48 protein-coding genes and 5 pseudogenes (1 of these 53 only partly in view) are annotated in these 57671 nt (G+C 48.5%); 16 read left to right on the top strand and 37 right to left on the bottom strand.

Annotation, left to right across the window (positions count from 1 at the left end):
• The 3 genes from mobF to HRE53_RS31270 all read right to left on the bottom strand — a co-directional run.
• On the bottom strand, window positions 1-2063 hold the 5' portion of the coding sequence (gene mobF / locus HRE53_RS31280) for a MobF family relaxase (protein ID WP_235112268.1). It extends 1750 nt beyond the left edge of the window; only the first 2063 of its 3813 coding nucleotides appear in the window; its start codon is at window positions 2061-2063; the stop codon falls past the left edge of the window.
• Between the two features lie 189 nt (window positions 2064-2252).
• A complete protein-coding gene (locus HRE53_RS31275) occupies window positions 2253-4262 on the bottom strand; it encodes a tetratricopeptide repeat protein (protein ID WP_235112260.1) in 2010 nt (669 codons plus the stop codon).
• A 12-nt stretch (window positions 4263-4274) separates the two neighbouring features.
• Window positions 4275-4712, bottom strand: coding sequence for a hypothetical protein (locus tag HRE53_RS31270; RefSeq protein ID WP_235112259.1), 438 nt, complete (start codon window positions 4710-4712; stop codon window positions 4275-4277).
• A 787-nt stretch (window positions 4713-5499) separates the two neighbouring features.
• Here HRE53_RS31270 and HRE53_RS31265 point away from each other — a divergent pair.
• The 4 genes from HRE53_RS31265 to HRE53_RS31250 all read left to right on the top strand — a co-directional run bounded on the left by HRE53_RS31265 (window position 5500) and on the right by HRE53_RS31250 (window position 7876).
• Window positions 5500-6465: a ParM/StbA family protein gene (locus HRE53_RS31265; RefSeq protein ID WP_235112258.1), complete on the top strand. Its 966-nt coding sequence runs from the start codon at window positions 5500-5502 to the stop codon at window positions 6463-6465.
• 109 nt (window positions 6466-6574) lie between these two features.
• On the top strand, window positions 6575-6844 hold the full coding sequence (locus tag HRE53_RS31260; RefSeq protein ID WP_235112257.1) for a hypothetical protein: 270 nt from the start codon (window positions 6575-6577) through the stop codon (window positions 6842-6844).
• A 61-nt stretch (window positions 6845-6905) separates the two neighbouring features.
• Window positions 6906-7604, top strand: coding sequence for a hypothetical protein (locus HRE53_RS31255; protein WP_235112256.1), 699 nt, complete (start codon window positions 6906-6908; stop codon window positions 7602-7604).
• 35 nt (window positions 7605-7639) lie between these two features.
• Complete coding sequence (locus HRE53_RS31250) at window positions 7640-7876, top strand: hypothetical protein (protein WP_235112255.1); 237 nt, start codon at window positions 7640-7642, stop codon at window positions 7874-7876.
• Between the two features lie 956 nt (window positions 7877-8832).
• On the opposite strand, the gene HRE53_RS31245 is transcribed toward HRE53_RS31250, so the two are convergent.
• Together HRE53_RS31245 and HRE53_RS31240 are read right to left on the bottom strand one after the other, a co-directional pair.
• A complete protein-coding gene (locus HRE53_RS31245) occupies window positions 8833-9114 on the bottom strand; it encodes a hypothetical protein (RefSeq protein WP_235112254.1) in 282 nt (93 codons plus the stop codon).
• A 67-nt stretch (window positions 9115-9181) separates the two neighbouring features.
• On the bottom strand, window positions 9182-9499 hold the full coding sequence (locus tag HRE53_RS31240; protein ID WP_235112253.1) for a hypothetical protein: 318 nt from the start codon (window positions 9497-9499) through the stop codon (window positions 9182-9184).
• Window positions 9500-9708: 209 nt separating this feature from the next.
• Between HRE53_RS31240 and HRE53_RS31235 the strand changes: the two genes are divergently transcribed.
• Window positions 9709-9924 (top strand): hypothetical protein, encoded by a 216-nt coding sequence (locus HRE53_RS31235; protein ID WP_235112251.1) that lies wholly within the window; start codon window positions 9709-9711, stop codon window positions 9922-9924.
• 13 nt (window positions 9925-9937) lie between these two features.
• Window positions 9938-10105, top strand: a complete 168-nt coding sequence (locus HRE53_RS31230) for a hypothetical protein (protein ID WP_235112250.1) — start codon at window positions 9938-9940, stop codon at window positions 10103-10105.
• Here HRE53_RS31230 and HRE53_RS31225 read toward each other — a convergent pair whose 3' ends face one another.
• Both HRE53_RS31225 and HRE53_RS31220 read right to left on the bottom strand, forming a co-directional pair.
• On the bottom strand, window positions 10106-10396 hold the full coding sequence (locus HRE53_RS31225; protein WP_235112249.1) for a HigA family addiction module antitoxin: 291 nt from the start codon (window positions 10394-10396) through the stop codon (window positions 10106-10108).
• Window positions 10396-10536, bottom strand: a pseudogene (locus tag HRE53_RS31220) (type II toxin-antitoxin system RelE/ParE family toxin); the annotation flags it as partial. The pseudogene HRE53_RS31220 and the gene HRE53_RS31225, both read right to left, overlap by 1 nt.
• A gap of 277 nt (window positions 10537-10813) precedes the next feature.
• Here HRE53_RS31220 and HRE53_RS31215 point away from each other — a divergent pair.
• The 3 genes and pseudogenes from HRE53_RS31215 to istB all read left to right on the top strand — a co-directional run bounded on the left by HRE53_RS31215 (window position 10814) and on the right by istB (window position 13233).
• Window positions 10814-11305 (top strand): hypothetical protein, encoded by a 492-nt coding sequence (locus HRE53_RS31215; protein ID WP_235112244.1) that lies wholly within the window; start codon window positions 10814-10816, stop codon window positions 11303-11305.
• Window positions 11271-12368: an IS21 family transposase gene (gene istA, locus HRE53_RS31210; RefSeq protein ID WP_235112242.1), complete on the top strand. Its 1098-nt coding sequence runs from the start codon at window positions 11271-11273 to the stop codon at window positions 12366-12368. Before HRE53_RS31215 ends, istA begins: the two co-directional genes overlap by 35 nt.
• A gap of 12 nt (window positions 12369-12380) precedes the next feature.
• Window positions 12381-13233 (top strand): annotated as a pseudogene (gene istB / locus HRE53_RS31205) (IS21-like element helper ATPase IstB).
• A 177-nt stretch (window positions 13234-13410) separates the two neighbouring features.
• Here istB and HRE53_RS31200 read toward each other — a convergent pair.
• The 4 genes and pseudogenes from HRE53_RS31200 to HRE53_RS31185 all read right to left on the bottom strand — a co-directional run.
• Window positions 13411-13530: pseudogene (locus HRE53_RS31200) on the bottom strand (type II toxin-antitoxin system RelE/ParE family toxin); the annotation flags it as partial.
• Between the two features lie 46 nt (window positions 13531-13576).
• Entirely contained in the window at window positions 13577-14047 is a 471-nt protein-coding gene (locus tag HRE53_RS31195) for a hypothetical protein (protein WP_235112237.1), read from the bottom strand.
• A gap of 151 nt (window positions 14048-14198) precedes the next feature.
• Window positions 14199-15068, bottom strand: a complete 870-nt coding sequence (locus HRE53_RS31190; RefSeq protein ID WP_235112236.1) for an ArdC-like ssDNA-binding domain-containing protein — start codon at window positions 15066-15068, stop codon at window positions 14199-14201.
• Window positions 15069-15140: 72 nt separating this feature from the next.
• Entirely contained in the window at window positions 15141-15362 is a 222-nt protein-coding gene (locus HRE53_RS31185; protein ID WP_212667288.1) for a hypothetical protein, read from the bottom strand.
• 277 nt (window positions 15363-15639) lie between these two features.
• Between HRE53_RS31185 and HRE53_RS31180 the strand changes: the two genes are divergently transcribed.
• Entirely contained in the window at window positions 15640-15852 is a 213-nt protein-coding gene (locus tag HRE53_RS31180; protein WP_235112233.1) for a hypothetical protein, read from the top strand.
• Between the two features lie 252 nt (window positions 15853-16104).
• Here HRE53_RS31180 and HRE53_RS31175 read toward each other — a convergent pair whose 3' ends face one another.
• From HRE53_RS31175 to HRE53_RS31150, 6 genes and pseudogenes are all read right to left on the bottom strand, one after another.
• Complete coding sequence (locus tag HRE53_RS31175; protein WP_235112231.1) at window positions 16105-18540, bottom strand: tetratricopeptide repeat protein; 2436 nt, start codon at window positions 18538-18540, stop codon at window positions 16105-16107.
• A gap of 87 nt (window positions 18541-18627) precedes the next feature.
• Window positions 18628-19056 carry a hypothetical protein gene (locus tag HRE53_RS31170; protein WP_235112229.1) on the bottom strand — a complete coding sequence of 143 codons (429 nt, stop codon included), beginning with the start codon at window positions 19054-19056 and terminating at the stop codon, window positions 18628-18630.
• Window positions 19057-19490: 434 nt separating this feature from the next.
• Window positions 19491-21521, bottom strand: a complete 2031-nt coding sequence (locus HRE53_RS31165; protein ID WP_235112473.1) for a tetratricopeptide repeat protein — start codon at window positions 21519-21521, stop codon at window positions 19491-19493.
• Window positions 21522-21635: 114 nt separating this feature from the next.
• Window positions 21636-22553, bottom strand: a complete 918-nt coding sequence (locus HRE53_RS31160) for a triacylglycerol lipase (RefSeq protein ID WP_235112228.1) — start codon at window positions 22551-22553, stop codon at window positions 21636-21638.
• A gap of 268 nt (window positions 22554-22821) precedes the next feature.
• Window positions 22822-23112: a HigA family addiction module antitoxin gene (locus HRE53_RS31155; protein WP_235112227.1), complete on the bottom strand. Its 291-nt coding sequence runs from the start codon at window positions 23110-23112 to the stop codon at window positions 22822-22824.
• A pseudogene (locus HRE53_RS31150) lies at window positions 23112-23198 on the bottom strand (Killer protein); the annotation flags it as partial. The gene HRE53_RS31155 and the pseudogene HRE53_RS31150, both read right to left, overlap by 1 nt.
• Window positions 23199-23438: 240 nt before the next feature.
• On the opposite strand from HRE53_RS31150, the gene HRE53_RS31145 reads away from it, so the two are divergent.
• Window positions 23439-24047, top strand: coding sequence for a hypothetical protein (locus tag HRE53_RS31145; RefSeq protein ID WP_235112224.1), 609 nt, complete (start codon window positions 23439-23441; stop codon window positions 24045-24047).
• 493 nt (window positions 24048-24540) lie between these two features.
• Here the strand turns inward: HRE53_RS31145 and HRE53_RS31140 are convergent, their stop codons facing one another.
• Window positions 24541-24834, bottom strand: a complete 294-nt coding sequence (locus HRE53_RS31140; RefSeq protein ID WP_235112222.1) for a hypothetical protein — start codon at window positions 24832-24834, stop codon at window positions 24541-24543.
• A gap of 590 nt (window positions 24835-25424) precedes the next feature.
• Between HRE53_RS31140 and HRE53_RS31135 the strand changes: the two genes are divergently transcribed.
• Complete coding sequence (locus tag HRE53_RS31135; RefSeq protein WP_235112472.1) at window positions 25425-25820, top strand: hypothetical protein; 396 nt, start codon at window positions 25425-25427, stop codon at window positions 25818-25820.
• 123 nt (window positions 25821-25943) lie between these two features.
• Here the strand turns inward: HRE53_RS31135 and HRE53_RS31130 are convergent, their stop codons facing one another.
• Genes HRE53_RS31130 through HRE53_RS31120 form a run of 3 tightly spaced genes read right to left on the bottom strand, consistent with a single transcriptional unit; the run spans window position 25944 to window position 27944 of the window.
• Complete coding sequence (locus HRE53_RS31130; protein ID WP_235112471.1) at window positions 25944-26615, bottom strand: VWA domain-containing protein; 672 nt, start codon at window positions 26613-26615, stop codon at window positions 25944-25946.
• Between the two features lie 4 nt (window positions 26616-26619).
• A complete protein-coding gene (locus HRE53_RS31125; protein WP_235112470.1) occupies window positions 26620-27402 on the bottom strand; it encodes a hypothetical protein in 783 nt (260 codons plus the stop codon).
• Window positions 27402-27944, bottom strand: coding sequence for a hypothetical protein (locus tag HRE53_RS31120; RefSeq protein ID WP_235112469.1), 543 nt, complete (start codon window positions 27942-27944; stop codon window positions 27402-27404). Before HRE53_RS31120 ends, HRE53_RS31125 begins: the two co-directional genes overlap by 1 nt.
• Window positions 27945-28077: 133 nt before the next feature.
• Between HRE53_RS31120 and HRE53_RS31115 the strand changes: the two genes are divergently transcribed.
• Together HRE53_RS31115 and HRE53_RS31110 are read left to right on the top strand one after the other, a co-directional pair.
• Window positions 28078-29829 carry a lipoxygenase family protein gene (locus tag HRE53_RS31115; protein WP_235112467.1) on the top strand — a complete coding sequence of 584 codons (1752 nt, stop codon included), beginning with the start codon at window positions 28078-28080 and terminating at the stop codon, window positions 29827-29829.
• A 513-nt stretch (window positions 29830-30342) separates the two neighbouring features.
• On the top strand, window positions 30343-33303 hold the full coding sequence (locus HRE53_RS31110) for a Tn3 family transposase (protein WP_235112466.1): 2961 nt from the start codon (window positions 30343-30345) through the stop codon (window positions 33301-33303).
• A 46-nt stretch (window positions 33304-33349) separates the two neighbouring features.
• Here the strand turns inward: HRE53_RS31110 and HRE53_RS31105 are convergent, their stop codons facing one another.
• From HRE53_RS31105 to HRE53_RS31030, 14 genes and pseudogenes are all read right to left on the bottom strand, one after another.
• Complete coding sequence (locus HRE53_RS31105) at window positions 33350-33805, bottom strand: hypothetical protein (protein ID WP_235112465.1); 456 nt, start codon at window positions 33803-33805, stop codon at window positions 33350-33352.
• A gap of 94 nt (window positions 33806-33899) precedes the next feature.
• A pseudogene (locus HRE53_RS31100) lies at window positions 33900-34679 on the bottom strand (CHAT domain-containing protein); the annotation flags it as partial.
• A gap of 77 nt (window positions 34680-34756) precedes the next feature.
• Entirely contained in the window at window positions 34757-36265 is a 1509-nt protein-coding gene (locus HRE53_RS31095) for a tetratricopeptide repeat protein (protein ID WP_235112464.1), read from the bottom strand.
• Window positions 36266-36470: 205 nt separating this feature from the next.
• Window positions 36471-38846, bottom strand: a complete 2376-nt coding sequence (locus HRE53_RS31090; protein ID WP_235112463.1) for a CHAT domain-containing protein — start codon at window positions 38844-38846, stop codon at window positions 36471-36473.
• Window positions 38847-38925: 79 nt separating this feature from the next.
• Window positions 38926-39720 (bottom strand): hypothetical protein, encoded by a 795-nt coding sequence (locus HRE53_RS31085; protein WP_235112461.1) that lies wholly within the window; start codon window positions 39718-39720, stop codon window positions 38926-38928.
• 173 nt (window positions 39721-39893) lie between these two features.
• A complete protein-coding gene (locus tag HRE53_RS31080) occupies window positions 39894-42629 on the bottom strand; it encodes a tetratricopeptide repeat protein (protein WP_235112459.1) in 2736 nt (911 codons plus the stop codon).
• 79 nt (window positions 42630-42708) lie between these two features.
• Window positions 42709-43476: a hypothetical protein gene (locus HRE53_RS31075; RefSeq protein ID WP_235112458.1), complete on the bottom strand. Its 768-nt coding sequence runs from the start codon at window positions 43474-43476 to the stop codon at window positions 42709-42711.
• Window positions 43477-43492: 16 nt separating this feature from the next.
• A complete protein-coding gene (locus HRE53_RS31070) occupies window positions 43493-45823 on the bottom strand; it encodes a CHASE2 domain-containing protein (RefSeq protein ID WP_235112457.1) in 2331 nt (776 codons plus the stop codon).
• Between the two features lie 5 nt (window positions 45824-45828).
• The gene (locus tag HRE53_RS31065) at window positions 45829-47082 is read right to left on the bottom strand and encodes a DUF1822 family protein (RefSeq protein WP_235112451.1); all 1254 of its coding nucleotides are present in this window, start codon (window positions 47080-47082) and stop codon (window positions 45829-45831) included.
• Between the two features lie 114 nt (window positions 47083-47196).
• Entirely contained in the window at window positions 47197-48435 is a 1239-nt protein-coding gene (locus HRE53_RS31060) for a hypothetical protein (protein WP_235112449.1), read from the bottom strand.
• 156 nt (window positions 48436-48591) lie between these two features.
• Complete coding sequence (locus HRE53_RS31055; protein ID WP_235112446.1) at window positions 48592-49542, bottom strand: peptidoglycan-binding protein; 951 nt, start codon at window positions 49540-49542, stop codon at window positions 48592-48594.
• Window positions 49543-49681: 139 nt separating this feature from the next.
• Entirely contained in the window at window positions 49682-50692 is a 1011-nt protein-coding gene (locus HRE53_RS34805) for a peptidoglycan-binding protein (protein ID WP_304518442.1), read from the bottom strand.
• Window positions 50693-50969: 277 nt separating this feature from the next.
• Window positions 50970-53591: a CHAT domain-containing tetratricopeptide repeat protein gene (locus tag HRE53_RS31035; protein ID WP_235112445.1), complete on the bottom strand. Its 2622-nt coding sequence runs from the start codon at window positions 53589-53591 to the stop codon at window positions 50970-50972.
• Between the two features lie 275 nt (window positions 53592-53866).
• Window positions 53867-54322, bottom strand: a complete 456-nt coding sequence (locus tag HRE53_RS31030; protein WP_235112444.1) for a double zinc ribbon domain-containing protein — start codon at window positions 54320-54322, stop codon at window positions 53867-53869.
• A gap of 82 nt (window positions 54323-54404) precedes the next feature.
• Here HRE53_RS31030 and HRE53_RS31025 point away from each other — a divergent pair, with 82 nt between their 5' ends.
• Window positions 54405-55301: a tyrosine-type recombinase/integrase gene (locus tag HRE53_RS31025; protein ID WP_235112442.1), complete on the top strand. Its 897-nt coding sequence runs from the start codon at window positions 54405-54407 to the stop codon at window positions 55299-55301.
• A 174-nt stretch (window positions 55302-55475) separates the two neighbouring features.
• Here HRE53_RS31025 and HRE53_RS31020 read toward each other — a convergent pair whose 3' ends face one another.
• Window positions 55476-56597, bottom strand: a complete 1122-nt coding sequence (locus HRE53_RS31020; protein ID WP_235112441.1) for a hypothetical protein — start codon at window positions 56595-56597, stop codon at window positions 55476-55478.
• Between the two features lie 106 nt (window positions 56598-56703).
• Between HRE53_RS31020 and HRE53_RS31015 the strand changes: the two genes are divergently transcribed.
• On the top strand, window positions 56704-57126 hold the full coding sequence (locus tag HRE53_RS31015; protein WP_235112439.1) for a hypothetical protein: 423 nt from the start codon (window positions 56704-56706) through the stop codon (window positions 57124-57126).
• A gap of 10 nt (window positions 57127-57136) precedes the next feature.
• Here the strand turns inward: HRE53_RS31015 and HRE53_RS31010 are convergent, their stop codons facing one another.
• A complete protein-coding gene (locus HRE53_RS31010; protein WP_235112437.1) occupies window positions 57137-57454 on the bottom strand; it encodes a hypothetical protein in 318 nt (105 codons plus the stop codon).
• Window positions 57455-57671: the final 217 nt, after the last annotated feature.

The following is a 57671-nucleotide window of genomic DNA, read 5'->3' as shown; positions in this document are numbered from 1 at the left end:
ACGGCCAAGACTTTATAAGGGACATGGGTCTGAAGCTGGGTATAGAGCCTATGTTTTTTGTGCAGTACCAGTAAATCGCCCTTGTTGTAGTTCTCGGCCCGTTTCTTCTCGGCCTTGGAGAGGTTTCTTCTCTGGAGCTGAGTAAATTCAGTATCTTTGGTAAGCTGGCCTTCCTTGATAAGCTCGGCTCTTAGGAGTTTGGTAAAGCCAAACCGTTCTGCATTAGTCCCCACGACTACGAGGGTTTTGTCTCGGCGATGTTTAGGCTTCTCCATGTAATAGGCAACGGCACTTGTGATCTTGGTTTCCGAGTCTTCGACCTCTCTGATATTTCCATTTTTTTCTAAAGCTCTCAGAGCCTCAACCCCGTGACCATCGGCGATAAGCTCAACGGCCCTAAGCTGTTCTTTGTTTTGCTGTCTAATGATTTGGTCGAGACGGTGAACGATTGCGCCTTTATTCATCAGCATTCGTACAGGTGCCCCTGCGGATATGGCGGCATTCTGCCCAGTGTCACCGACAAACCAACACCTAGCCCCGACCTGTTCGGCTTTCTGGAGAATTTTCTCCATGTCCTCAGATCCAATCATGCCCGCTTCGTCAAAGATCCAAAGCTGGTTAGCCCCTTCTGGTGGGGGACTGACAACAAAGCTGGCTATGGTTGTTCCTTCTAGTCCAAATGCCTCACTAATCTGATGTTTTGCATTGTGGGTGGGCGCGAAAACTTTGATATCGATGCCAGGGGGTAATTGTTCTCTTGCCAGACCCAGAGCAGTTGTCTTACCCGTGCCTGCCAGTCCCTTAAGGATTTGGTACTGATCCGAAAAGCTGAGCAAGCGTCTCATGGCCTCGGCTTGTCCACTGTTTAGCATCGTGTCGCTAAAATCAGCGGTTGGGTTCAGCGGTCCAACCTGGTTATCTGGGGATAGAACGATGTCTAAGATCCTTTGGTCCCTGTCTACTGCGGTCTGTGTGGTGAGTCGGCCATCCCAGGCAGTAATCAGATCAGGGTGCTTTGCAATCTCAGCGTTTAAGGGCTTCTCGTCAAAACTTCTCAGGTGAGAGAACACAAAGCGCTGTATGTCCTCGGCGTTGAATGAGGATTGATATTCTGTCAGGTGTGCTAATGCAGCGTCTAAAAGTTCTCGGGGTGTCTCTTGGTTTTCAGGCTTGATAGGTTGGTCAAATGGGGTTATGCCAGTGAAACCGACTGAGGCCATTTCTTCGCCCCATCGTTGCTGCTTATGTTCTAGTGATTCCGTAATATCCTTGCCGATGCGAGTTTCAAAGGTTGCCTTTTGTCGATTTTTTGGGGTGTTGGCCCAGCCTTTCTCTTTTAAGTAGTCCTCGATTTCGGTTGAGCGCTTACTGAATTGTTTAATTTGCTCGTCGGTAACCCCTTCGAGGTCAAACCCTGTTTTTGTTTCCCGAATCTTATAGCCCAGCGCTTGGACCTTGAGAGCCATCTTCTGATCGTAGATGTTTCCTAAAACACTGCTTCTCGTTAACAGTTCCTTATAAAAGGCCCTAAATTCACCATCAGGGCAATGAGTTCCATTGAAAAGAACAACATGGGTGTGTACGTGAGGGTCGCCTGCTCGGGTTTCGTGGTGATGAATTAAAGCAGCGGCGATGTTGCCTGTCTTTACGGTTTGGCGGTCATTGTTCTTCTGAATTCGGGCCGCTGCATATTCATCCTCAACGATTTGCATTACTTCTTTAATGGCCTCGACATGGGCATTCCATAAACGGTGATCGCCGTTGGGTGCATGGATAGCCATGCTTAAGGATTTGCCAGAGATAGAAAACGTCAGGTCATAGGCTAACCGCTCCTGGCCCTGGCCCTTTACCTTGTTTCTAATTCGCCCCTTGCCTGGATAGTCCCCATAAAACAGCTTCGTAAATAGCTCAGCAGAGTAAGGGTCATTCGGTGCCATCCTGCCTATAAATTCGTTTTGAGTGATCCGCTGAATTTCCTCGTTTGGGCTGTAGTAGCTCTCTTCCTTGGTGTAATACTTCGCCCCATCTTTGACATTGGAATTGATAGTCGTAACATTCAGCATGGCTTATCGAAAAATCGAATTCTTACCTTATCTATAGGCTTGCGACGGAAAAGACCAAAGCTGAACGTTAAAGCGCTCTGTACAGTTAGAAAGACATAGCGCTCCGATCTACGAATTTAGGCCATTTCAAATAATTAGTAGCCAAAAAAAATTAAACCTCCAGTTTTAAAGCTTTAATGCACAAACCCATCAGGAAAGTGATGCTAGATAGTTCCGAAGTCTTTGAGTATGGGGATGACTACTCCCAAGTTTTTCCTCAAAAATGACTAGAGCTTTTCGATAAAGACCTTCTGCATCCTCATTTCTGCCTTGTTTTTGATAGAGTGCCCCTAAACACCACATCGAGTTAGCGACATCGGGGTGTTCGTTGCCCAAGAGCTTCTTTTTCATCTCTAGGGCTTGGACATAGAGGGGTTCGGCTTCTGTGTACCGTCCTTGGTTTTTGTAGAGTCCTGCCAGGTTATTGAGGCTACTCGCGACATCGGGGTGTTCGTTGCCCAAGAGCTTCTGTGTCATCTCTAGGGTTTGGACATAGAGGGGTTCGGCTTCTGTGTACCGTCCTTGGTTTTCGTAGAGTCCTGCCAGGTTATTGAGGCTAGTGGCGACAGAGGGGTGTTCGTTGCCGAATCTCTGTTGAGTCTGTTCCAGGCATTTTTGATACCAAGGTAAAGCTAAGCCATAGTTTCCTTGCCCTTTATAAAATCGACCAATACCGACATAGGGCCATGTCAAATCATCATCACTGAGGTCAATCCACTGTCTGGTTAGTTCTTCCAGATGGGGAATGCTGGCCCTCATCCCTGCAATCACATCAATCGTTGGACTGTCATTAATACCCTGAGCAACACCAACCATTGCTGTGCAATAAGCTGCTTTAACCGATTCCCCTTTGTCAGTGCGCTCATTCAACTTAATCCGAAAGAACTCCTGCACAATTTGATGGAGCTGGTAGGTACTCTGTTCTACCCGTTTGAGGAGGTTTCGTTTCCGTAAACCTTTCTTTCTAGCTCTGGTTAATTCCCTTGGAGGGGTGTTGGGTAGACAAGATTCAATGTATTGCCATGGGATAGGAGCAATCGCAAACATCCCCAATAAACAGGCCAATTCCTTTTCTGGATCCTCAAGATTCTTCCAACTCAACTCCAATGCGTCGACAACGCCCAGTTGAGCTGTCATGCCATCTTCTTTCTCAAGTAATGCTTCAGTATCCAACCGCATTGACTTAAGTTCTTGGAGCAAATCGTGGATGGATAGATCCAGGTCGTTGGCCAGATAACGGCCTAACAGCTCTAGTCCTAATGGTAGGTTACCCACCCAATCATATAGGGTTTTAGCATCCTCCAGTTGTGATTGAATCCGGTCTGATCCTACTAGTGTTTCCAGTAGTGCTAATGCACTTTTATCATCGAGTTCTTCAATGGACAGAGACTGTACAGAGCTGCCCAAATTCAAACGAGTTGTCAACAACACTTTGAACTTCGGATCTGAGGGAGGCAGATAGGGTTCAACTGCATCAAACTCAGATACATCATCGAGAACAACCAGAACATCCCCCTCTCGCCAATGCCCCCAGGAATAGTCAACCTGGCCTTTTTCATCTAATCCATCAGGGAGAGTAAGACCTATCTTAGTCTGAGCAAACGTCACAATTTGGGTTGCAATCTCCTGCCCCCTGGCTCTCAACCAGCAAATCCCACCAGGGTATTGCTCTTGTCTAAATTGAGCAATGGCATACTGTAAGGCCAATTCCGTTTTGCCTATGCCTCCCATTCCTGAAATCGCGGTAATGGCGATACGCTGGCTGTTTTGTAGTTGCTCGTGGAGGTCTTGAAGTTTTGGACCTCGACCCACAAATTCCTTGACTCCACTACGTGGAACGTTGGTAGGGATTGGAGTCTGTCTTTGGGATATCAGCTCTTGAAGAAGCTCTGCGAGTTGTTGAACTACTTTCTCAGAGTCAAGATGGTAATGAGTTCCAAGGTTGGCAATTCCACCCTCCTTGACCAAGGTTTGAAAACCTTTGGAGTCTCCTAAGTTGATTTGTACGACGCGCTGATCTGTCTGGAGTGCTTCTATGAGTGAAGGGTTAGAGTCTAGCTCTGAGCGCAGACTAGTGACAATTTCATTAGTTGTGGCACTGGATTCTGATTGCAGCTTATGGGCAACAATCTGACGGATTTCTTGTATGGGATCTCTCACTGAGGTTATCCCTTATTTATTTTGGGATTCGCTGATATGAATCTCACCGATATAGGCTGTTCCCCCTTCCACTTTGGTTTGCCAACCTTTGGCGTTATCTGAGTTGTTCTGAGTCATATTGCTCTGGTCGAGAATCTTGCCAGCATTGATGGTTTGAGCCATAGCCTGGACTTGAGCTGCAAAATCAAGATCCTCATCCATCACTACATCTAAATTCTTGGCAATGGTTGATAGGGCTTCAGTATCTCCCTGCTCTATTTTCTTTAGAGCGTCATCCACTTTTTGAGACTTACCCCGTAGCCTATTCCAAATTGTCTGACGGAGTTTTCCCATCTGTTCAATTGCATCAGCGGTAAATTTCTTGGCTAATTCTCCAGCACTGGATTTGAGGAATTCTTGAAAGGCAAGATTAGCAATTAATGTGGCTGTCAGGGTAAGGGGTTCAGTCATGGCAGTGTTTAGGGCAGATATCAGTTAATTATCTGGTTAACTCCCTGAAAATACGCGAGTCTTCAGCAAGAATTGAGATTCAGAAATAGTTTTAACGATTTATAGTCTGTGTGCTAGCTCTTTAATTCGTAGCTAGCACTTTAGTGGACAAGGGGAAACCAAAACTCTCGATCCTTGACACTACACTGGCTTTACATTTGTGCTACAAGAAAAATATTTTTTGTAGTGCGCTTGAAACTTTTTGTAGTACTTAAAAACACGTTTTTTGACTTTTGGCCCGATCCAGGAAGTAGCCCCAAGGGATGGCGGTTGGCGTATGCCCCCCACCCCCCGACTCCACAGACAAGATATGCAATCCCCGAAATGCCCTCCCCGTATAGTTTCTGAGGCTTGGCTTTCAGGTCAAAGCCAAATCTCGCCAAGTGAGACCAGCACGGATTTTTGTTGGTGCCACTTGGTGTAGTTTGGCGCTACTTGGTATCGATATTTCGCGAAAATGGGCGTTTTTTGTGACTCAAACGTAGATACAGAGAGGCTTTGAGGTCGTTTTAGGGCCGATTCTTCAGGTTTTTTCAAAAAATTTGGAAGTACTACAAAAAATTTCAAACGCACCACAAAATTTTGAGGAGACCACTACAAAAGGCTACAGAATGTAGTATTCAGGCCCACTTAAAAAAAGTATTTTCGTCTTTCTGATTGCAAGCCTATAGATAGGTGAGGACGACAAACATAGGAGCTTCACGAAATGGATCGAGAAATAAAGATATGCACTGATCTAGGCTCAAGCATGGGCAAGGGTTGTTATGACCTCGACGGGTCTATCAGGTGGATTGCTCAAGATAATGCAGTTGAAGAGGAGGAGGTTAGAGACCTGGACAGTGAGAGCTGTGTGATCGAGTACAAGGGTAGGTCATGGACGGTCGGCTCTAGCGCTATTTACGGCCTACATGAAACCTTGTTGCATCAGAACAAAGCAGAGCAAGCCAGTCTAAGAACTCTGGGAATGCTTGGCAAGGTCATCGAACGAGAGCAGTTTTTAGAGGGCTATGTTGATCTAACGGTGCTTTTACCTGAAGGTGAGCGGCGATACTTTAAAACCTTGGAGTCGAACCTGGCGAAAGGTATTTACGGATCAACATTCAACGGTCTTAAGCCAAACGTGAAAGTGCGACGGGTCCGGGTACTGCCTGAAGGATCGGGTATTGCTTCACAGATACAAGATCAGGGGGCAATGGCGATCATGTTTGGTCACAAGGATGTCTCGTTGCTCCAAGTTCTGAACGGCGTAATCCAGGCTCAGAAGAGTCTCACGCTTTCCAACCTTGGGATGATTAAGCTCATCAGTGAATGCGGCATTCACATTTCAGATGAACTGATCCTTTCTACACTGATCTGTAGAGAAGTCAGAAACAAGAATGGGTTTAAACATGCTTTCTCAGATAAGGAAGCATTGAAGAACGCCAGACAGATCCTCAAGGATACAAAGGCTAAAGTTTGGCCTCTACTCTCCAGAAAGTTTGACGGGTTTCCAGCCTTGGGGACTGCAACCAAGATTTATGTGACTGGGGGCAGTCATCCAGTCTGGGGGCCAGAGCTAAAAAACAAGTTTGGAACTAAGCTGCGTTTCTTCAAGGATGAACTTGAAGAGATGTCAGGGGCCTTGCCAGAACTGAATGCGCCAGAGTACACGGGGTACAAGAATCGGTTTACTGACAGTTACCTCTTGATCAAAGGAGGTCTCACCAATGCCTAAAGAGTCAGACATCAAAACGATCCGACCCTCGAAGCAGTACCCCGAAGATTCCGCGCACTACCGTCGCTACTTGGCCCTGAAAAAATACTACGGGGGCAGCTTCAACGAAATGTTTTTCCAGGCGGCATGGTCAGCTCTAGGACCGCTGGGGAGTGCATTAATTGGAGCGCCACTTGATGAAGTTCAGCGGCTCTCAACGGTAGGCAATCACTTTAAGTTGGCCCTAGATAGTGAGGCCTTAGCTACAGCCAGCGGCGGGAATAAGATCGTTGGCGAGGATCAGCCCAGTCTTGATACCTGGGTCAACGACAGCGAAGGCACCGAAGACACAGACGATGATTCCCCGGCTGTGTCTATCGCTGGTGACCCATTCGGCTAGTCGCGCGCAAGCCTAATATTTGAATCGAACAAGCAAACAAACCTAACAAGGTAATCAAGACATGCACAACCTAGACGACATTCTTCAACTGTTAGAGATCACCCAAGAGGATCTGCAAAAACTTCTGAAAGCTGTGGGCTGGGGGGAGGATCTGACCCAATTCGATGACGCTCAATCCGAATTGCTGATCGCAGTAAATATAGGCCGCAACGCGAACGGCTGGACCTATATTGAGAGCTACCTGAGAAAAGTCGCCGAAACACAAGGCTTGACCCCCGAACAGTTCGACGAATTATCATCGGCTATCACAGGCACAGGCAGCACCCTAGGACAATACCGAGATCGGTTTGAGGCTTTGTGTCAGCGAGTTCAGGCAGGGGAAAAGCCTAATCTGGTGATTCAATCCCCTGAAGCCCCTTCAGATGACGAGATCAAGGTAGCTGCAGAAAAATCCGGGGTCGGCATGGAGGGCAATGAACTGGTAGGGCTATTAAAAGGGATCGCCCGTGCAAATGCCAAGAAGCTTTGTGAGACCGTTGAAGAGCTGGCCGCTATGGGTGCAGCGGATCAATTAGCGGCACAAGAGATTTATATCACCGAATATAGGCAGGTAGTCTGCGAGACCTTGCAAAGTGAAGATTTTAAGGCCCGGACAAACGCGATCATGCAAGGGGGCACCGAGGCAGAGCAAAAAAAGCGATTGACCAGCTTGATTTTTGGTCAACCGATCCCCGCAGGACTATTGCCCAGCAGCAATTAGTTTCGTACCTCGAAACCTACCTGACCAAAAACAGCGTGGCACTAAAACAGAGGTTCGCCCAAATAGCGGCAACTAAAGAAAAGCTGACTTTGGCCGATCGCGCCCTGCGAATGAAACAGGTAGAAAAGGATATCCAGAGGGAAAACAAATGGTACAGGCTGACCTACATCTCAATCGGGGTGCTTATCGGCGTACTGCTTACTTTTTGGGGAATGTCCGTTAAAGAGGGGCTTAATAGCCCTGCTCCAGTCGTACATATCGAAGGTTCTTGACACATGCCTGATAGCAAAGTCTTAGCCCTCTGGTTCGCTGTTTATGCCGCCTTTCTAGGTAGGTCAAACGTTTATTTGGTGCAGTTTCATTGCCAGCGGACACCACGAAAGCCCGGTTCAGCAACAGCAGATTATTGAGCAACAACAAAAGGAAATTAAGGAGCTAAAGAACAGTGGCAACTAGAAAAGTTTTTATACTCTGCAGTATTGGAGCGGTCATTCTTTTGGCGTCATTAGGATCGGCGTTTATGAAGCCTATTGATCGAGAATTACCCGTGTATGTAGACACGGTAGAAAGCAATAATTAACTCCCCAAACCGTATAACCGTATACATGATTCTAGCTGGTAGCGTTGGTGCTGCAATCCAGTGAAACGGCTTCCCCTTCTCGACTCTGGTCGCTAGCCATATGTATATGTTTGGATTTATGGCTGGTATTGCACCTATTAATTTACCCAGTCTTTCAAGCTTTCAGATTCCATGCGGATTCTGTATTACCTAGCTTACTCCCCAACTATCTACTCAATACCAATGCTCTAAATTTTCATTTTCTGTGTGGATTCTGTATTACCTAATCATGGAGGCTCAGTCATGAGCGTAACTCTAGTCAAACCAGAACAAGAACTTGAAACCATCGCCAGAATACTGACGGAAAACTACATTATGGAGGTCATTCGATGAAAGGTTGTCTGATTGTTCTTCTGATCCTGATTACCCCCTTATTGATCCTCGCAGGCCCTATTGGTTGGGTCTTAGGGATTATCGCCTGGATATTGCTTCTCAAGTGATAGCGCTGGTGGGGATGTTGGAATGCCGCGATCGCATTCGTGAAGCTATGGAATCTCAGATTTTTCAGGGAATTTATATTACCTAGGTAACTAAGCTTAACGAGATGGGAAAAACAAACAATCTCCAAGTGCCTTAACTTTAAGCTAGGGCACTTGGAGAAAATCCAAATCAATTCGTGATTTTGTCTAGCTTGATTTCTATTCGCTCAAGTCGTTGATCCATTTGCTGAATCCGTTGATCGACTTGTTGAAAGTGCAAGTCAACTTGTTGAAACCGCTGATCTATTTGCTGGAACTGAGGTGTAATTTGTTCAGCAACAACAGATCTAACCACGAAAAAATTGACGCTTGCCAGAGCTGAGATCAGAGCGACAATAGCGATGACAATCGTTGCTAGCTTCGCTAAGACATCCAACCATTGAGGCATTTGAGCTGTATCTGATGAATTCATTTGTCTCTCCGTTAATACCATTATCGCGCAATATCCCTTGGGGGGCGATGTTGCCCCCCGAATGTGTTTAGAATTCGTCTTCGTAATCGTTTTCAGCTTCAAGCTGTCGAGTGGTGGGGATGGTGCGCCAATCAGCTAGGCGGTAGTCGTCGCCATACTCAGACTGAACCCAATTGCGGAGGCGATCACCGAGACGACCTGGCTTGTTGGTGACGGCAGCGAGGACTTCAAACAAATCGCCACCCTCGCGCACACCGGGGTATTGCTCGATCTGCATCTCGATTGCAATGACTTCAGGATGAAGGGGATCAGTGACTTGAGAGTCAACGAGCTGAAGCAGTTCGTTGACGGTGGTGGGTGCTTCTGTATGAGTTAGAGTTGACATAGTTAATCCTTAGTTGGGTTTTAACTAGGGCACCGCTTTCTGATTCGTCGTCGTGAGCGGTGCCTTTGTTTGTATGTAAGTATTATAGCATTTATATGCTTGATAACAAGCGTATATAGGAAATTAGTTTCATAAACTTAATACTTGAATATGCTTGATAACATGCATATGTGTGTTAGTTTTAAAGCTGTTGTCTGAAAGGATTGGAGATGTCACCCCGAAACCCTTCCCCAACTTACGATCACCTCAAACCCTTGCCTAGAGCGGATAGCACTGAAGAGGAACTATCCAAAACAATAGGGGTTCGCCTAGAGATGAGTGTCTATGAAGCGTTGATTAAAAAGTATCCAGGCAAAGGGGAGCTAACAGCTTGGCTCAGAAAACAGGCGAGGATCGGGGCGGAGAATGAAAAGCTGCTTGATTAAGAATGGGGGTGCGATGGTCGAAGACCGCCCTAAGTCCTACGGACAGCAAGCAACGGGCATCGCAACTCAATACCAAACTCCGACATCACACCTATTAAATACCTTTGTATTTTTAGAATCTAGCGAGAATCTGTATTGCTTAGCCTTTTTCTTTCTTGCTCAAAACCTGTTGCGGTGTTAGCTAAACCTTAACTGCTAACCGCTTCAACTCAGCATGATCATTTTCTTGCTGTGCATTCCAAATATCATGATCGGCCTGCATTCGCATCCAGGTTAGCGGCTCCAGGCCCAAAACCCTAGACAGCCTTACGGCCATGTCAGAACTCAGGGAAATTTTGCCATTGACCAGCCTTGAAAAATTACCGGGGCTGACCTCTAGTGCATTAGCAACATCGGTCAGGGTCCATTTATTCGGTTCAATAAACAATCCCTGAATGACCTCGCCGGGGTGGGGTGGGTTATGCATCAACATCAGTGGTAGTCCTCGTAATCAAGCACAATAACGTCGCCATCAGTGAATTCAAAGGTGAGTCTCCAGTTGCCACTAACGCGAATCGACCATCGAGAGCTTGGCTTTAACTTATGGAGATAGAACCCAGGAATATCAAGCTCTAGCACATTCGAGATGCTATTTGCATATTCTCAGTAACTTCTCCACCCCTTGGGAGGGTAACTTCTCCGGTCGAATGGCAGTAACTTCTCCACCCCTGTGGAAGTTATCTTCGCCAGTCAAATGGCAATAAACTTCTCCACCCTTGTGGAAGTTATCTTCACCGGATAAGTGGCAGTTAACTTCTCCACCCCCCTAACCATCATTTCGACAGGTCATTATCCCTAGCCAGGCCATCCTCTAAACTTCTGTGCATTAGCCAGAGGAATGGAGATGGCAATGGCCTATAAACGTCAAGGAGCAACCCTGTCGATGAGTAAATTTAGAGAAATTATTCGCTTACATGAACTCGGCCACAATAAATCGGAGATCGCCCGTAGCTGCTTCATCTCCCGTACCGCTGTCCGAGACTATCTGCATCGTGCTCAGGGTCAATCCCTCAGTTATGACCAGTTAAGCCGACTAAGTGATAGTGATATCCAGCATCTGCTGGGAAAAGGTCAACGTCAGTCCTCCCGTAAGAAGCCTGCGATTGACTTCGAGTATGTGCATCGAGAGATGCAACGTAAAGGGGTCACCCTCGGCCTACTGTGGATGGAAGGTAAAGAGAGAGGGGATTGGAACTGTAGCTATAGTGGCTTTTGCCGTCGATACCGCAAGTGGAAAAAACAGCACTCGCTATCCATGCGCCAGACCCACAAGGGAGCGGAAAAAAATCTTTGTAGACTACTGTGGTATGACCGTGCCGGTGGTCCATCCCAAAACCGGTGAGGTCACTCAAGCTCAAGTGTTTGTGGCCTGCTGTGGAGCGAGTAACTACACCTATGCAGAGGCGACCGAAAGCCAAACCATCAAGAACTGGCTCGGATCTCATCAACGGTCATTGGCCTTCTTTGGTGGAGTGCCGGTCGCTATCGTTCCAGACAACCTCAAGTCAGGAGTCACAGATCCGTGCCGTTATGAGCCCGGTATCAATCGGAGTTATCAAGACTTTGCGGAACACTACAACGTGATCATCTTGCCCGCTCGCCCCAAATGCCCTCGGGATAAACCCAAAGTGGAGAATGCGGTGCAGCAAGTGGAACGTCATATTCTCGCACCCTTGAGAGACCAGACCTTTACCAGTTTCAAGCAACTGAATGAAGCGATTGCAGCAGGGTTGGAGAAACTCAACCATCGGACCATGAAATCCTATGGTCTATCCCGTCGAGAATTATTTGAGCAAGTGGACCAACCAGAACTCAGACCCTTGCCCAGCCATGCGTTTGAGTTTGGCGAATTTAAAACCGCGAAAGTGAGTTTTGATTACCACATTGAGGTGAACCGCCACTATTACAGTGTCCCTTATGAATATGTGGGGAAATCAGTATCCGTCAAGATTACGGAATCTTTGGTGCAGATTTTTCATGACCATCAGCGCATTGCGATACATGAACGTTCTAGCTTGCCGTTTCAGCATTCCACTGAAGAGGGGCATATGCCACCAGCGCATTTGGCTTACAAAACCCAATCGAGAGAGACCTTCCTGGCTTGGGCCCAGAATGTTGGACCAGCGACGAAGCAGCAAGTGATAGATATCTTTGAGAAGAAAGCCCATGATGAACAGGCGTTTCGTGCTTTGAAAGGGGTGCAACATCTAAGAACAACCCATGGTGCTGAAAGGTTGGAAGCCGCCTGTAATCGGGCTAATGCTATGGGGATGGTGGGCCAACGCTATCTCAAATCTATGCTCCAAAACAAACTTGAATCAGACCCCTTACCGGATGAAACCCATAAGGTGATTCCTATTCACCATGCCAATGTCCGAGGGTCCGAATATTATCAAGCGACGTAGGGGAAGACAGCGATGCAAGCAATGATTGAACAGCTACAACAAATGAAACTCACCGGCATACTCGAAGCTTGGCGAGAACAGCAGGCGATGCCCACCTATCATGATCTGTCTTTCGATGAACGACTGGCCTTGATGGTAGAGCGCGAATACATCCGGCGTCAGAATCAACGGATGCAACGCCGACTGAGGCAAGCTCGACTGCCGGTGCACGCCACCTTAGATGCAGTAGATTTCGATGTGCCCAGAGGACTTCGTAAAATCCAGTTCCTTGAATTTGCTCAAGGTCATTGGCTCCAGGAAAATCTGTCATTGATCATCCTGGGACCGACGGGCGTTGGGAAGTCTTTCTTGGCGGCCGTATTGTCCCATCATTTGTGTAAGCAAGGCCATAGCGTCCGCTATATCAAAACTGCTGATCTCGTTCTGGAGTTGAAGCTGGCCAAAGGAGATGGGTCTTATCCAAAACTCCGAAAACAATTAGCGGCCTACGATCTACTGGTGCTGGATGAATGGCTTAGAGATCCTCTATCTGTCTTTGAGGCTAGAGAAGTGCTCGATATCTTAGACGAGCGGTTTCGCAAAGCCTCCTGCTTATTTGCCACGCAAATGCCCCTGGAGCAATGGCACTCACAAATTCAAGATCCCACTCTGGCCGATGCCATCCTCGACCGGATTATCCATGATGCGATGAAGGTCTTGCTTCGAGGAGAATCCATGAGGAAATTGACCAGCAAGCTGACCCAGAAGCCAGAAGGAGAAATGAGTATTAACCGTTCAGATGAGGAGAATACAACGAGAGAGACAACCCTTAAAACACAAAAGGAGAAGAGGAATGAAAAAAAAGGAGGGACAGATGGAGGAATAGACCGGATGAGATCACGATCTTCCATTCGTGATATGTATGGATTTAGATCTGAATTTTTGCCTATGAATTGCAACCCTTAATTCCATATCTACCTGTCGAAAATGGTTGGCCAATATTTTTTTTGGTTGGGGGGGTGGAGAAGTTAGTGCCACTCAACCGGAGAAGTCATGATTATGCAGCACTATTTAACACTTGTAGCTGTAACCTCAATCGTGTCTGGTGTTTGGCTTGGATGCCCACAGTTGAGCCAGTCTCGAAAAAACGCTTAAGTCCTTTGTGGCGAAAGCTTTTAATCATGTCACTATCATAATATGTATGTTGTACAGTGTGCAATATTTAGGCACTAAACAACTTGTAGATGTCGTTTTTTGACGGTTTTGGGTTGGAGAGAGGCAACCACTCGGGCGTACTGTGCGGGGTATTCCTGGGGGCTGCGGAGGTAAGTGAGTGCATCAGCCATTCGAGACCCGATCCAATTCCAATGGATTTCCTCGTCGGTTTGGTTGATTGAAAGCCCTTCAAAGGTCTCGAAGTACTCAGACCCATGTTGCTGCATCATTCGATTAGCTTTAGCCATCACGGAAGCGTAGCGGTTTTTATCATCCTGTGAGGCTCGGGGACACTTCATGGACTGCAATTCACGCATGGCGCGAAATAGAGATAGAAAGCCTGTGCTGCGCTCTTGGATCACCTCATCCCAACGGCAAGAAGAGTATTCGATGCGGTTTGCTGAGTTCTCAGCGAATCTCAAGGCTTCCCGATATTGGGCGACTCTAACAGTGGTGAGGGTAGTGGCTTTGGGAAAGTATGTCATCGGTTTGCCTCTGTCTTTCAAAATAATAATTATAGCATATATATGCTTGGGTTCAAGCATATTAGCTCACTATTTACACTGATTTACGATCTTAGATTCTCTCTAGAATCTGTTTTTTATGGGTGATTAATGGCTTACCCAGGCCAGCGGATTAGGTAATTGCTAAAGCTTTAGATTCAGTTGAGGTAGTGCTTTCAACTCCCTCAATAATCGCCTTAACGGTTTTTGCGATCACACTCATTGACGCTTTGAACTGCTCAAGTGCCTGATCGCTTTCCCGGTTCCAACAGTTGATGTATGCAAACGAGCGTTTCTGATCCTCAGCAACTCCAAAGTATTGCGTCACGCAGTAGGCGACTGACTCAGCTTCTAGCTCCTTAGTGGATGTGGGGGTGTGGTCGCAATACTCAGCCGCATTATGCATGAGGGCATGGCCTAGCTCATGGGCAAGAATGCTAGCTCTCAGCTCTACACTGAGCAGTGGGTCAACCTGAATCTCTATGCCACTGGGCTTGTAGATACAGACCCCGTAAGCCCCAGGATAGGCTTGCTCAAGCACCGTAAACCCTTGAGCTTCCCCGAAGGCTTTGAGGTTCCGGTATAGCTCGGCCTCAGTGGTCTGAGCCTTGACATCTGTTTCCTGTAATTCTTCGCCATCGGTTTGGCTAACATCAAAAACGCTTGCAGTCTTAAAGCCAAAGATTTGCCAAGCTTTATCCCCTGTTTTTTCATCCTCGACTTTCTTCTTGCAGGGAGCGAGGATGACGATCCCTTTCTCCCCTTTGCGAACTTGTCTCCCGTGCTTCTGCCAAGCTCTGTAGCCTGCCACATGGCTAGCGTCTGGGTATTGGCCGTAAATCAGCATCGAGTTTTTGGCAGAGTAGTTATAGAACTTGGAATGGAAATCGAGGTATTTTCTCCAGTCGGCTTCAGTTGCAATATTCAGAATTCCTTGCTCTAGTTTTTCGAGTGCTGCTTGTTGCTTGGCTTGGGCTTTTTCGCGATTGGTGTGAGTGGTCATAATATTTATTCCCTGTGTAGCGAGTGGGTTTAGATGGAGCGAAAGGAGCGGGGCAGAGATGCCCCAGAGAGACTATTCGATTCTTAACGGGGTGCCATCTGAGAGATAACCCACAGCCACCCCATCAATGCGGCCCATGCGGCCTAGAAGAGTGCAGGAAGGGGCCTCGCCATCGCTAGCAACTTCTTCGACTAGATCCTGTGAATCTTCGCAATCTTCCATTGCGGCGAACAGGTTGGGATTGTTGAACTGAAGATGAAGCGTAAAAATCGATGTTTCGGCTAAAGTAAGCATAGTTATTGCCTCTGATTGTGGTTTTAACTCGGGCATCGCTTGAGATTGGTAGTCGTGAGCGATGCCTTTGTTTGTATGTAATCATTATATCATCTATACGCTTGAGTTCAAGCGTATAAGCTTAGCATTTACACTAGTTTACATTATCAAAATCTCTATGGATTTTGTATTACCTAACTTTTCCTCATATTCTCTTTTAGAATCAAATATGCTTGAACTCAAGCTTATTTTTTTCTTATTTATGCTAATCTGATTCTGTGTATTTTATGAATTGGATATGCCTAGAAATCCGAACCCCACATTTGACCACTTGAAGCCGTTGCCCAGAGCTGATGATTCAACGGGTAAGCTTTCCAAGTCAATTAGTATTCGTCTGGAAGAAGAAGTATATAAAGCCTTAGAAGAGAAGTATTCTGAAAGAGGAGAACTTAGAGCGTGGCTAAGGAAAGTTACGCGAGAGGCAGCAGAAAAAGAAGGGCTGCTGAGTTAGGGATTGCGATCTCAACCCTGATACCATCCCCAAAAATCACACCCATCCCAAAAACTCCAATAATGCAGCATCCCCAAATAAAGGCAGGGAGCAGAGCAAAGGCACGGCTTTGTGATGGCGACATTGCCGATCTGAGGTGAGCTAAGCTCTTGCTCGTTTCGGGGGCAACTCTCGAATCATCTCAGACTAATCTTCGACTCAACACCAGCCCCCGGAACATGCCCAGTGGCTAGCGTCTTTTCTTTTTTTAATTTAATCTTTCATTTGTTGACGCAAAGTATCTAAATTTTGCTTCAATGTGACTGTATTGGGGTGTTCGTTGCCCAAGAGCTTCTGTGCCATCTGTAGGGCTTGGACCAAGAGGGGTTCGGCTTCGGTGTACCGTCCTTGGTTGTAGTAGAGTGCTGCCAGGTTATGGAGGCTTAGAGCGACAGAGGGGTGTTCGTTGCCCAAGAGCTTCTGTGTCATCTCTAGGGCTTGGACATAGAGGGGTTCGGCTTCTGAGTACCGTCCTTGGTTTTGGTAGAGTTCTGCCAGGTTATTGAGGCTAGTTGCGACATTGGGGTGTTCGTTGCCCAAGAGCTTCTGTGTCATCTCTAGGGCTTGGACCAAGAGGGATTCGGCTTCGGTGTACCGTCCTTGGTTTTTGTAGAGTAAGGCCAGGTCATTGAGGCTACTCGCGACAGAGGGGTGTTCGTTGCCCAAGAGCTTCTGTGTCATCTCTAGGGCTTGGACCAAGAGGGGTTCGGCTTCGGTGTACCGTCCTTGGTTGTAGTAGAGTGCTGCCAGGTTATGGAGGCTTAGAGCGACAGAGGGGTGTTCGTTGCCCAAGAGCTTCTGTGTCATCTCTAGGGCTTGGACATAGAGGGGTTCGGCGTCTGTGTACCGTCCTTGGTTGTAGTAGAGTTCTGCCAGGTTATTGAGGCTAGTTGCGACATCGGGGTGTTCGTTGCCCAAGAGCTTCTGTCTCATCTCTAGGGCTTGGACCAAGAGGGGTTCGGCGTCTGTGTACCGTCCTTGGTTTTTGTAGAGTGCTGCCAGGTTATTGAGGCTAGTCGCGACAGAGGGGTGTTCGTTGCCCAAGAGCTTCTTTTTCATCTCTAGGGCTTGGACATAGAGGGGTTCGGCGTCTGTGTACCGTCCTTGGTTTTGGTAGAGTAAAGCCAGGTTATTGAGGCTTTGAGCGACATAGGGGTGTTCGTTGCCCAAGAGCTTCTGTCTCATCTCTAGGGCTTGGACATAGAGGGGTTCGGCGTCTGTGTACCGTCCTTGGTTGTAGTAGAGTGCTGCCAGGTTATTGAGGCTAGTAGCGACATCGGGGTGTTCGTTGCCCAAGAGCTTCTGTCTCATCTGTAGGGCTTGGACATAGAGGGGTTCGGCTTCTGAGTACCGTCCTTGGTTTTGGTAGAGATGAGCAACCCAGAGGGTGATAGTCGCAATATCTTGGTTTTCTTCACCCTTCTTTTCTACAACCTGTTTGAGGCATAGCTGCATCCAAGGCAAGGCTAATCCATAGCTACCTTGACCCTCATAAAATCGACAGATCCCTATGTAGGGCATGGTCAGGTCATCCTCATTCAGATGATCAACCCACACCTTCACAACTTCTTCTAGATGGGGAATACTAACCCTCATCTTCTCAATCACATCAAGCGTTGGACGGTTATCAATGCCTTTAGCGATGTCAAGCATCACGTTGCAAAATGCTTCCTTGAGTCGCTGCCCATCATCTGAATGCTCATTCAGCTTGACCCGAAAAAATTCCTGTACGATTTGATGGAGCTGATAGGTGTCTTGCTCTACCCGTTTAAGCAAGCTATTGTCGATTAACCCCTCATCCCTAATATCTTCAAGGTCATCCTTATCCTGTTCTGATAAGCAGTTCTCAACCAAAGACCAAGGGATAGGAGCAACAGCAAACATCCCCAATAAACATGCGAGTTCTTGTTGGACTTCATTCAGCTCTATCCAACTTAATTCAAGGGCCTTTGCTACCCCCAACTCAGCCGTCATTCCCAATTCAGTGGCTTTGAGAGCCTTTGTTTCCAGCTTTTTAGATTCCAGCCGTTCAGCAAGTTTTTGAATCGTCCAATCTTTCTTTTTCGCTAGGAATCGTCCCAGTAGCTCTAGGCCAAGAGGTAGATTGCCCACCTTGTGACAAAGCGCTTCTGTAAACGTAAGCTGAGACTCGATTCGGTCACTGCCAACAATGGATTTCAGTAATGCAATCGCAGCCTGATCAGTGAGTTGTTCAATCTCAATTTGAGTCACAGATGAACCAAGATTGATGCGTGTGGTAATCAGGATCTTGAATTTCTCAGAAGGGGGTGGGAGATAAGAAGAGACTGCATCATAGTCGGTGACATCATCCAGAATAATGAGGGTATCTGCTTCTGGCCATCGTTGCCAGGTGAAGGCGACTTGCTCATCAATTTCTAGTTCATCCGGTGGCTTGATGCCTAGATTAGCTTTGGCAAAGCTGATAATTTGGGTGGCAATTTCTTGACCTCTGGCCTGAAGCCAACAAACGCCACCGGGATAGAGTTGTTGGTTGAAGGAAGAAATCGCGTACTGAAGGGTAAGCTCTGTTTTACCGATACCACCCATGCCTTTGACTCCAGTGATACCAATACGCTCGTTGTTTTGGAGCTGGTTTTGAAGTCGAGTGAGCAGATCCTCCCGACCCACGAAAGCAATTGCACCACTACGGGGAAGGTTATTGGGGGTATGGATGTCGGGATTTAACTCTGTCCGGTCCCAGTCGGACGACTCTAGTCAAGTGGTCTTATTGATGGTGATGTTCTCGCCTTGAAAAACCTCTCCACCTGAAATACTGTTTTGGAAGTTGGTTCCACCGTAGTTATTTTGAACTTGGGTGTTGGTGTCCTTGCTGATATGAATATTGATTTCTTGGGCTATCTGTCGAAGTTCTCCAGCAAAGGCTTCATCTAGCATTTCCACGCCTAGTAGAGTAGCAACAGTTTCAATTGCATTCTGATCCCCTGACTCTGCTTGGTTTAGTGCCTGTTCAGCCGCGTCATGTTTACCCCGCAGCCTATCCCAAATCTTCTGACGAAGCTCGCTCATCTTAGCTATTGCTTCAGCAGTGAACTGTTTTGCTGCTTCACCAGCGCTGGATTTTAGGAACTCTTGAAAGGCGAGATTGGCAATTACTGCGGCTGTCAGGGTAACGGGTTCAGTCATGGCTTTATTTCCGGCAGATATCACTAAATTATCTGGGAAAAACTACAAATTTACGTGGTTCTTCAGCTTGATTTGAGATTCAGTAGATTGATTGATAGGAAGCTACTATCAAAAAATAGTGCTACTAATTCCTTAAAGAGTTTATTTTTCTCTCAGAAATAGTGCATCTAGCTCTATAAAATCTTTTCTTGAGTATCATTACTTACGAATTAGCAGAATACTCTCTGAAATTGGTTTGTAGCGATTCAAAGTTGTGCAGCTAATTCTATAAATTGCTCATTCTTGTGCGTATAAAGAATTAATGGACATCTGAGGTTCGCTAAACTCTTGTTCGTTTCGGGGGGTGCCCACTTTTGCATCATCACAGACCAATTTTCGACTCAACACCAGCCCCCGGAACATGCCCAACGGATAGCGTATTTTCTTTTTTTCATTTAATCCTTCATTTGTTGACGAAAAGCATCTAGATTTTGCTGAACCGTGACTGTATGAGGGTGTTCGTTGCCCAAGAGCTTCTGTGTCATCTCTAGGGCTTGGACAAAGAGGGGTTCAGCGTCTGTGTACCGTCCTTGGTTTTTGTAGAGTAAGGCCAGGTTATTGAGGCTACTCGCGGCATAGGGGTGCTTTTTCTCCCATACCTTCTGGTATATTTCCAATGCTTCTAGATAAAGAATTTCTGCCTCCTCATACCGTCCTTGATCTTCGTAGAGTGCTGCCAGGTCATTAAGGCTAATAGCGGTATATGGGTGCTCCTTACCCAATCGATTTCTTAACATTTCCACAGTCTGGTGCAAGAGAGGCTCGGCCTCCTCATACCGTCCTTGGCTCCTGTAGAGAAATGCCAGGTCATTGAGGTTACTAGCGATATATGGATGCTCCTTGTGCAAGAGCTTCTGCCTCATTTCTAGGGCTTGAAGAAAGAGAGGCTCAGCCTCCTCATACCGTCCTTGGCTTCTGTAAAGAAATGCCAGGTTATGGAGGCTATCAGCGATATATGGGTGCTCCTTGTGCAAGAGATTCTGTCTCATTTCTAAGGCTTGAAGAAAGAGAGGCTCAGCCTCCTCATACCGTCCTTGGTTGTCGAAGAGTAAAGCCAGAGTATTGAGGCTAATAGCAACATCAGGGTGTTCCTTTCCCAATAGATTCTGTCTCATTTGCAGTGCTTGAATGCAGTGCGTTTTTGCCTCCTCATAACTACATTGTTTGATGTAGAGTCCTGCCAGGCTATGGAGGCTAGTCGCGACATCGGGGTGTTCGTTGCCTAATTTCTGTCGAGTCTGTTCAAGACATTTTTGATACCAAGGTAAGGCTAATGCATAGTTACCTTGCCCTCCATAAAAGCGACCAATACCGACATAGGGCCACATCAATTCATCATTACTGAGGTGGTCAATCCACTGTCTGGTTAGCTCCTCCAGATGGGGAATACTGGCACTCATCACTGCAATCACATCAAGTGTTGGACTGTCATTAATACCCTTAGCAACACCAACCATTGCTGTGCAATAAGCGGCTTTAAGGGATTCCCCTTTGTCAGTGCGCTCATTCAACTTAATCCGAAAGAACTCCTGCACAATTTGATGGAGTTGGTAGGTACTCTGTTCTACTCGTTTGAGTAAGTATCTAGCAATTAAACCTTCATCTCTGATGTCTTCTAAGTCATCCTTATCCTGATCTGATAGACATCCTTCAACCAAATGCCAAGGAATAGGGGCAATTGCAAACATCCCTAATAAACAAGCGAGTTCCTGCTCTGCTTCACTTAGCTCTACCCAACTCAACTCTAGAGCAGCAGCTACTCCTAACTGAGCCGTCATCCCTGACTCAGTTGCAGTCAGCGCTTTCGCTTCAAGTCTCTTGGATTCAAGTCGCTCAATTAGTTTTTGACAAGACCAATCTGGCTTTTTAGCTAATGACCGTCCTAGCAGCTCTAGTCCAAGGGGCAAGTTACCGACCCAACCACACAAAGTTTGTGCATCTTCTAATTGAGACTGAACCCGTTTTTGTCCAATCAGCTTTTCTAGTAGTGTTAGTGCGCTCTCATTATCGAGTTCTTCCAGGCAAAGAGAGCGAACAGATCCACCAAAATCAAGTCGAGTGGTGATCAGGACTTTGAACCGTGGGTTCGATAGAGGAAGACAGGAGGCAACAAGCTCATACTCAACCACATCGTCAACAACGATTAAAACCTCCCCTTGGGGCCATCGTTGCCAAATGAAACTGACCTGGGCCTCTACTTCCAGATCATCTGGGGGTTTCATTCCCAAATTGCTTTTAGAAAAATCAATAATCTGGGTGGCGATTTCTTGATCTCGCGACCGCAACCAACAAACTCCACCCGAATAGAGATTTTGGATTAAGGACCGTTGAGCATATTCCCAAGCCAGTTCAGTTTTACCAATCCCTCCCATCCCTTCAAGTGCAGTGATGGCGATTCGCTGGTTACTTTGCAGTTGCTCATGCAGTTGGTTGATCTGGGAGTCTCGACCGACGAAGGTGACTGCCCCACTTGGAGGTAGATTGTTGGGTATATCGGTAGGGGGATGTAACTTTGTCCGGTCCCAGTCGGACGACTCTAGTCAAGTGGTCTTATTGATGGTGATGTTCTCGCCTTGATAGACCTCTCCACCAGATATCTCATTATTGAACTGAACTCCAATGTGATTTTCTTGAACCCTTTTTGTTGGATTTGATGGATCTTGTATCTTTGATGCTTGTGTTGCAGTTAAATTGCAGGTGTTTTCAAAATCTTTGATGAATCCAATCAGTAAGCGATGTTGAACGGCGTCTTTGCTCTCTGGTCTAGCGATTGTGATGTGATCTGACCCAGGGACTTTAAACGATTGCCCAAAATATTTAGCTCCTGAGAATGGTTCCACAATTTGTTTTTTAATGCCCAAGAAACGAGTGATTTTAAGGGATAAATCCTCAATGAGTTCTTTCCCGATGATGTTCAATCTATTCGTATCTTTGAGGTTAATAAAATCTTTGTCTAAATCATTGAGCCAAACATTATTCTGGGAAAACTTCAACGCCTTTGCTTGTGTATGCCCCAAAAATGCTGATATAAGACCCAGCATATTGGCATATTCAGAACCTAATGAGGGTGATGCTATGAGGAATAAACCAATATATTTTAGTCCTTTTTCTATTAAGTTTGATTCTTCTCTAACCAGAAAGCGCCTAGCGATAATACCTCCCATGCTATGGCACACAAAGATAACTCGATCGCTATCCAAGACCTTATCAAGATTAGATATATGCTCATTTAAGGAATCAACGATATCCCCCAAACTATAGGAGCCTGTATTGAATCCAGTTCGATAGGAAAACAAATAGATTCCTATCTCTTCTAATCCACCTTCAGCTTTTAGCAATTCTGGCCAGTAAGCACCTTCTTTAGTTCTCCAACACTCATCACTTGAGTTAATTCCATGAATGAACACCACGTTGAGACCATTGTTTGATTTTCTCAACCATTGACCTTGCTTAGTCATGTTTTAGCACCAGATGTTGAATATGAAACAGGAATCATAGAAGCGGCTTTCAAGGTCAAGGGTTCTGTCGTAGCTGTATTTGGGTCAAATATCAGTTAATTATCTGGGAAAATCCTTGTTATTACGCGATCCTTCAGCAAGATTTGAGATTCAGGCAACTCGATTGGAAGGATGTAACCATTGACCTTGGTGCAGATTATTAAAAATCCACAGAGAATCTGTATTACCTAGCTTTTTATTTCTTGCTCAAAACCTGTTGCGGTGTTAGCTAAACCTCAACAGCTAACCGCTTCAACTCAGCATGATCATTTTCTTGCTGTGCATTCCAAATATCATGATCGGCCTGCATTCGCATCCAGGTTAGCGGCTCCAGGCCCAAAACCCTAGACAGCCTCACGGCCATATCAGAACTCAGGGAAATTTTGCCATTGACCAGCCTTGAAAAATTACCGGGGCTGATCTCTAAAGCATTTGCAACATCAGTCAGGGTCCATTCATTCGGTTCAATAAACAATCCTTGAATGACCTCGCCGGGGTGGGGTGGGTTATGCATCAACATCAGTGGTAGTCCTCGTAATCAAGTACAACAACGTCGCCATCTGTATATTCAAAAGTGAGTCTCCAATTTCCGCTGACGCGAATCGCCTATCCCAACTACCTGCCTTTACTGACAGGCCTTGCATCCCACTAGTGAACTTAAAACAGCCTTGTTTCGAGATATTATCAATCAACCCATACAACATAGTGATAGCAGGTTTAGTTACTTCATTCTCTATTCTGGGCAAAATATTAAATATCAATTTAAGTCTGAGATCAGCATGACGGATCTTTCTAAATGCTCTCAACTGTTATAGAAATTTTAGATATTTAGTTTGGGAGAGCATTGTGGAAATCATTGCGACAGCAGCATTACACAGTACAGGTCAAATTGCTGGACTATTGAATACCTATCTCCAGCAAATTAGTTTGGAGAAAGAACATAAACATGAGAAACGCTTAAAGGAATTAGAACTGATCAATAATTCCGACATGAGAAATGCGTATGCTCAACAGTTAATTTTGGATAAGTTCCTGCGTCCCATCGAAGAAGCTAATATTCTCCTGCAAAATATGGCGATGTCTGCTCAAGACTTAGCTGAGTCGATCTGCTATTATCATGTACACCATAATGCAACCTATGAGCAAGCTAGAGAGATTGCTAAAGAATTCCGAGGACTGGCAATTAAACTAACCAGAGCGGACTCATTAGATGAGCTTAAAGATTTATACGAAGCATTGACTATTTTTGCTCATGAAGTGGGTGAATTCAGGCACCAAGAGCGTAAATACTCTATTGAACGTCATGTCCGTAGGCATCTCTTAGATCCTTTAAACGCTGTGATTGGAGAAGCAAAAAATTTCCAATTGAGGGCAGCTTTTTCAATGACTGATGAGCAACTACAAAATTTACAAACCCCACCCAAGTCTTTGATACCTCAACAAGAAGAGACATGATTATTTCTCTTTGTTGCAAGTTTCTGAAAGAATCTGGAGCTTAGATTGTTGATAAAACTCTTACTTATCATGAATTTCTAGCGCTTCTGTATTAACCTTGGCGAAATAGAAATAGCTCTTAGACCCTAGAAAAAGACATTCTGCTTGGTTAGACATTACTTTGCGATCTCAGCCCTGATACCATCCCCCAAAATTGCACCTATCCCGCAAAATTCTAATAATGCAGCATCCCAAAATAAAGGCAGGGAGCAGAGCAAAGGCACGGCTTTGTGATGGCGACATTGCCGATCTGAGGTGAGCTAAGCTCTTGCTCGTTTCGGGGGTGCCCACTTTCGCATCATCACAGACCAATTTTCGACTCAACGCCAGCCCCCGGAACATGCCCAGTGGTAAGCGTCCTTTTAGGCAAATATATATAATTGAGAGTTTCTAGTATTCAAAGATAAGATTCAATATTAAGCGAAGAGATGGGTACAATAATTTAAAAAAATATTCATGAATACAAAGGAAAATCTATAAAATCTAATGCAATAAATACTATTATTTCTGAAATAAAATAAAGATATTCAATTGGATCAATTATTATGTTTGAGAAAATTTCATTAAGATTAATGAAAACAGCATTATTGATATGTTCGGGTATATTGTATTTTTCTACTGCTAATAAAATTGCAGATGAAATTATCCATTTACCTAGCATATATTCACAATTAGTAAGTATGTCTTTTGCTTTGCCGATGCTGGCAGCAATAATAATTTTACTTATGTCTATAGGCATAGAAATCATACCTGTATCTATCTATTTAAGAACAGAACTTGGAGCCAATAAAATTTTTTAGTGCTCTACTAGACTTATTTCAAAAAAACTGAAGCTGACACTCTTTTAATTAAAAAGATAGAGAGACTAGAAGATAACCTCCAAAAAACATGTAAATGCTGAAAAGCAGAAGGCAGTTGCTCTAGTATATGCTAAAGAAAAAATCAAATAAGCTTGAGATTTTACTTTTTTTCAATTTTGTTCACTATTTTAGTTTTTTTTAGGTTTGAGATCTGGCGAACGATAGATAAAACTAACCTCATAGTAACTATTATAGTTATGTCTATTTGTTTCGTAGCTTTATGTATCGATAGAGTAATCCTTGAATACAGAATAAACTCAGGCTTCTTTGGAACCAATGAATACGAAGCAAAGAAACTTCTTTTATTTATAATTCAAAATTCTAATAACTGGGAACCACCTAATGATGGTGATCGGAATAGGAAAATTTTTTCCTGAAAAAAACAAGCAGCGATAATTTTTCTATTAATGAAGGCTTGTCTGGAGAAGGGATAGCATGAAAACGGATAAGGCTACTGAATGGGGCGGAAAAGCACTAGATGCCATTTTTTTTAAAATATCCTTTTACAACGGCAATGGGCGCAATCTTTGGAATACTTATTAATGGATTTATACCAAACATCACGAACGAATATTTAAAGTTAGAATTTCCAGATTTCCCAATATATCTCTGGATACTACTTGGAGTCTTTACATTTAACCTAAAAAACTTGTTGTCTCCAAATAATATTCCAGACAAATATGACGAAGTTTTCCAGCTAATAAATCAAGCGAAGAGAGAAAGCAATCTGTCAGAATTAGAGTTTAATCAGTACTATAGAATGCTTATTCAGAGAGCAATCAAAGGCACAGATTTTGATAATTTATCAGAAGGGATTGAGAAAACCAAGGAGATTGAAGAAATTGAAAAGAAGATTTCAGAAGCTAATTCATAGAATTATCCTCATTCTTGTAGCAAGGGAAGCACGAGAAATTTCAATCTCTGAAAGACTTGACTGTAAGATATTCGATTCACCTAAGCTCCCCTTTTTCGTTTTTTCTCTGATATTTTTTGCCAACTAACAAGCCGTAAACACAGCCCCCAGCTCCTCAAAATTCCCTTCCGCGTCAATTACCCAAGCTTGGCTAGCCAAATCTTTGAGAGCATTTGACCATCCCCACTCTGGTTCAATCTCCAACAAGAAGAAATTAGTTTTCATTTTCTCTAAAGAATCTGAGTACTCTTGCAAGAACACAGAACTCAGTGGCGCAATCCCATCGGTGATAAACACGATATCGGCCTCACTATAATCGTCATCCTGCTCAATGATGTCTCTGGCTTTCTCCAGTGGAGCTTGAAACTTGGTTCCTCCATTAGTAGGACTCGTGATCAACAAACGGATCAGCTGTTCAATATCCTCTTTGGGATGAATCTCGATAGGCTCATAGCAAACAGACTCAAACCGAACCACTGACACCACCCGATCCTGTTCATTCGCCAGCTTCACCAATGCCACGATCAGCGCTTTTGACCATAAATCCCGGCTTACTCTCTCTTTCATCGACCCAGAGCAATCCAAGCAGATCACCATGGGGACTTTCCCCTTCTCTTCTGGGGCCTGCAAATCATTCTGGAATAGCTGACCCTCTAGAAAGTCTCGATAAAAACTCAGTTTCTGCCTGGAATCTGACAGCCTTCCCAACTCTTGAGGCAGGATTTGAGAAACATCATTCCCCGTGGTAATCCCCACTAGTTCACCGTATCCCGTCTCCCGTCTCGGCCTGATGCTGTCGGCGTTTACGGTTGGCAGTCTCTAAGGCATTACCAGCAAGATCTAGAATCTTTTTAAGCTGTGGGTTCTCCTCAATCAAAGCCGCAAGCTTTAGCTTCTCTGCCGTGGGTGTAGGATTCCGATCACCTGATTCATTCCCCCAGCTAATCCCCAGAGCTTCCAGCTCGTCTTTTTTCTCCTGCACTTCCCCCTCAGCATCCTCAACACTCTCGCCAATGCCTTCCCCTTCCTGGTCTTCTAACTTCTGAGCAAAAGCTTGGGCTGCTTCAGACATGGCCTGCCCTTGGGCTTGGAGGTCTTGAAATAATTCCTCATCACCCTCCCTTTTAGCTTTTCGGGCTTCAGCTCTCAGGGTATCCAGCTCATCTATCTCCTGATCACCACTAGCATCCTTAAGCTGTCTGTGCAGATTGGTAATCATGGATTGTGCGGCGATTGCTGCCCCTAATGGATCACCCGCACAGGTCAAGGTGAGATTTTGAAATTCTTCAGATTCACTGAGCTGATCATGCAATACTCTCGCCCATTGATGCTCGGGCTTTTCCGGTAACCAATCAGGATCAGGGGAGTAATAGAGACGGTGAAATACTTCTAGAGCAAAGCTGTTTAGGGTTCTGATGTTGGTTTCTGAGGTTATCTCCACCATCGCTTGATTGGACTTGAGATAGTCTTGCCAAAACAGCTTTGAGGTTGCACTGACTTCGGCTGTGATCGGGTTTAATTCTGTCTTGAGCTGGGTATACATCAATACAAGCCTTCAACTAGTTCACTGACTCGCTGTGCTTTCGCCTGTAGGTCGGCCTCTGCCTTCGTTTTCTGACTGGCTCCATTCCTGCATAAATCAGCTTTGACTTTCGCCATACTCTGACTGAGATTTGTGAGCTGGGTTCTAGCGAAGTCTGCGGCATTCACATGATCGGTATGACCCAGACTTGAGTTATTCAACTTTTGTTCTAGTCTTAAGACTTCACTTTGAGCGGCTTGGGTAATGCTCGATAACTCCTTTTTCGCGATGGGTGCGGCTGTTTCAATCAGTCTTTTTATTTCCCTGATTTCCTCGATCTTGGACTTCCAGCAGCACTGGGGTAATAGCTCGTGGATATGCTCTAGGTATATCTGTGAATCTCCCTGGACATACGCAAAGCACTGAGCTAATTGCAGCAATTTTACTCGTCGTCGGGCACTGATCACAAAGCCATCACGGATCAGGGTGTGGATAATCTCAGTTATATCGGTAGCTGAATTATGCAAGAGGTCTATGAAGTAAGCACTACTAGATTTTTTCATCTCAAACGTACTAATTTCTGAAAATTTCTTTGTTAAGGAAAATATAAATTGTTACTACTTGCATAAACTTTCTCTTTTCGTCAGAGGGGTTATGAGAATACTTCAAGTGAGTACAAGGTTTAAAGCGGTTCTTATGTTTCCAAGTCTCCCTCAGAATGATAATGACACTAACTCACGTAACGAGGCCTTACAAAAGCAAAGAGAAAAGTACAACTTCAATCCTGCCTTCATGCCTCCACTGGCATTGATTGATGAAGTCCCATCAGAGGAAAATTTCTCGGTAGGTTACTTAGCAGATAGGGCTATCCAAGCTGCAGATCTCCCACCTAATATGCTTGCAGCTAGGGCTCGAACTTTGTTTGACCCCTTTGATCATCTCGAAGACTATGATGACCTGTTTACGATTATAAAATCACCAGCAATTACCAATACATATCAGACCGATAGTTCTTTTGCAGAACAGAGACTATCAGGTGTGAACCCAATGGCAATCCGTCGATTGGGAAGAGATCATGAGAATGATAATACTCTTTATGCTGCTATTCGTGACAAAATCAGCAATATTTACGAAGGAAAGCTTGACTTCAATACAGCCATAAATGATGGAACATTATATTGCACCAATTACAGTGATTTGAAAGCTGTAAAAGGAGGTACTTATGAAAAAGGTCATAAATACCTACCTCGTCCTTTTGCAATTTTTCATTGGCAAAGCAGTGGATATGGAGATAGAGGAGAATTAGTACCTATTGCCATTCAAATTGATGTCACTCAACCTGATAGTAATATTTATACTCCTTTTGATGAGCATGAACAGTGGTTTGCAGCTAAATTATGTGTGCAAATTGCGGACGCTAATCACCATGAAATGTTTAGCCATTTAGGTTGGACTCATTTTGTTATGGAGCCTTTTGCTATCTCCACTGCCCGACAGCTTGCAGAGAACCACCCCATCAACATTTTACTCAAGCCTCATTTTAGATTCATGCTTGCCAATAATTTCTTTGCTAGAGGCACCTTGATTGCTAAAGATGGTCAAGTTGATACGCTTTTAGCTGGAACACTTAAAGAATCTCTAGAATTGGTTAAAGACTCATATCGGAACTGGGATTTATTTAAATTTTCTTTTCCTCAAGAACTAAAAAGTAGAGGAATGGATGATCCTAATAAACTTCCACACTTTCCTTACAGAGATGATGGCCAGTTATTATGGAATGCTATACAAGAGTTTGTCAGCGACTACGTTAATATCTTTTATAAGGCTGATGACACTCCTCAGACTGATGACACTACTCAGGCAGATGACAATGTCAAAGGTTTCGTTAAAGATGATGTTGAGTTACAGACATGGGCAAAGGAACTAAGCGGAGAGAATGGCATTGATATTAAAGTTCCTGGTATGCCAACATCCATCTCTTCTATCAAACAGCTTAAGGAAATATTGACCACTTTAATTTTCACTTGTGGGCCTCAGCATTCAGCAGTGAACTTTCCCCAGTGGGATTATATGGCTTTCGTAGCAAATATGCCTTTTGCAGCTTATTCAGATCCAGATAGACTAGCTACTCTAAACAAATCAGAGGTACAAGATATCGATGAAAATTGGCTGCTAAAGTTTTTGCCACCCTTTAAGCCAACAGCAGGCCAATTGGAGATCACATATACTCTGGCAGACTACCGCTATGACAAGCTAGGCCACTATGGTCAACATTTTGAGCAAGCATATAAAGGTTCAGACTTTGCAAGCGCTGTTCAAGTTACCATTGATGATTTTCAGCAACAATTAAACAAAGCTGAGAACAAAATTGATCTCAATAACAAAAATAGAGTCGTTCCCTACCCCTTCCTTAAACCCTCTTTGGTGATCAACAGTATTAGTATCTAGTACTCAGTAGCAAGAGGGTTCGTCTTTCTACTATGAAGACGAGCCCTCTTGAGCAAATTTCTCCAATGTTTTGATTCATACTCAAGATCCAGAAATCTAAGCTAATGTAATTCTCAAAGTTCCGCACAGAATCTAAATAGCCTAGGTAATATAAATTCTCTACAGTTATTGAAAATATTCTTAGGATCAGAAGCCAGCTACGGGATCAACTCCACCCTGGGCTGCTGCTTTCTCATTGTTGTATTGTGCTGACTCTTGAGCTTTCTTGGTGAGTCTTCTAAGATTGGCAACTCGGCGGGTAAGCGTCGTTTCAATGTTGGCGAGTTGACCCGCTTCTAGTTCGGCTAATGTGTCTGAGTCGGGTGTCTCGATCAGCTTCTCTAGCTTGGCGACTATCTCTTTATAGGCCTAAAACGATCTAAGCTGCGATTTGCCGCCATTTAGTACATGTATATTAGCCTCTATCCCATCGTTTGATACGGTGAAATGTGCAGATCAAGAGGCTTTTCCAGAATGCAGCGGTATTGGGAACCAGAGGAATTAGTAGAGTACTTCACTCTCATGCCCCATGAGTTAGATGCTATTCCCAAGGATTCCACCAACGCCAGCGACCATAATCGTTTAGGATTCGCCGTATTACTGAAATATTTCCAGCTGGAAGCACGTTTCCCTCAACATCGCCAGGACATCTCAAAGTCAGTCGTTCAATTTATTGCCCAGCAATTGAACTTGAGTCCAAACATCTTCAGCAACTACACCTGGCTCGGTCGCGTTTTTGAACGACATCGGCGAAAAATCCGTCAGCTTTGGGGATTCAAGCGCAGCACCTTCCAACATAAGCAAAAACTCAAACAATGGTTAGGTGAGAAAATCTTACCCCTTGGCCTTCATCTGAACTCAATTCGTGAGCAAGTCTATCAACGCCTGCGTCATCTTAAACTGGAACCCCCTTCCCCCAAAGAATTAACCCGACTCATCAGCTCGGCTACTCGTCATCATGAGCGTGATTTTTGTCGAACCATCTCCGTCCGACTTCCAGCAGCAACGCGTAAGAAGATGGATGCCCTCTTAGACACTGAATATACGCCGAATGCTGAAGACAGTCAGTTTCGACAATCTGATTTCACCCGGCTCAAAGCAGATCCAGGACGCCTTGGTCTCAAGAGTCTTTTTCAAGAAATCGAAAAACTACAAAGCATCCGGCAAATAGAGTTACCTGCTGACCTATTTGAGTCCTACTCGCCCAAGCTAATTGAGCAATACCGGCGTCGTGCTTCAGCAGACCTCGCAGGACTTCTCCGACGCCACCCTCAGACCATTCGGTATACCCTGATCGCCTCCTTTTGCCATCAGCGAGTTCAAGAGATCACCGATAGTCTCGTGGAACTCCTGATCCAGATTATTCATCGTCTTTCCATCAATGCTGAACGTCGGGTAGACCGGGAGCTGATCGCCAACTTTAAGCGCGTCAATAATAAAGAAGCACTGCTTTATCGCATCGCAGCTGCAGCTCTCGCCAATCCAGATCAACCGGTTAAGGAGGTGATCTATCCCGTCGCCAGTCCCGATAAGTTAACCAACCTGATCAAAGAGCAAAAACATACGGGGGCCACCTACCGAGAAAAAGTCAACATCAAGATCCGAGCCTCCTACTTGCACCATTACCGGCAGATGGTGCCAGCTATCTTAGAGACCCTGGACTTTCACTCCAACAACGACCATCACCGCCCCATCATTGCAGCCTTGAAACTGCTTAAACAGTATCAAGGCAGTAGCAAGCGCTACTACTCGGACACGGATCCCGTAATCATATCTGGTGTCCTTAAACGGGAATGGCGAGATTTAGTGATTGAACAAAATTCTCAGGGCCAAGACCAGATCAATCGCGTCAATTACGAAATCTGTGTCTTGCAGGCCTTGCGTGAAAAACTCAGGTGCCGAGAAGTGTGGATCGCGGGGGCCAAACGCTACGGTAACCCAGAAACGGACTTACCTCAGGACTTTGAGGTCCAGCGAGAACAGTACTATCTGCAACTCAAGCAACCGTTAGATGCCAAGACCTTTGTCCATCAGCTCAAGCAGGAAATGACAGAATCCTTAACCCTGCTGAATCAAAGTATTCCAAATGATCCTGCCGTCAACATTCTGCCAAAGGATAACGGGTGGATTCGCATCACGCCATTTGAGGCTCAAGCAGAGCCCACTAATATTCAAAAACTGAAGCGGGAAGTGGCGAAACGCTGGCCCATGATCAGCTTGCTAGACATCCTCAAGGAAACGGATCTGCGGGTAAACTTCACCGATCAGTTCCATACGATGGCCACTCGTCAACGGTTGGACCGGCTGACCTTGCAGAAGCGGCTGTTGCTGACGCTGTTTGGTTTGGGGACCAATATGGGTTTAAAGCGAGTCTGTGCGGGGATAGCCCAGGAGACTTACGCTCACTTACTCTACGTCAAGCGGCAGTTCCTACATAAAGAACATCTGCAAAATGCTATTGCTGAAGTTGCCAATGCGGTGCTCAAGGCTCGCCTGACCTCTATTTGGGGTGAGGCAACCACCTCTTGTGCCTCGGATTCTAAAAAGTTTGGGGCTTGGGACCAGAACCTAATGACCGAGTGGCATAACCGCTATGGGGGAAAAGGAATTATGGTCTATTGGCACGTCGAAAAGAAGTCCTTGTGTGTCTATTCCCAGCTGAAAACCTGCTCTTCTTCTGAGGTCTCATCCATGTTGACGGGGCTATTGCGTCAGGACACGGATCTGATGCTGGACAAGAACTATGTGGATACCCATGGCCAAAGTGAGCTGGGGTTTGCCTTTTGTCGTCTCCTGGGATTTCAGCTGCTGCCTCGGTTCAAACGCATTGGCGTGCAAAAGCTATCTTTGCCAGAGTCAGGGATGAAAGCAGCCTATCCGAATCTGAGGTTGATATTATCAAAGGCCATTGATTGGGAGTTGGTGACCCAACAGTACGACCAGATGATTAAATATGCAGCGGCGTTACAGGCGAGGACGGCTGAGGTGGAGGATATTCTGCGGCGCTTTGGACGGACTGAGGTTAAACATCCCACCCATCGGGCTTTGCTGGAATTGGGTAAGGCGGTGAAAACTATCTTCCTATGTCGATATCTTTCTTCGGAGGCCCTCAGAATTGAAATCAATGAGGGGCTCAATGTCGTGGAGCGGTGGAACGGGGTAAATGACTTTATCTTTTATGGACGGGGGGGAGAGTTTGTTACCAATAAACGGGAAAACCAAGCCCTGTCAGCTCTGGCCCTGCACCTGCTCCAGATTAGCTTGGTCTACATCAATACCTTGATGATTCAGAATGTGTTAAGTGAACCTCAATGGATGAAAAAGATGCAGGGAGAAGATTTAAGGGCTTTGTCACCCCTGATTTGGAATCATGTGACGCCCTATGGCTGGTTCAATCTCGATTTTAAGGATCGGATGGCCCTGGATGGGGCCTAAACCATTGATATCTTCTCCCTGACTGGGTTCGTTTGTTACCTCCTATTTACTGAATGACGTGACTGGTGGGGAAGCTTTGGGCAAGCTGTAAGGCTCTCATGGGTGAGGCCTTGCGGATTTTATTGCAGTCATCGGGTGGGATGTCCCGGCTTCCGGCTTCACTGGCAGCTTGGCGCAGGAGCTTTTTGTCCACCTCATTGGACAGCCAGCGGGTCCCGCCGACGCCAACGAGGATGGCGGCGGTCACGGAACCAACCGTCAAGGACACCTCAGGGTTGTCCGCAGCGCCAGGGGCCAACTCGATGCTGCTGCCGGAGCTGTAGAGCCCCCATGAAATCAATGCGGCCATAGCGCCCGTGAACGCGTTGCCGATAAAACCGGGGATCCAGACTCCGTTCTTCCAGTGGGGAAATAGGAGTCCTTCTTTGTTGATCAGGGCATTGGCAATGCCGCCGAACCCACCGGCTAAAAAGATAATGACCATACATAACCAGGGAGACATGGAACTGTTCCTCTTACTCTGTTGACCAGGGTTCATATTTTTGAACCCTGTATGGCCCTATTGTTGGTGGGGGGGCAAGCTTATTCAGAACGCTTCAATCCGGTAGTCCGATCAGGGTAAAGGCGGCCCATCTTCCTGGGTCTGTGTATTTCTGTTTCGTGGTCCGCATGGCCATGGTTAAGCTCTTGGCCTTATCCCAGCCCTTTTCGTAGACGTTGGTATAAAACTCGTCCATCAGCATGGGGGTCGAGCGATCTGAAACAGACCATAAGGACCCGACCACGGTGGGGACTCCCGCAGCCAGAAAGGGGAAGGATGGCCCGGTTTGGCCACCATAGATTCCGAATCCGCTTTGACAGAGACTTAAGACCACGAGGTCAGCTTGGAGGGGTTGTTTCGTCCCTAAGGCGATCTGGTTTAGCTCCTGGGGTTGGAGGAAGCCATCATTTTGGGCATCCCTAGCCAGCAGGATTGAGCCATTTCTCGGGGCTCGATGCCGGTTCTTCTCCAGCTTTGCCTTTTCGGTTGGCGGCAGCGGACCCCGTAACGGAGACGGGTTAGGGGAGAGGGGTTGACGATGGACCGCTAGGTGGATAATCTCGGCAGTTAACAGGTCCTTACGGATACGAGTTTCCGTCGCTTTGGCTCCCAAAACGGGCGTTGTATTGAGCAATTTGGCAATCCGCTGGGCTTCCACTTGGGCTCCGGCTAAGTCATCAAATCCCTCGGCGGGAGGCGTCGGATTACCGACGATCAGGTTCGCTTCGGGACGTAGTTGACGCTTCGGCTTCAGGTGCTGCTGGTCTTGAAGATGCTTTAAGGTCCCAATGGAGGGTGCGGTGGATAGGATGTGCTTATCCACGAGATATTGGGATCGGTTCCCCTCGTGATCGAGGAGGGCGGGGAAGGGGACAAAGAAGAGGGAGCGGTGGGGGAATGATAATCACCCGTTCATCCGGGTCTTGGGGGTAGATAGTCTTCGATGGGCTCAATCAATAGGGTATGGAGCTGACGCAGATAGGTGTAGTTGGTCTCTTGTTTGGAGGTTGAGGAGGAAGATTCGTCTTCTAGATTGACCTTGGGGAGTAATGGGGGGACAGCTGGGTCTTGGTTGGGGGCTTTCACCCCGCGAATATTTTCTAACCACTGCCGGGTTTGTTCCTCGAAGGTGGCTACGGATTGCCCTAGCTGTTGACCATCGATGGGTTGATGATGAATGGTGCCATCGGGTTGGACCACCCAGGCATAGAGGAGGTTATTGCTGACGAGGGTGTATTCGACGAGGGTGGCATTCTGTTCCTTGGCCACCTGTTTGATCTGCTGGATGGTTAAAGGAGGATTTGTCCCAGCTAGTTGATGATTGAGGGCCTGGCTGCGTCCCCGCTCCGCAATCTCCAGAGCAAGTAGAGGCTGGTTTTGGGCAACCAGGACGGTTTGAAGGTCATCATAAAGTCGGGTATAGGACTGGAAGAAAGTACGTTGTTGCGGGAGGGTGAGGTCACGATTTAAGTGCTCAAAAATCTGGATGGACTCCATCAGGGCAGTCTGAGCTGAACCATATTGATTCTGCTTGAGGTGAGTCAGGCCCAATCCCCAAAGGGCCATGGCGGCCCCAGGCCGATCATCGATTTTTCGCCGGATCTCCAGGGCGGTCTGATGGTATTGAAGGGCTTGGGCCATCTCTCCCAAGTTACGATAGGTCCGCCCCATCCGATCATGGGCGTCTGCTACCCCCTTCTGATTACCTATCTGACGAGCGATCTGAAGTGACTGCTGGTGGTAGTCGAGGGCTTGGGCATGCTCTCCCAAGGAGTCATAGGCACTCCCCAACTGATTAAGGGTGTCAGCCACCCCCGTGCGATCACTGATTTTTCGGGAGATGACCAGGGACTGTTGGTGATAATCGATGGCCTGAGCATACTCGCCCCAAGAGTGATAGGTCCGCCCGAGCTGGTCGAAGGATTGGGCCACCCCTTGTTGGTCACCCAGCTTCCGAAAGAGTTCCAGGGACTGTTGATAGTATTCGATGGCTTGGGTCGGGTCCCCTAAGGATTGATAGAGGGTCCCTAAGCCTAAGAGGGTGTTGGCGGTCCCTTTGATGTTGTTGCCCTTGCGAAAGATGACTAAGGACTGTTGGTGGTAGTCCAGGGCTTGGGCATACTCCCCCAGAGCATGGGAGCTGGTCCCTAAGCCCAAGAGGGCGTTGGCTATGCCCTGAGGCTCGCCCTGCTGGCGAGCGTGCAATAGGGCTTTTTTCAGGGATTGTTGGGCGGCTTGGCTCTCCCCCCGTTTCAGGTGCTGATGTCCCTGCTGCAAGTCCTGAGAGACCTCAGGGGTGGGGGCGATCTGGGGCGCTGCTTTCTCCTGAGCCAGACTCACTGAATGGGGAAGAAGGGTTGCCCCTCCCATCCAGCAGAGCAATAGTAATCCAACCGATCCATTGAGCGCCTGTTTATTCATAAGAAAACTCCAAATCTATGGGGGAATTCTGGGTCTCATTACCCTTCTATCCCTGGACATCTATGCCTATTCAAAAATGAGTAAAAACGCCTGTCTACGGGGCCTAAGAGCGATTTCCCTCTAGACCAAAGGCGGTCAGATCGGGAAGCCAGCAGGGCCTTTTATCTGGAGAGAGGCCAGTGGAGTACAGCCGATTCAAGGGGCCTTAATCCGGCAAGCCGATCAGGGTGAAGGCGGCCCATTTACCCGGATCCGTATGCTTTTTCTTTGTCGTTCGCATGGCCTCCGTCAGGCTCTTAGCCTTATCCCATCCCTCTTTATAGACATTGGTATAAAACTCATTCATCAACATCGTTGTCGAGTGATCTGATACGGACCATAGGGACACCACTACCGTGGGTACACCCGCAGCCAGTAGAGATCTGGATAGTCCGACGATGCCATCTCCCGTCACCTTGCCCAGGCCCGTCTTGCAGGCACTTAAGACCACCATCTCAGCCTGGAGTCGGTTCTCCTTCGTCATCTCCGTCACCTCCAGGGTTTGCAGGTAGCCATTATGCTGGGGGTCCTTGGCTAAGATAATCGACCCACCTCCAGGGGGGAGATTCTTCTTCTTTGCCTCTGCTGCTTCTGCCTCTGCTTTTGCTTTTTCTGCTGGTGTCAGGTCCTTGAGCAGCTTTAACGGTTCATTGGGCTTGAATTCTCCATGGGCGGCAATATGGATCAGGTCTGCTGTTAACAGTCGTTCTCGAACTAAGGATTCCGTTGCCTGGTCTCCTAGAACTGGCTTTGTCTTGAGTAATTTACCGATTAGCTCAGCTTCCGATTGAGCCCCTTTCAGATCATCGAAGCCCTCTGAGGGTGGAGTGGGATTGCCGATAATCAAGGGCTGTTGAGGCCGTTGGGGTCGCTGGGGTTTTAGGTTCTCTTGGTCTTGGAGATGCTTCAAGGCCTGGATGGAGGGGGCAGTGGAAATGATGTGCTTATCGACAAGGTATTTAGGTTTCTCACCTTTATTTTCAAGCAGCGCGGGGAAGGGGACAAAGAACAGGGAGCGATGGGGGATGATGATCACTCGCTCGTTGGGGTCTTTGGGCAGATAGTCTTCAATGGGTTCAATTAAGAGGGTATGAAGCTGACGGAGGTAGGTGTAGTTCGTCTTTTCTTTGGAGGCTGATGGGGATGAATCGTCCTCTAAATTGGCTTTGGCCAATGTCTGGGGAATGGCTTGATCCTGGTTGGGGTCTTTGACGCCTCGGATATTTTCCAGCCATTGTCGGGTTTGTGCTTCTAAGTTATCCAAGGATTGCCCCAGCTTTTTACCCCCGATGGGTTGGTGGTCAATGGTGCCATCAGGATGGATCACCCAGGCGTAAAGCAGGTTGTTGCGGACTAGGGTGTATTCAACAATGGTGGCATTCTGTTCCTGGGCCACCTGCTTAATCTGCTCTAGGTCAAAGGGGGCATTAGCACCGGAGAGCTGTTGATTCAGGGCTCGGGTGCGGCCTTGTTCAGCGACAACGAGGGCTTGTAGGGGTTGGCTTTGGGCAACTAGGACGGTTTGAAGGTCGGAATAGCTATTGGCTTGGGTTTCAAAGAAGGAGATTTGGTGGGGGACGGAGAGGTTTGTATGTAGCTTTTCCCAGACCTTAATGGAGTCGTTTAGATGGGTTTGGGATAGGCCATATTGGGCTTGGCTCAGGTGAGCGACTCCCAATTCCCAGAGGGATGTAGCCACGCCCTTCTGGTCACCGATCTTCTGAAATATCACCAGGGACTGCTGGTAGTAGTCAATGGCTTGGGCGTACTCTCCCAGGGAATAATAGGCACTCCCCAAACCCATGAGGGATATGGCCACGCCCTGCTGGTCGCCGATCTTCCGCTTGATCACCAGGGACTGCTGGTAGTAGTCAATGGCTTGGGCAAACTCTCCCAGGGAACCATAGGCAGCCCCCAAATTATTGAGGGATTTGGCCATGCCCTTCTGGTCGCCGATCTTCCGCTTGATCACCAGGGACTGCTGGTAGTAGTCAATGGCTTGGGCGTACTCTCCCAGAGAACCATAGGCAGCCCCCAAATTATTGAGGGAGCCAGCCACGCCCTGCTGGTTGCCGATCTTCTGCTCTATCACCAGGGACTGCTGGTGGTAGTCAATGGCTTGGGCAACCTCTCCCAGGTAATAATAGGCAGTCCCCAAATTATTGAGGGAGTTGGCCACGCCCTTCTGGTCGCCGATTTTCCGCATGATCACCATTGACTGCTGGTAGTAGTCAATGGCTTGGGCGTATTCTCCCAGGGAACGATAGGCTTCCCCCAAATTATTGAGGGAGTTGGCCACGCCCTGCTGGTCGCCGATCTGACGATAGAGATTGAGTGCTTCTTCCCAGGCCGCCTTCGCCTCCCGAAACTGGCCCTTGTTAAAGTGCTCAATCCCCAAATCCAATAACTGATCTGCCCTTTTTTTCTCCGCAGACATGGACTCTCCACTTTCTTGAGCCACACTAACGGCAGCTGGCGATAGGGGCACAATCACCGCGCCCAGTAGCGAGATCAGCAATCCGCTTTGAATCAACTTCTTCATCTTCAATAGACCTCAGACGATAGATGGGCCGTCAATAGATTGCTCTGCCCCACTCATGGGCAGAGCATTAACGGAGTCGCTAGGAAACACTTGCCTCAGACTCTGCACAAAAATCAAATTCGTTTAGGGATGCCAACGCCGAGGGCCGTTCATCCAACTGATAAATTTCCGCCAAAATATCAGCCCCCAAGGCTTCATTGTTGGTGGGGCCATACTTTTCCTCGGACAAAATCTCAACCCGCTTGAAGGCTTTCTCAGTATCAGAAATAGACTGCTGCTCAATTTTGTTAAACTTCCTCTGAATAGCCGCTGTCGTCTCCTCGTCCAGGATCATAAACGCCTTCCGAGGCGTCTCATCTGGGTTGGAGTCAGGTGGATATTTCAAAGTCAGCTGCCAATAGTAGCCCAAGGAATTGGGGACTAAAGGTACATCGCCGTCATAGAAAATATGCTGCTCTCCTGGTTGAATCTCCCGGGTCCATATCGGTTTATTGATCGGGTTGTTGGCATCGTAGAGTTCGATCCACGTCGCCTCACCTTGCCAGAGGAACAAAGGCTGTCGCGTCATCACCGTATTGGATGTTCCCTCCAGTGGCTGTTTCAGGTCTTCCATAATGCCGGGGACCATCATGCAGACATCACTTTCAGGAGGATCCGATGGAAGGCGACGTCCCTTAGACCCCTTTTTGCCAAACAGAAACTTAGCTACATCCCCCCAAGACAAAGCGATCAGCTGGGGTTGAAGAGGTTCAGCCGCCCCACAGCCTTCTCCTAATATCGAGCATCCATCGGTGGAGGTCGTTGCGGCCTGTAACGGCGAGGTCGTCATCAACGCCATCCATAACATGGCTGAAAAAATATTGAACTTATGCATCTGTTGTCTCCTATATTTCAAGGCGGATATCAGTCGGTCTCTATTCAGTCAATCCGTCGGGATTGGAATCAGAGCTGAACTGGAGTGAACACCTCTTTAATGGGCATCATCTTGTCTGTCACTCACCCCTATTCCGGGACTGTTTTACCTATTCAAAAGCTGTAAACCGTTGGTTACTCCGGCAATCCGATCAGGGTGAAGGCGGCCCATTTACCCGGGTCCGTATGTTTTTTCTTGGTGGTCCGCATGGCCATGGTTAAGCTCTTAGCCTTATCCCATCCCTTGTCATAGACATTGGTATAAAACTCATTCATCAACATGGTTGTCGAGTGATCTGACACGGACCATAGGGACACCACCACCGTCGGTACACCCGCAGCCAGTAGAGATCTGGATAGTCCAACGATTCCATCTCCCGTCACCTTGCCCAGGCCCGTCTTGCAGGCACTTAAGACCACCATCTCAGCCTGGAATCGGTTCTCCTTTGTCATCTCCGTCACCTCCAGGGTCTGCAGATAGCCATCATGCTGGGGGTCCTTGGCTAAGACAATGGACCCACCTCCTGGAGGAAGTTTCTTCTCCTTATCCTTTGCTGCCTGAGCCTCTATCTCCGCTTTTTCTTCCGGTGTCAGCTTTTTAAGCAGCTTTAACTGTTCATTGGGCTTGAATTCTCCATGGGCAGCAATATGGATCAGGTCTGCTGTTAACAGTCGTTCTCGGACTAAGGATTCCGTTGCCTGGTCTCCTAGAACTGGCTTTGTCTTGAGTAATTTACCGATTAGCTGAGCTTCCGATTGAGCCCCTTTCAGATCATCAAAGCCTTCTGAGGGTGGGGTGGGATTGCCAATAATCAAGGGCTGTTGAGGCCGTTGGGGTCGCTGGGGTTTTAGGTTCTCTTGGTCTTGGAGATGCTTCAAGGCCTGGATGGAGGGGGCAGTGGAAATGATGTGCTTATCCACGAGGTATTTAGGTTTCTCACCTTTATTCTCCAGCAGCGCTGGGAAGGGGACAAAGAACAGAGAACGATGGGGGATGATGATCACTCGCTCGTTGGGGTCTTTGGGCAGATACTCTTCAATGGGTTCAATTAAGAGGGTATGAAGCTGACGGAGGTAGGTGTAGTCCGTCTTATCTTTGGAGGCTGATGGGGATGAATCGTCTTCTAAATTGGCTTTGGCTAATGTCTGGGGAATGGCTTGATCTTGGTTGGGGTCTTTAACCCCTCGGATATTTTCCAGCCACTGTCGGGTTTGTGCTTCTAAGTTGCCTAAGGATTGCCCCAGCTTTTTACCCCCGATGGGTTGGTGGTCAATGGTGCCATCAGGATGGATCACCCAGGCATAGAGCAGGTTGTTGCGGACTAGGGTGTATTCAACGATGGTGGCGTTTTGTTCCCTGGCCACCTGCTTAATCTGCTCTAGGTCAAAGGGGGCATTGGCACCGGAGAGCTGTTGATTCAGGGCTCGGGTGCGGCCCTGTTCAGCGACAACGAGGGCTTGTAGGGGTTGGCTTTGGGCAACGAGGACGGTTTGGAGAGCGGAATAGCTATTGGCTTGGGTTTCAAAGAAGGAGATTTGTTGGGGGACGGTGAGGTCTTTATGGAGTTTTTCCCAGACCACAATGGAGTCTTTTAGATGGGTTTGGGAGAGGTCATATTGGGCTTGGTTGAGGTGAGCGAGTCCTAATCCCCAGAGGGATTTGGCCATGCCGTTCTGGTCGCCGATCTTCCGCATGATCACCAGGGACTGCTGGTAGTAGTCAATGGCTTGGGCGTATTCTCCCAGGGAACGATAGGCACTCCCCAAATTATGGAGGGAGCCAGCCACGCCCCGCTGGTCGCCGATCTTCCGCATGATCACCAGGGACTGCTGGTAGTAGTCAATGGCTTGGGCGTATTCTCCCAGGGAACGATAGGCACTCCCCAAATTATGGAGGGAGCCAGCCACGCCCCGCTGGTCGCCGATCTTCCGCATGATCACTAGGGACTGCTGGTGGTAGTCAATGGCTTGGGCAACCTCTCCCAGGGAACGATAGGCATTCCCCAAATTACCGAGGGAGTTGGCCACGCCCTGCTGGTCGCCGATCTTCTGCTCTATCACCAGGGACTGCTGGTGGTAGTTAATGGCTTGGGCAAACTCTCCCAGGGAATCATAGGCAATCCCCAAATTATTGAGGGAGTAGGCCACGCCCTTCTGGTCGCCGATTTTCCGCATGATCACCAGGGACTGCTGGTAGTAGTCAATGGCTTGGGCAACCTCTCCCAGGAAATAATAGGCATTCCCCAAACCCATGAGGGAATTGGCCACGCCGTTCTGGTCGCCGATCTTCCGCATGATCACTAGGGACTGCTGGTGGTAGTCAATGGCTTGGGCATACTCCCCCAGGGAAGAATAGGCATTCCCCAAATTACCGAGGGAGCCAGCCACGCCTTTCTGGTCGCCGATCTTCCGCTTGATCACCAGGGACTGCTGGTAGTAGTCAATGGCTTGGGCGTACTCTCCCAGGGAATCATAGGCAAGACCCAAATTATTGAGGGAATTGGCCACGCCCTGCTGGTCGCCGATCTTCCGCGTTATCACCAGGGACTGCTGGTAGTAGTCAATGGCTTGGGCGTATTCTCCCAGGGAACGATAGACAATTCCCAAATTATTGAGGGAATTGGCCACGCCCTTCTGGTCGCCGATTTGACGATAGAGATTGAGCGCTTCTTCCCAGGCCGCCTTCGCCTCTCGAAACTGGCCCTTATTAAAGTACTCAACCCCCTGGCTCAATAACTGATCTGCCCTTTCTTTCTCCGCAGATACGGACTCTACACTTTCTTGAGCCACACTAACGGCAGCTGGCGATAGGGGCACAATCACCGCGCTCAGTAGCGAGATCAGCAATCCGCCTTGAATCAACTTCTTCATCTTCAATAGACCTCAGACGATAGATGGGCCGTCAATAGATTGCTCCGCCCCACTCATGGGCAGAGCATTAACGGGGTCGCTAGGAAACACTTGCCTCAGGCTCACAAAAATCAAATTCGTTTAGGGATGCCAACGCTGGAGGCCGTTCACCCAACTGATAAATTTCCGCCAAAATATCAGCCCCCAAGGCTTCATCCTTGGTGGGACCATAGGCTTGCTTTGATAAAATCTCAACCCGCTTCAATGCCTTTTCAGCCTCCGTCAGGGGTTGCAGATCAATCGGGTCAAACTGCTTTTGGATCGCTGTCGTCGTCTCCTCATCCAGGATCATAAACGCCTTCCGAGGCGTCTCATCTGGGTTGGATTCAGGAGGATATCTTAAGGTCAGCTGCCAATAGTAGCCCAAGGAATTGGGTACCAAGGGCACTTTACCGTCATAGAAAATATGCTGCTGTCCCGGTTCAATGGCTTGGGTCCAGATCGGTTGATTAATGGGGTTGTCAGCATCATAAAGATCGATTTGAGTCACCTCCCCCTGCCAGAGGAATAAGGGCCGTCGAGTCATCACCGTATTGGCCGTTCCCTTGAGGGGGTCGTTGGGGTCTTCCATAATGCCGGGGACCACCATGCAGGAAAAACGGGTCGAATCTTCCTCAGTCCGTCGTCCTTTGGATTTTTTCTGAGTCCCAAAAAGCACCTGAATCACATCCCCCCACGACAGAGCAATGCGCGGGTCGGGAAGGGACTTAGCAGCCCCACAGCCCTGCCCCAGGATCTGGCACCCATCGAGGGCCGTCGGCGCAGCCAATAACGGTGGACCTGAGATCAATGCCATCGATAAAGCCATGGAAAAAACCCTCAGTCTATGCATCTTTTATCTCCTTTTTTCCAGGCCAGATATAGGTTAAATAGGTGCATAAAGGTAACCCCATTGGCATTAGAATCAGGGCAGAAATATATAGCTGTAAACTAATCCAAATATACAGAACAATGGCGAGCCAACCTAACTGATAGCACCGGGTTTTATGCTGGGGATTCTCTAATACGTAAAGACGGATTCCTTTGCCCCAAAGCGCAATACAAAGGATCATCAAAAAGTCAGGAATAGGAATCACTAAATGCTGCCGCAGGAGGTGGTGAATGCTATAGGCATGGGCTTCCCCCCCCGTAAACTGTTCCGGCAGATTCGCCTTGGCCTGCAGGGCCAAAAACTGTCGCGCTAAAGGCTGGGCATAGTTATCATCTTCGGCATTAGACACCCCTTCCTCTAGATAGCCCCCATGGCCAATCAAAACCACCTGATTGTTCAGGGGAGCCGGGGAATAATCCGTCGAGCAAGTCCCTAACACCCCACAGGCAGAGACCCGCTCATAGACTTGAGGTTCAGGGATGGAAAAATCAATAATCGGTTCAAACCATTGCTGAAAAAAGAGCCGACTGTTTTGACTCCATAGATGCAGGGTACGAGGCTTCGACCCTGTAGATGACGCTGCTTGCTTGTGGGCGAGCTGATAGGCAAAGGGACATTGATCTCGGCAGTCTTGCTTTCGAGGTAATTCTACAATCCACTCATAGAGATCAATATCGCCATCCTCATGGTTCTCAACGGCAGCCATCTGGGGCAGCTGGATCCCTTCGCGCCGCCCATTCCGTTGGCGAGCCGCAAACACAAACTCAGTCCCCGCGTCCCTGGCCTGCTCAATGGCCTCCTTCAGCTGTTTGGCTTCTTCAGGCTGTTTCTGAGGCCGGTCCAGGAGGTAGTCAATGCCAATCACCTGGGCATTTTGCTGACTGAGCTGGGTTACCAGTCTGGCTAAATAGCCATAGTTAACGTAGCGATGATCAATCAGCTGTCCGCCCTTATCCTTGAAGGAGTCATTGTTAATCTCCACAAATAGAACAGGGGGAGGATCTTGAGGAGGGGCCACCTGTCCCGTCAGCTGCTGATAGACTGCCTGGGCGGCAATTCGTGGCTCCAATAACAAATCCTGCAAGGGACGGACGAGACTGACACATAGCAATAGCGCTAACCAACGCTGTTCCCGTGGGCTAGGCTGCCAGCGTCTGAGCTGATGGCGAATGCCGTAGGGCTGGATGCGGAAGATCCGAGACTGGGGATGGCGGAATAGAGAGGGGACTAAAGCCACAGCCGGATAGATGAGGCGCAGGGACTCCCGCTTGAGGCTGCTACAGGTGAGCTGCAGGGCCTCATGGACATCCCGATGCTTTGCCAAATGCTGTAGAAACGCCTTAAGAAAGACCGGGGCGGCGGCATCGGGAATCGGTTCACGCATCACCACCACTTGGCCAATGCCCGCTTCAATTAGGGTCTCGGCAATATCCAAGCCATTGCAGGAGTTAAACAGGGCAAACTGCAGTCCCCGCTGGCGCGCCACCCCTAAGACCTCCTTTAGCTCACTCATCTGGATAGAGACTTGAGGGGCTAGCTCTAGCTGCCCCCCGGCGGGGGTCTCATCACTATGGCCGCAGAAGAAGAGCATATCCCAGCCCCGGGGGTCCTGGAGCTGCTGGTGGAACCCTTGGAGATAAGCCGTCGGGTCCGTTTCAGGTGGGGGTTGATAGACCGTTACCTTTACCGTGGTCGGTAAGTCTGCTGTCAAGACGGCTTTATCTAGGTCCAAGTTCAGTCCCGACCCCTGACCGACAATCACGAGGACCCGAGCCGCTCGGCGCAGGGGCTTAACGGGAGTTTGGCGGATATTGACGGGGCGGCGGGCAATCCGAATCTGGGCCGCCGCTCCCGGGTCCATGCCCATTTCCCAGGTCTCCCAGGGCAGGCGGGCTAGATCCCTAGATAGGCAGGTCAAAAAGACATCCACCCAGGGTGGCCCATCCGAGTCCAGGCCATGGACAGCTTGGGCGATTTCAGCCTGGAGGTCATGGAGCTGGGCATGACGGAGCCAGTCCTGGAACAGGCTGCGTAAATGGTCTTCTGCGAGCACCAGCTGGGCTCGGGTGCCCGGGGGATTGAGGCTGCCCCCTGTGACCACCTCACCTCGGCCCTGGCCATAGTAGGCAAGATAGGCGGTTTTCCACCGGTCATAGGCAGGGGAGAGGTCCACAGGGAAAGGCACTTCGGCCACGAGGGAGGTGCCCCCCTGGCCCGTCAGGGTGAATTCACACAGATCGCCGATGCGCCGGACTTTGAGTTCAAACTGAGTTGGAGTTTTCATAGGACTTAGGACCGACAGGTGAGGGCATAGGTACTGGCGGCTCCCTCTAGGGGAGTAACGGTAATTGTCCAGCCTTCATCTAGGGGGGCGGACAGCTGGACATAGAGGTAGCCCTTGGGGGGCTGCAGCTGCGCTTGCCATTGGATCTCGGTGGCATCTTGGACCGTGAGGGTCACCCCATGGGCGGGGGGATGATGCTTGGTAGTCCCCAGGATCAGTAGCAGCTGCCAGCCGGAGGCCGACATCCAGGTGAGGGCATAGAGGCGCAGCCCCGGCACCGTCCCCCGGACATCCCGGTAGGCCCGCCCCGCTGTGTCTGGAACCGTGAGGCCTGTCTCTGCCTGGATCTGGGTGAGCAGGGATTCTACGGGGTCATCAAAGCGAAAGGCCAGGGTGGGCGGGGGGAGTATCCAGCCCGCCAATTCCTGCTGCAGATCCTCGACTTGGGTTGTTAACCATTGGCGAACATCCACAACGGTTTGCGCCAGGGGCTGACGGGGCGAGATGGCTTCCGGGTCTTGCTGGAGCTGGTCATAGACCCAGGCTCGCAGGGAGGCATCCGTGAGGATGGCCGCATAGTGTTCCCAGGACCAGGGGAAGGCCACGGGGTCGGTCTGATGGCGGGTCAGGGTAGCGGTGAGTTCGGCCCGTTCGAGACGAACCACACCATCCGCAACGGGCAGGGGAATCGTGGCGGGATCTAGGCAGTGGAGATAAACCAGCAGATCTTTGGCCTTGGTTGGGGCCATGGCGTCCACCGGCAGGGTATAGTTCCAGTCCGCATCGGGGGATAAGCCCGCCGTCAGGTCATGGAGCTGGTCATAGCGGAGGACTCCCTGGATAGTGGCCAGGGCCTGTTCTTCATCAATGCCCACCAGGATATAGAGATGGGCTGCCAGCTCGGGAATATCCTGGACGGCTTTGGGCAGCTGCCATTCGGGGCTCGTCAGCATCAAGTTGGGTAGCAGGCAGATCTTAAACTCCCCCACTTGGAGGAAACTCACGGCCTCCACGAGATGGCCATAGTCAGGCTGAGTAACGGAGCAATGCTCCTGATTGAGGGATAATCGGGGAGCCCGATAGTCCAGCCATTCCGCAAAGGCAGCCAGGGCCAGGGCTTGGCGATAGATGGCGTTCTGTTTCTGGGGAATCCGACAGCCCAGGCTAAGCTGCTGGGCTTGGGTAAAGGCGGTTTCTTCCAGGGGGAATAGGTCCCAGGTGCCTATCCCTGCCATGGTTTTGTCAGTATCAGTGGTCATGGTTGCACGCTCCTCAACGATCCAGTTTGGGTAGGGTTTGACAAATGGCTTGGGCAAAGGGGGTATTGATTTCCCGATTGCGGCTGGTAAAGGCTTGGCTGGCATCCTCAGCCATCATCTTCTGTAAAAAGCCTTCGATATAGGCCGTGGCCTGGAGGAGGTCAGCTGGGGGTGAGGGGGGGGGGCACTGCAGCCTAGCTTAAGAAGGATGTCCTGGGGGGCCTGGACCAGGATTTCCACCGTTACATCTTCCCGCAGGGGGTTCAGATCCAGCAGGCGGCTGGCGGTCGATTGGGAGATGCCTAAGCGCTGGGCGATTTCCACGGTGGGGATGCTCTGGCCAAAGAACAGGTCCAGGGCTTCCTTGAACTGAGCCCGCTTTTTAGCCTTTTTGTGATGACGATAGCGATGGCAGATTACCTGTTCGACGGCGGCGTTGAGATGGGGCAGTAAATGCTGAAACAGCACCTGCTCTTGGGGGTCGAGTTCTGGTTCGTCTGGATCTGAGAAGTCTTCGGATTGGACTGAGGCATAGTTCACCAGGTAATGGCGAAGGATCTTCGCCAGGGTCAGCAGCTCCGTATTGACGGCCTCGGGGTCCCGGTCTAGGATGCGGCCCATCTCCTGTAGCTGTCCGGGAGAGGGGGGTAGATAGGGCTTCCGATAGGTCCCTGCCGCCTGGCGCTGCTGGACATAGACCTGATGGAAACAGTGGTGCAAGGCCACAGCGGCTTTGACTTCTGCCGGGGAATAGGTAAACAGGCTATCGGAATCCACAGATCCCTGACGTTTGACCGTCGAGCAGCTGCGGGGAAAGGAATAGTCCGTTAATATTCGGGCTAGGCCGCTGGGGCGGCGGTCACTCAGCAAAAACCAGTTCGTGACTTCAAGTAATCCATGGTCTAGAAAGAATTCTTTCAAGACTCCCCAGCCTTTGAGACAGAGCTTGGTGTAGGTGGAGAGGTTGCTCTTCTCCGGCGAAAAGGTCAATAGGATTTTGGAAGTGAGGGAAACTTCAGGATGGGGAATTGGATATTGACGGAGGTCGGTGGTGGGTCGCGGGTCCATCACCAGGGGAAACAGCTCCGTCGCCGTAAACTGATGCTGGGTGCCATAGGTCTTGGCCTTATCCAGGCATTCATATAGAAGGATGGCGGAGATAAAGCAGCGGAGGCTGAAATGTGCCCAGAGTTTTGGCTGCTCCAGGGCCACGAGATGGGCTTGGACCTGGCGATCCGTCAGATCGACCAGGGGCTGCTGGGGGATAAAGGTTTGGATCTGCTCCAGGACATAGGGTTGATGTTGTCCCAACCCATTGATGGCATGGAGGGTCCAGTAGCGTGAACGGTTCATTCTCTTCGCTTTAACCGGTAACAACTGAGAGGAAAGGGGAGAGGGGGGTGACTTACCCCCTGTTATCCAGGGGCCATTGACCCTATTCAAAAACGGCTGGATAGACGGCGGGGCCTACCCTAGGGGAGTCCTTCTCGGGAAAAGGACTCCCGGGCTTTAGGCTCGATCTAGGGCGGCCCAGGTTTTAGGTCCGACGATACCATCTGGGACTAATCCCGCCTGCCGTTGAAAGGCAATCACAGCCGCCTCCGTCTGGGGACCAAAGATGCCGTCACTGGTAATCCGCAGCCGGGTTTGCAGGTCCTTGACCGCCGTTCCCCGATCTCCTTGGCGCAGGGTGGGACGGCTTGAAGACGTTGGCGGTTCAAGGGCAGCCCAGGTCTGGGGGCCAACGATGCCATCGGCGGTTAGCCCCGACTTCTGCTGGAACGCGATCACGGCGGCCTCCGTCTGGGGGCCAAACATGCCGTCAGCTGTGATGCCCAGTTTGTCCTGGAGGGTTTGGACAGCGGCCCCTCGGGACCCGCGCCGGAGGGTGGGGCGGCCCGCTTGGGGATTGTCGGGAACCGTGGTGCCCATCAGGGCGGCCACCTCAGAGCGGAAGTCATCCATATCAAAGGTGGGGTCTATTTTCCGAGCCCCGGCATATTCCTTATGGCCGACGGCCATGAGGGGGGAGGCGTTGACATAGCTAAGGATAGCGGCCACCCCGCGGCGGTAGGCCGCCATTTGTACCTCAGGCCAGGGGAAGTCGTTGGCGAGGCCAGTATTCTCTGCTTCAATGCCGATAAAGGAGCTGTTGCCCGAGGAGATGCCCTGCCAGCTGCCGGGACCGGCATGGTTAGCGAGGCCTGCGGCAATCACGTAGTAGGTGCCATCGCGAGCTAGACCCAGTTGAGATAAGGGGCCGTTGAGGTCCGGGCGACCGTCCACAAGGATATTCAGGGTGGGCATATTGCCCGTGCGGGGACCGGCGGTATGGTGAAGCATAACGCCTCTGACGGTGCCCATCTCGCGGCGGCCTCGGGTTTGCCAGCCGTCGACTTCAACGACCTTGAGACCGGCTTGGCGGAGAACGGTGGGGAGCCAGGTTAATGAAAAAGCCATGGTGTGAATCCTGTGTTTGTATCAACACCCCCAGATAGCGGTCCTCTCCCTTGCCTATTCAGAGCTGAAATGACCAGCAGGAAATGAGGACAGCGATTTACTGTCCTCATTAGAGGGGGGAGAGGTGGGAGGAAAAAGGCTAGCCTAACTTGGCCCAGGTTTGGGGGCCAACGATGCCGTCAGCAGTCAGGCCATTGCGGCTTTGGTAGGCTTTGACGGCGGCTTCGGTTTGGGGGCCAAAGATGCCATCTGGGGTGAGACTCAATTTGGACTGGAGATATTTGACATCATTGCCGCGAGATCCCTGTCGCAGGGTTGAGCGAGTCGGTGAGGGAGTGGCAGGAGTTGAGGTCTTTTTGCCGTCAATCTTCGCCCAGGTTTTAGCGCCAACGATGCCGTCTGGGGTTAAGCCATTGCGGCTTTGGTAGTCCTTGACGGCGGCTTCAGTTTGGGGGCCAAAGATGCCGTCTGGATTGAGGCCCAGTTTGGCCTGGAGAACTCTGACGATAGCCCCCCGGGACCCGCGTTTCAAGGTGGGACGGCTGCTGCTGCTGCCACTGGGATTGCCAAAGCCCGTTGCAGGGGAGCGGTCCACTCGGCTGGCGGTGGTGGGTCCCCAGAGACCGTCAACGGTAATCCGGTCATTGGGGTTGTATTGATTCCACAGCTTTTGGAAGATCTCTACCTGGAGGTTGCCCAGTTTGGGGCCGCCTGCGGCATAGGTGAAGTGATAAGGGTCTCCAGACCCATACCAGCGCCAGCCATAGCGCTCCAGGGTTGAGCGCCAGCTGCCATAGTCGCCGGTATCAATGGCTAGGCCAGAGTTGTGATTGCTTCGAGGCGGTGGGGCGGCGAGGGGAATATTGCAGCTGCCTCGACGGTACTGCTGGTAGAGCAGATGCTGCTGCATGGGGGTACGCATACAGCTGGTGATGTTGAGCACAGTGCCCCGGGACTCTACGGCTCGGACGAGGGCCTGATAGGCCTTGACCTGCACATAGGGATTTTGGTTCGGGCTGACGCGGATCAGGGAATGGTTAATGCGGCTGAGGACGCCGGGCTTTTCTTGAATCAGCTTTTCTAAGACCTGGACGGAGAGACCGCGAATCAGGCCGGTATTGCAGCTGCCGATGGTTTGAGAGACGTTCATGGGTGGTGATTCCTCGTGGGTTGTTGACTGAGGGGGGATGTTTTCCCTTTACGCTCTCAGTTATCCAGAGGAAGATGACCTTATTCAGGCTATGGAGAGATGAGGTGAATATAAAGTCACAGGAATGGACCTTAGACCTATGAATTCTATTAATTTAGTGAATTGGAGCAGTATATCGTCTCTCTAGTCTTCAGGAGAAATCTGAAAAGCAGCCCTCTGGAAGGAAGGCTGCTGGGGGAAGGGTCAGTTGTAGATTCAAACGGTGGGCTGACAGGGATTACTCCGGCAATCCGATCAGGGTGAAGGCGGCCCATTTACCTGGATCCGTATGCTTTTTCTTTGTCGTCCGCATGGCCATGGTTAAGCTCTTAGCCTTATCCCAGCCCTTGGCATAGACATTGGTATAAAACTCATTCATCAACATGGTTGTTGAGTGATCTGACACGGACCATAGGGACACCACCACCGTCGGTACACCCGCAGCCAGTAAAGATCTGGATAGTCCAACGATTCCATCTCCCGTCACCTTGCCCAGGCCCGTCTTGCAGGCACTTAAGACCACCATCTCAGCCTGGAGTCGGTTCTCCTTTGTCATCTTGATCAGTTCTTGGGTTTGCAGATAGCCATCATGGTTGGGGTCCTTGGCTAAGATAATCGACCCACCTCCAGGGGGGAGATTCTTCTTCTTGGCCTCTGCTGCTTCTGCCTCTGCTTTTGCTTTTTCTGCCGGGGTCAGGTCCTTTAGTAGTTTTAATGATTCATTGGGCTTGAATTCCCCATGGGCGGCAATATGGATCAGGTCTGCCGTTAACAACTTATTTCGGACTAAGGATTCCGTTGCTTTGTCTCCCAGAACTGGCTGCGTCTTTAAAGTCTTGGCAATTAGCTCAGCTTCTGATTTAGCCCCTTTCAGATCATCGAAGCTTTCTGAGGGTGGGGTGGGATTGCCAATAATCAAGGGCCGTTGAGGCCGTTGGGGTCGCTGGGGTTTTAGGTTCTCTTGGTCTTGGAGGTGCTTGAGGGCCTGGATAGAGGGTGCGGTGGAAATGATGTGCTTATCCACGAGGTATTTAGGTTTCTCACCTTTATTTTCAAGCAGCGCTGGGAAGGGGACAAAGAACAGGGAGCGATGGGGAATGATGATCACTCGCTCGTTGGGGTCCTGGGGCAGATAATCTTCAATGGGTTCGATGAGGAGGGTATGAAGCTGACGGAGATAGGTATAGTTCGTCTTTTCTTGAGAAGCTGATGGGGACAAATCGTCCTCCAAATTGGCGTTGTCCAATGCCTGGGGAATAGCGTTGTCCTGGTTGGGGTCTTTAACCCCTCGGATATTTTCCAGCCATTGTCGGGTTTGTGCTTCTAAGTTATCCAGGGATTTCCCCAGCTTTTTACCTCCGATGGGTTGGTGGTCAATGGTGCCATCAGGATGGATCACCCAGGCATAAAGCAGGTTATTGCGGACTAGGGTGTATTCAACGATGGTGGCGTTTTGTTCCTTGGCCACCTGTTTGATCTGCTCTAGGTCAAAAGGGGCATTGGCACCGGAGAGCTGTTGATTCAGGGCACGGGTGCGGCCTTGTTCAGCAACAACGAGGGCTTGTAGGGGTTGGCTTTGGGCAACTAGGACGGTTTGAAGGTCGGAATAGCTATTGGCTTGGGTTTCAAAGAAGGAGATTTGTTGGGGGACCGAGAGGTTTGTATGTAGCTTTTCCCAGACCTCAATGGAGTCTTTTAGATGGGTTTGGGATAGACTGTATTGTTTTTGGCTCAGGTGAGCGAGTCCCAATCCCCAGAGGGATTTAGCCACGCCGTTCTGGTCGCCGATCTTCCGAAATATCTCTAGGGACTTATGGTGGTAGTCAATGGCTTGGACAACCTCTCCCAGGGAATCATAGGCAAGACCCAAATTCATGAGGGAGTTAGCAATGCCGTTCTGGTTGCCGTTCTTCCGAAATATCACCAGGGACTGCTGGTGGTAGTCAATGGCTTGGGCGTACTCTCTCAGGGAATGATAGGCAAGACCCAAATTACCGAGGGAGTTAGCAATGCCGTTCTGGTTGCCGTTCTTCTGAAATATCACCAAAGATTGCTGGTAGTAGTCAATGGCTTGGGCGTACTCTCTCAGGGAATGATAGGCAAGACCCAAATTACCGAGGGATTTGGCCACGCCGTTCTGGTCGCCGATTTGACGAAATATCACCAAAGATTGCTGGTAGTAGTCAATGGCTTGAGCGTACTCTCCCAGGGAACGATAGGCACTCCCCAAATTTATGAGGGAGTTGGCTACGCCGTTCTGGTCGCCGTTCTTCCGAAATATCACCAGGGACTGCTGGTAGTAGTCAATGGCTTGGGCGTACTCTCCCAAGAAACGATAGGCATTCCCTAAACCCATGAGGGAGTTGGCCGCACCCTTCTGGTTGCCGTTCTTCCGCATTATCCCCAGAGACTGCTGGTGGTAGTCGATGGCTTGGGCGTACTCTCCCAGGGAAAAATAGACATTCCCTAAACCCATGAGGGGGTTGGCCACGCCGTTCTGGTCGCCGATTTGACGAAATATCACCAAAGATTGCTGGTAGTAGTCAATGGCTTGGGCGTACTCTCCCAGGGAACGATAGGCACTCCCCAAATTTATGAGGGAGTTGGCCACGCCCTTCTGGTCGCCGATTTGACGATAGAGATTGAGCGCTTCTTCCCAGGCCGCCTTCGCCTCTCGAAACTGGCCCTTGTTAAAGTGCTCAATCCCCTGGCTCAATAACTGATCTGCCCTTGCTTTCTGAGGGGACTGTTGCTCTGGAATCTCCTGAGCAACACTAACAGGATGTGGAAGGAAAACTGCTCCCCCCCATAAACTGAGAAACAGTAAGCAGACTGATCCTTTGAGAGGCACTTTTATCATGAGACAACTCCACGTCTTTGGGGATAAATTCCTGTCTTACAGATCACTTATCTATGAACTACTGACCCTATTCATCATCTTTCAATGAGGTCTCACTGCTATTAGCTATCTCTAGAAATATTTTTCTCTATTATCGTCAAGATGTATAGACCCATAATGCGTGCATTCGACATCTAAATCCCTACATTTTTTTAAAGAACATAGAAGCAATAGTCGACAAAAAAACGAGTATGGAAGGATTGCTTCACCAGTCCTTCCAGAAAGATAACAGCTGGTTAATCCGCCTTATAGGCCGTTCCACAATACGGACAAAATCGATGTTTTAATGACAGGATTGCTTCCTGGCAGCGACTGCAGTGGGATCTCAGTTCTGCTGCACAGGCAAAGCAATATTTTGACCGAAGGGTCATCCATAGAGGATCTGGCGGCGTCCCGGGCACCCAACAGTTGGGACAGAACTTTAAGGCAGCCGTAGCCTCCACAGAGATGCCTTTACATACAGCTTCCAGATACTCTGCAGGAATGCCCAACGCAGTAGCCAGCCCATTCTTAGTCTTATGGTTGAGGGTTGCGGTTATGCCTCGCTCCATCTTGCCGATACTTTGGGGATGAACCCCTGCTTTTAGGGCGATCTCTTTCTGATTCAGTCCGAGTCCAATCCGCAATCGCCGAATATAATCAGCCAAGGTTTCACCGGGGATAGGCAATTGAGAGGACTCTAAAGTATTCATAACAATCTCATCAGAAATCATTGACAAAAAGTTGGAATTAACCCATCTCTAAACATACGCTTAAAGTGATTTTTGGTTGAGCATGTCACAGACTCTCGCTGCCGTCACCACTCTATTTCTGGATCGTCAAGGGCTCGCTAAAAGTACCCAACGGTCCTATGAATTGACCCTGCTCCCCTTACTGAAACTTTATGGCCATTGGCCCATAGAAATCTTGGATCGCCAGGAGATTGTGGCGTACCTCGACGGTCTGACTCATCTGTCCTACACTACCCATCGTCGCCATCAAGCTATTCTTCAATCGCTGCTCAATTTTGCCTTAGAGAATGGGGATATCCAATCCAATCCCATTGCTAATTTGAAGCAGAGAAAACCAGAGCGTGAGAAGGATGAACATTCTACGGATCAAGCGATTCGCTATCTCACTCCCCAACAGCTGCAAAGGCTTTATCAGGTTGTCACGAAAGACAGGCGAATGAATGCTTTAATCCATCTCCTACATCGCAGTGGAGCCAGGATTTCAGAAGTGTTGGCTCTTGATTTGGAGACGGTGAACCTTCAAGAGCAGAAGTTCCAAGTGATTGGCAAAGGCAATAAACAGCGATGGTGTTATTTCAGTGCTGATGCAGCTGAAGCTCTAGAGAAATACTGCAGGAATGAACGTCATGGTAATCATCCTGCCTTATTTACAGCTGAGCATCGCTTTTCAGCAGAGATTACACGGATGAGCTACCACACGGCCTATCATCACTGGGTTCAACTGACTCGTCCCATTCCTGAACTGGAAGGAATTCGCCTGCATGATCTGCGCCATACTTTTGCTACTGAACGGGTGGGGTTGATGGGAATTGAAGAACTTAGGGCCTTAATGGGGCATGAGAAGATACAGACGACTTTGCGATACCAGAAAGTAACTTCTGGTCGGGCTGAGATGGTGGCTCATCAAGCGTTAGATTTGCTTATTCAATCGAGTGAGTAAAGGTTGCTTGAAGATAGAGCAAACGCTGTATTGGAGCAGTCATCTTTTCACTAAGACTCTTAACTCAAGAGTAGGTCTACTACTCTTGAGCTGCAGACTATGAGTAAATTCCAAAGGCGAGGAATTTTATAGTGTATTTGTACTAAATGGCGGCAAATCGCAGCTTAGTTCGTTTTAGGCCTTATAGTCATTGGCGAAACGAAGAGATTTCTGAAGCTTCTCGGCCCCGTCACCACTCGCTGACTGAGATTGCTGGGCTAGGAATTCAGAGAATTTCTCATAGGCTGCTTGGGCTTGTTCTGGGGTGGGGGTTCCCTGCATGACCTCATGCAGCTTCTTAGCCTCTATGAGGTGCTGTGATATCTCGGGGTTGTGCTTCTCTAGCAATTCCAGCCTAGAGAATGTTGAGCTGATCGCAGACTGGTCCTTGCTGGTGAGCTTCCCATCGGGGCTGGCTCCAAAACGGTCAATCAGGTCGGCCATCAGTTCCCAGCCTTCATCCAGGCAAGCCACACGAGACTGTTGCACTGCTTGAGCAATGCCGTTCAACATGAGCTGGCTGGTTTTGATGCGCTCTTGGATGGCCTGAGCTTCCTGCTTTTGCTTCGCTGTCAGTCTCTTCTTTTTAGCTAGCTCGGCCTGTAAATCAGCATCGGCCTTGAGCTTATTCTTGAGGGAGGTAAGCTGGACCGGGCCATCGATGATCACTTGTAAGCTACCGGAGAAATCATCAATGCTGGGGAATTCCTGGGCGTAGTGGATCAGGGCTTGTTCAATCTGCTTCTTTTCCCCTGGAATCGTTTCATTGAGCTTCCGGTCTAACTCCACCAAAAATGTTTCAAGCTGATCTGAGTAGGTGTCCACTAAGTCTTGGCGTAAGGATACAGCCTCTAGTTTGATTTGTTGAGCGAAGTCAACGGCATCATTGATCACACTGCCATCAATAAATCTGAAGGGCTTGACGTAGATGGTGAATTGTTTGTTGAACTTCTTCTGTAGGCCAGAGAGTTGATTTCTAGCTTTTGTGAAGGCATCTGAAAAAGCTTTGCGGTATCCTCCCGCTAGCTCATCGACAACATAGGGATCTAGTCCCAGGTCTACGGCATCCAATCGGGTCGAGAGGCGTAACCCTGAATCAATCTCGATGGAGAGGCGATAGAGATCACGATCTGCGAGGGTATCCCAGATATCTTCTACGGAAAGTTGGGGAGGGGCATCCGTTTTGGCTTTGGCCGATGAGTCGCCTTGTGGGTCTGCGGTCTTGGCTGTGATTAATTTGCTGATTAAGTTTGGCATGAGACTGATTCACTTTCTATATGGATTGTATATTGCCTAGTAGAGATTTTGGATAAAGGACGGCTTGCTATAATTCACCTGGCTCTGATTTCTAGCCTTGAATGATATGGACTTGCAGGAATTTAAATCTAAAGGCTTAACGGAGCTGGAAGAAATATTTTTGGAACCGACTGAAACTGGAACGAATGCTCTGTTGTCTTCTGGGTTGGCTTTGAAGGTCATTCAAGACAACAAGTTGTATTTACCAGGCTCTAAAGGCTTTAAGGTCTATGTGGAAGAAAATCTTGGGGTTACCTACATCCATGCTTTTCGCTGTATTCAAGCGGCTGAACTCGTATTGTTCTTGCAGGAGCATTTTGATGTGCTTCCTCAGTCTGAGAGTGCTGCTCGGCCATTGGTAAAGCTGTCGAGGGCTAATCAGCTTAAGGCTTGGGGAGAGGTGGTGAGGATGACTGAGGGGGATAAGTGGGCACCGGGGAAAGACAGGATAAAGCGGGTGATTACTGGGCTGGGATTGAACAAGGTTTGAGAGTTCCGAATTAGTGGGCCATCGATTGATAGACCGCTATCCCAATCGGAACAAAGATTGAGAAGGTAATCAGGGTGTAGAGAGCGATGAATTTATTGTTGATCGCTTCAAATTTGTCATTGACAGCTTTATTACTAGCCTCAATTTTATTGTTCATTGCATCAAACTTGTCGCTGATTGCATCAAACTTTGAATCTACTCGCTCAAACTTACCGTTGACTTCCTTACGGAATTCTTTGAGGTCAGCGGTTAATGCATCAATGCCTTTTTCGTTGTGGCGAACCGTTTCTCTTAAAACGTCTACTTCGGATACTTGCTGTTGAGGCATGGTTAGCTCCTTCGTTAATTGCATTGTACCAATTGAGTATTTAGCGGTTGGGGGTGAAATCTCTGTGCTTATATATTTATAATATCATAATCAGACGTATACGTTCGATTATAGAGAATAAATTTGTAAATGTATACATTCGATTTTCTGTGCCACTGATTTAGTAACGCGCTATCTATCCAATGACTGCAAAAGCTAGAACCACGCAAGTCCAATA

Origin of the sequence: Acaryochloris sp. 'Moss Beach', from assembly GCF_021497025.1 — a bacterium.
GTDB lineage: Bacteria > Cyanobacteriota > Cyanobacteriia > Thermosynechococcales > Thermosynechococcaceae > Acaryochloris > Acaryochloris marina_A.
This window is presented reverse-complemented; position numbering and strand designations above follow the sequence as displayed.

What these genes read in the sequence shown, in the direction of transcription:
- HRE53_RS31030 (WP_235112444.1), bottom strand. Translation starts at nt 54,322, where the DNA reads ATGAATACTTTAGAGTCCTCTCAATTGCCTATCCCCGGTGAAACCTTG.
- HRE53_RS31140 (WP_235112222.1), bottom strand. Translation starts at nt 24,834, where the DNA reads ATGATTTCTATGCCTATAGACATAAGTAAAATTATTATTGCTGCCAGC.
- HRE53_RS31015 (WP_235112439.1), top strand. Translation starts at nt 56,704, where the DNA reads ATGGACTTGCAGGAATTTAAATCTAAAGGCTTAACGGAGCTGGAAGAA.
- istA (WP_235112242.1), top strand. Translation starts at nt 11,271, where the DNA reads ATGACCGTGCCGGTGGTCCATCCCAAAACCGGTGAGGTCACTCAAGCT.
- HRE53_RS31235 (WP_235112251.1), top strand. Translation starts at nt 9,709, where the DNA reads ATGTCACCCCGAAACCCTTCCCCAACTTACGATCACCTCAAACCCTTG.
- HRE53_RS31010 (WP_235112437.1), bottom strand. Translation starts at nt 57,454, where the DNA reads ATGCCTCAACAGCAAGTATCCGAAGTAGACGTTTTAAGAGAAACGGTT.
- HRE53_RS31230 (WP_235112250.1), top strand. Translation starts at nt 9,938, where the DNA reads ATGGTCGAAGACCGCCCTAAGTCCTACGGACAGCAAGCAACGGGCATC.
- HRE53_RS31125 (WP_235112470.1), bottom strand. Translation starts at nt 27,402, where the DNA reads ATGTATACCCAGCTCAAGACAGAATTAAACCCGATCACAGCCGAAGTC.
- HRE53_RS31225 (WP_235112249.1), bottom strand. Translation starts at nt 10,396, where the DNA reads ATGTTGATGCATAACCCACCCCACCCCGGCGAGGTCATTCAGGGATTG.
- HRE53_RS31240 (WP_235112253.1), bottom strand. Translation starts at nt 9,499, where the DNA reads ATGTCAACTCTAACTCATACAGAAGCACCCACCACCGTCAACGAACTG.
- HRE53_RS31160 (WP_235112228.1), bottom strand. Translation starts at nt 22,553, where the DNA reads ATGACTAAGCAAGGTCAATGGTTGAGAAAATCAAACAATGGTCTCAAC.
- HRE53_RS31190 (WP_235112236.1), bottom strand. Translation starts at nt 15,068, where the DNA reads ATGACCACTCACACCAATCGCGAAAAAGCCCAAGCCAAGCAACAAGCA.
- HRE53_RS31260 (WP_235112257.1), top strand. Translation starts at nt 6,575, where the DNA reads ATGTTTTTCCAGGCGGCATGGTCAGCTCTAGGACCGCTGGGGAGTGCA.
- HRE53_RS31095 (WP_235112464.1), bottom strand. Translation starts at nt 36,265, where the DNA reads ATGAATAAACAGGCGCTCAATGGATCGGTTGGATTACTATTGCTCTGC.
- HRE53_RS31195 (WP_235112237.1), bottom strand. Translation starts at nt 14,047, where the DNA reads ATGACATACTTTCCCAAAGCCACTACCCTCACCACTGTTAGAGTCGCC.
- HRE53_RS31090 (WP_235112463.1), bottom strand. Translation starts at nt 38,846, where the DNA reads ATGAAGAAGTTGATTCAAAGCGGATTGCTGATCTCGCTACTGGGCGCG.
- HRE53_RS31115 (WP_235112467.1), top strand. Translation starts at nt 28,078, where the DNA reads ATGTTTCCAAGTCTCCCTCAGAATGATAATGACACTAACTCACGTAAC.
- HRE53_RS31020 (WP_235112441.1), bottom strand. Translation starts at nt 56,597, where the DNA reads ATGCCAAACTTAATCAGCAAATTAATCACAGCCAAGACCGCAGACCCA.
- HRE53_RS31065 (WP_235112451.1), bottom strand. Translation starts at nt 47,082, where the DNA reads ATGACCACTGATACTGACAAAACCATGGCAGGGATAGGCACCTGGGAC.
- HRE53_RS31185 (WP_212667288.1), bottom strand. Translation starts at nt 15,362, where the DNA reads ATGCTTACTTTAGCCGAAACATCGATTTTTACGCTTCATCTTCAGTTC.
- HRE53_RS31080 (WP_235112459.1), bottom strand. Translation starts at nt 42,629, where the DNA reads ATGAAGAAGTTGATTCAAGGCGGATTGCTGATCTCGCTACTGAGCGCG.
- HRE53_RS31060 (WP_235112449.1), bottom strand. Translation starts at nt 48,435, where the DNA reads ATGAACCGTTCACGCTACTGGACCCTCCATGCCATCAATGGGTTGGGA.
- HRE53_RS31085 (WP_235112461.1), bottom strand. Translation starts at nt 39,720, where the DNA reads ATGCATAAGTTCAATATTTTTTCAGCCATGTTATGGATGGCGTTGATG.
- HRE53_RS31215 (WP_235112244.1), top strand. Translation starts at nt 10,814, where the DNA reads ATGGCCTATAAACGTCAAGGAGCAACCCTGTCGATGAGTAAATTTAGA.
- HRE53_RS31135 (WP_235112472.1), top strand. Translation starts at nt 25,425, where the DNA reads ATGCCATTTTTTTTAAAATATCCTTTTACAACGGCAATGGGCGCAATC.
- HRE53_RS31070 (WP_235112457.1), bottom strand. Translation starts at nt 45,823, where the DNA reads ATGAAAACTCCAACTCAGTTTGAACTCAAAGTCCGGCGCATCGGCGAT.
- HRE53_RS31155 (WP_235112227.1), bottom strand. Translation starts at nt 23,112, where the DNA reads ATGTTGATGCATAACCCACCCCACCCCGGCGAGGTCATTCAAGGATTG.
- HRE53_RS31245 (WP_235112254.1), bottom strand. Translation starts at nt 9,114, where the DNA reads ATGAATTCATCAGATACAGCTCAAATGCCTCAATGGTTGGATGTCTTA.
- HRE53_RS31170 (WP_235112229.1), bottom strand. Translation starts at nt 19,056, where the DNA reads ATGACTGAACCCGTTACCCTGACAGCCGCAGTAATTGCCAATCTCGCC.
- HRE53_RS31265 (WP_235112258.1), top strand. Translation starts at nt 5,500, where the DNA reads ATGGGCAAGGGTTGTTATGACCTCGACGGGTCTATCAGGTGGATTGCT.
- HRE53_RS31270 (WP_235112259.1), bottom strand. Translation starts at nt 4,712, where the DNA reads ATGACTGAACCCCTTACCCTGACAGCCACATTAATTGCTAATCTTGCC.
- HRE53_RS31255 (WP_235112256.1), top strand. Translation starts at nt 6,906, where the DNA reads ATGCACAACCTAGACGACATTCTTCAACTGTTAGAGATCACCCAAGAG.
- HRE53_RS31035 (WP_235112445.1), bottom strand. Translation starts at nt 53,591, where the DNA reads ATGATAAAAGTGCCTCTCAAAGGATCAGTCTGCTTACTGTTTCTCAGT.
- HRE53_RS31180 (WP_235112233.1), top strand. Translation starts at nt 15,640, where the DNA reads ATGCCTAGAAATCCGAACCCCACATTTGACCACTTGAAGCCGTTGCCC.
- HRE53_RS31055 (WP_235112446.1), bottom strand. Translation starts at nt 49,542, where the DNA reads ATGGCTTTTTCATTAACCTGGCTCCCCACCGTTCTCCGCCAAGCCGGT.
- HRE53_RS31110 (WP_235112466.1), top strand. Translation starts at nt 30,343, where the DNA reads ATGCAGCGGTATTGGGAACCAGAGGAATTAGTAGAGTACTTCACTCTC.
- HRE53_RS31120 (WP_235112469.1), bottom strand. Translation starts at nt 27,944, where the DNA reads ATGAAAAAATCTAGTAGTGCTTACTTCATAGACCTCTTGCATAATTCA.
- HRE53_RS31075 (WP_235112458.1), bottom strand. Translation starts at nt 43,476, where the DNA reads ATGGCTTTATCGATGGCATTGATCTCAGGTCCACCGTTATTGGCTGCG.
- HRE53_RS34805 (WP_304518442.1), bottom strand. Translation starts at nt 50,692, where the DNA reads ATGAACGTCTCTCAAACCATCGGCAGCTGCAATACCGGCCTGATTCGC.
- HRE53_RS31025 (WP_235112442.1), top strand. Translation starts at nt 54,405, where the DNA reads ATGTCACAGACTCTCGCTGCCGTCACCACTCTATTTCTGGATCGTCAA.
- HRE53_RS31105 (WP_235112465.1), bottom strand. Translation starts at nt 33,805, where the DNA reads ATGTCTCCCTGGTTATGTATGGTCATTATCTTTTTAGCCGGTGGGTTC.